38 protein-coding genes (1 of these 38 running past the window's edge) are annotated in these 57,671 nt (G+C 72.6%); 21 read left to right on the top strand and 17 right to left on the bottom strand.

What is annotated here, in order from left to right:
* Positions 1–2,081, bottom strand: partial view of a DEAD/DEAH box helicase gene (locus Dsi01nite_RS50305; RefSeq protein ID WP_239136979.1) — the 5' portion only. Its footprint begins 868 nt before the window's first position; the window shows 2,081 of its 2,949 coding nt (coding positions 1–2,081); it begins with the start codon at positions 2,079–2,081; its stop codon lies beyond the left edge, outside the window.
* A complete protein-coding gene (locus Dsi01nite_RS50300; RefSeq protein WP_203853617.1) occupies positions 2,078–3,514 on the bottom strand; it encodes a serine/threonine protein kinase in 1,437 nt (478 codons plus the stop codon). Before Dsi01nite_RS50300 ends, Dsi01nite_RS50305 begins: the two co-directional genes overlap by 4 nt.
* Before the next feature lie 76 nt (positions 3,515–3,590).
* On the opposite strand from Dsi01nite_RS50300, the gene Dsi01nite_RS50295 reads away from it, so the two are divergent.
* The 3 genes from Dsi01nite_RS50295 to Dsi01nite_RS50285 are packed head-to-tail and all read left to right on the top strand — an operon-like array spanning position 3,591 to position 7,299.
* Positions 3,591–4,496, top strand: a complete 906-nt coding sequence (locus Dsi01nite_RS50295; protein WP_203853616.1) for a vWA domain-containing protein — start codon at positions 3,591–3,593, stop codon at positions 4,494–4,496.
* Entirely contained in the window at positions 4,493–5,203 is a 711-nt protein-coding gene (locus tag Dsi01nite_RS50290; protein WP_203853615.1) for a hypothetical protein, read from the top strand. Before Dsi01nite_RS50295 ends, Dsi01nite_RS50290 begins: the two co-directional genes overlap by 4 nt.
* Positions 5,200–7,299 (top strand): protein kinase family protein, encoded by a 2,100-nt coding sequence (locus Dsi01nite_RS50285; RefSeq protein WP_203853614.1) that lies wholly within the window; start codon positions 5,200–5,202, stop codon positions 7,297–7,299. The genes Dsi01nite_RS50290 and Dsi01nite_RS50285 overlap by 4 nt, the downstream gene beginning before the upstream one ends.
* Before the next feature lie 58 nt (positions 7,300–7,357).
* On the opposite strand, the gene Dsi01nite_RS50280 is transcribed toward Dsi01nite_RS50285, so the two are convergent.
* Complete coding sequence (locus Dsi01nite_RS50280; protein ID WP_203853613.1) at positions 7,358–8,575, bottom strand: pectate lyase; 1,218 nt, start codon at positions 8,573–8,575, stop codon at positions 7,358–7,360.
* Positions 8,576–9,114: 539 nt separating this feature from the next.
* On the opposite strand from Dsi01nite_RS50280, the gene Dsi01nite_RS50275 reads away from it, so the two are divergent.
* Both Dsi01nite_RS50275 and Dsi01nite_RS50270 read left to right on the top strand, forming a co-directional pair.
* Positions 9,115–11,631 carry a P-loop NTPase family protein gene (locus tag Dsi01nite_RS50275; protein WP_203853612.1) on the top strand — a complete coding sequence of 839 codons (2,517 nt, stop codon included), beginning with the start codon at positions 9,115–9,117 and terminating at the stop codon, positions 11,629–11,631.
* Positions 11,628–14,993, top strand: a complete 3,366-nt coding sequence (locus Dsi01nite_RS50270) for an acetate and sugar kinases/Hsc70/actin family protein (RefSeq protein ID WP_203853611.1) — start codon at positions 11,628–11,630, stop codon at positions 14,991–14,993. Before Dsi01nite_RS50275 ends, Dsi01nite_RS50270 begins: the two co-directional genes overlap by 4 nt.
* Before the next feature lie 3 nt (positions 14,994–14,996).
* Here Dsi01nite_RS50270 and Dsi01nite_RS50265 read toward each other — a convergent pair whose 3' ends face one another.
* The 6 genes from Dsi01nite_RS50265 to Dsi01nite_RS50240 all read right to left on the bottom strand — a co-directional run bounded on the left by Dsi01nite_RS50265 (position 14,997) and on the right by Dsi01nite_RS50240 (position 27,247).
* Entirely contained in the window at positions 14,997–18,584 is a 3,588-nt protein-coding gene (locus Dsi01nite_RS50265; protein ID WP_203853610.1) for a WD40 repeat domain-containing protein, read from the bottom strand.
* Entirely contained in the window at positions 18,581–19,018 is a 438-nt protein-coding gene (locus Dsi01nite_RS50260) for a hypothetical protein (RefSeq protein ID WP_203853609.1), read from the bottom strand. The genes Dsi01nite_RS50265 and Dsi01nite_RS50260 overlap by 4 nt, the downstream gene beginning before the upstream one ends.
* Before the next feature lie 207 nt (positions 19,019–19,225).
* Positions 19,226–20,485: a CU044_5270 family protein gene (locus Dsi01nite_RS50255; RefSeq protein ID WP_203853608.1), complete on the bottom strand. Its 1,260-nt coding sequence runs from the start codon at positions 20,483–20,485 to the stop codon at positions 19,226–19,228.
* A gap of 8 nt (positions 20,486–20,493) precedes the next feature.
* Positions 20,494–21,069, bottom strand: a complete 576-nt coding sequence (locus Dsi01nite_RS50250) for an RNA polymerase sigma factor (RefSeq protein ID WP_203853607.1) — start codon at positions 21,067–21,069, stop codon at positions 20,494–20,496.
* Between the two features lie 259 nt (positions 21,070–21,328).
* Positions 21,329–24,100 (bottom strand): FtsX-like permease family protein, encoded by a 2,772-nt coding sequence (locus Dsi01nite_RS50245; RefSeq protein WP_308442148.1) that lies wholly within the window; start codon positions 24,098–24,100, stop codon positions 21,329–21,331.
* Positions 24,101–24,463: 363 nt separating this feature from the next.
* Positions 24,464–27,247, bottom strand: coding sequence for a GH92 family glycosyl hydrolase (locus Dsi01nite_RS50240; protein ID WP_239136977.1), 2,784 nt, complete (start codon positions 27,245–27,247; stop codon positions 24,464–24,466).
* A 246-nt stretch (positions 27,248–27,493) separates the two neighbouring features.
* Between Dsi01nite_RS50240 and Dsi01nite_RS50235 the strand changes: the two genes are divergently transcribed.
* Positions 27,494–28,489, top strand: coding sequence for a lipid II:glycine glycyltransferase FemX (locus Dsi01nite_RS50235; RefSeq protein ID WP_203853605.1), 996 nt, complete (start codon positions 27,494–27,496; stop codon positions 28,487–28,489).
* Between the two features lie 24 nt (positions 28,490–28,513).
* Here the strand turns inward: Dsi01nite_RS50235 and Dsi01nite_RS50230 are convergent, their stop codons facing one another.
* Positions 28,514–29,701, bottom strand: coding sequence for an ABC transporter substrate-binding protein (locus Dsi01nite_RS50230; protein ID WP_203853604.1), 1,188 nt, complete (start codon positions 29,699–29,701; stop codon positions 28,514–28,516).
* Positions 29,702–30,154: 453 nt separating this feature from the next.
* Between Dsi01nite_RS50230 and Dsi01nite_RS50225 the strand changes: the two genes are divergently transcribed.
* The 6 genes from Dsi01nite_RS50225 to Dsi01nite_RS50200 are packed head-to-tail and all read left to right on the top strand — an operon-like array spanning position 30,155 to position 38,081.
* Positions 30,155–31,498: a GlnX family signal transduction membrane protein gene (locus Dsi01nite_RS50225; RefSeq protein ID WP_203853603.1), complete on the top strand. Its 1,344-nt coding sequence runs from the start codon at positions 30,155–30,157 to the stop codon at positions 31,496–31,498.
* A 23-nt stretch (positions 31,499–31,521) separates the two neighbouring features.
* Positions 31,522–32,697, top strand: a complete 1,176-nt coding sequence (locus tag Dsi01nite_RS50220) for a hypothetical protein (protein ID WP_203853602.1) — start codon at positions 31,522–31,524, stop codon at positions 32,695–32,697.
* On the top strand, positions 32,694–35,165 hold the full coding sequence (locus tag Dsi01nite_RS50215) for a serine/threonine-protein kinase (protein WP_203853601.1): 2,472 nt from the start codon (positions 32,694–32,696) through the stop codon (positions 35,163–35,165). Before Dsi01nite_RS50220 ends, Dsi01nite_RS50215 begins: the two co-directional genes overlap by 4 nt.
* 30 nt (positions 35,166–35,195) lie before the next feature.
* Positions 35,196–36,509 (top strand): VWA domain-containing protein, encoded by a 1,314-nt coding sequence (locus tag Dsi01nite_RS50210; RefSeq protein WP_239136975.1) that lies wholly within the window; start codon positions 35,196–35,198, stop codon positions 36,507–36,509.
* Positions 36,496–37,074, top strand: coding sequence for an FHA domain-containing protein (locus Dsi01nite_RS50205; protein WP_203853599.1), 579 nt, complete (start codon positions 36,496–36,498; stop codon positions 37,072–37,074). Before Dsi01nite_RS50210 ends, Dsi01nite_RS50205 begins: the two co-directional genes overlap by 14 nt.
* The gene (locus Dsi01nite_RS50200) at positions 37,071–38,081 is read left to right on the top strand and encodes a glutamate ABC transporter substrate-binding protein (protein ID WP_203853598.1); all 1,011 of its coding nucleotides are present in this window, start codon (positions 37,071–37,073) and stop codon (positions 38,079–38,081) included. The genes Dsi01nite_RS50205 and Dsi01nite_RS50200 overlap by 4 nt, the downstream gene beginning before the upstream one ends.
* Here Dsi01nite_RS50200 and Dsi01nite_RS50195 read toward each other — a convergent pair.
* From Dsi01nite_RS50195 to Dsi01nite_RS50175, 5 genes are all read right to left on the bottom strand, one after another.
* The gene (locus tag Dsi01nite_RS50195) at positions 38,021–38,272 is read right to left on the bottom strand and encodes a hypothetical protein (RefSeq protein ID WP_203853597.1); all 252 of its coding nucleotides are present in this window, start codon (positions 38,270–38,272) and stop codon (positions 38,021–38,023) included. The two genes, Dsi01nite_RS50200 and Dsi01nite_RS50195, sit on opposite strands and share 61 nt — an antisense overlap.
* 75 nt (positions 38,273–38,347) lie before the next feature.
* A complete protein-coding gene (locus tag Dsi01nite_RS50190; protein ID WP_203853596.1) occupies positions 38,348–40,834 on the bottom strand; it encodes a trypsin-like serine protease in 2,487 nt (828 codons plus the stop codon).
* 168 nt (positions 40,835–41,002) lie between these two features.
* Positions 41,003–41,899, bottom strand: a complete 897-nt coding sequence (locus Dsi01nite_RS50185; RefSeq protein ID WP_203853595.1) for a hypothetical protein — start codon at positions 41,897–41,899, stop codon at positions 41,003–41,005.
* A 55-nt stretch (positions 41,900–41,954) separates the two neighbouring features.
* On the bottom strand, positions 41,955–43,118 hold the full coding sequence (locus tag Dsi01nite_RS50180) for a hypothetical protein (RefSeq protein WP_203853594.1): 1,164 nt from the start codon (positions 43,116–43,118) through the stop codon (positions 41,955–41,957).
* Positions 43,119–43,251: 133 nt separating this feature from the next.
* Positions 43,252–43,977 carry a CDP-alcohol phosphatidyltransferase family protein gene (locus tag Dsi01nite_RS50175; RefSeq protein WP_203853593.1) on the bottom strand — a complete coding sequence of 242 codons (726 nt, stop codon included), beginning with the start codon at positions 43,975–43,977 and terminating at the stop codon, positions 43,252–43,254.
* A 75-nt stretch (positions 43,978–44,052) separates the two neighbouring features.
* Here Dsi01nite_RS50175 and Dsi01nite_RS50170 point away from each other — a divergent pair, with 75 nt between their 5' ends.
* The 9 genes from Dsi01nite_RS50170 (at position 44,053) to Dsi01nite_RS50130 (ending at position 52,010) form a co-directional block, all read left to right on the top strand.
* Positions 44,053–44,994 carry a zinc-dependent alcohol dehydrogenase gene (locus Dsi01nite_RS50170; RefSeq protein WP_203853592.1) on the top strand — a complete coding sequence of 314 codons (942 nt, stop codon included), beginning with the start codon at positions 44,053–44,055 and terminating at the stop codon, positions 44,992–44,994.
* A gap of 2 nt (positions 44,995–44,996) precedes the next feature.
* Complete coding sequence (locus Dsi01nite_RS50165; RefSeq protein ID WP_203853591.1) at positions 44,997–45,395, top strand: 6-pyruvoyl trahydropterin synthase family protein; 399 nt, start codon at positions 44,997–44,999, stop codon at positions 45,393–45,395.
* A complete protein-coding gene (locus Dsi01nite_RS50160; RefSeq protein ID WP_239136973.1) occupies positions 45,392–46,477 on the top strand; it encodes a glycosyltransferase family 4 protein in 1,086 nt (361 codons plus the stop codon). The genes Dsi01nite_RS50165 and Dsi01nite_RS50160 overlap by 4 nt, the downstream gene beginning before the upstream one ends.
* Positions 46,474–47,256, top strand: a complete 783-nt coding sequence (locus Dsi01nite_RS50155; RefSeq protein WP_203853590.1) for a class I SAM-dependent methyltransferase — start codon at positions 46,474–46,476, stop codon at positions 47,254–47,256. The genes Dsi01nite_RS50160 and Dsi01nite_RS50155 overlap by 4 nt, the downstream gene beginning before the upstream one ends.
* 61 nt (positions 47,257–47,317) lie before the next feature.
* Entirely contained in the window at positions 47,318–48,259 is a 942-nt protein-coding gene (locus Dsi01nite_RS50150) for a lysylphosphatidylglycerol synthase transmembrane domain-containing protein (RefSeq protein WP_203853589.1), read from the top strand.
* A complete protein-coding gene (locus Dsi01nite_RS50145) occupies positions 48,252–48,878 on the top strand; it encodes a GTP cyclohydrolase II (RefSeq protein WP_203853588.1) in 627 nt (208 codons plus the stop codon). Before Dsi01nite_RS50150 ends, Dsi01nite_RS50145 begins: the two co-directional genes overlap by 8 nt.
* A complete protein-coding gene (locus tag Dsi01nite_RS50140; RefSeq protein WP_239136972.1) occupies positions 48,875–50,548 on the top strand; it encodes an alkaline phosphatase family protein in 1,674 nt (557 codons plus the stop codon). Before Dsi01nite_RS50145 ends, Dsi01nite_RS50140 begins: the two co-directional genes overlap by 4 nt.
* 5 nt (positions 50,549–50,553) lie before the next feature.
* Positions 50,554–51,264 carry a RibD family protein gene (locus Dsi01nite_RS50135; protein WP_275423489.1) on the top strand — a complete coding sequence of 237 codons (711 nt, stop codon included), beginning with the start codon at positions 50,554–50,556 and terminating at the stop codon, positions 51,262–51,264.
* Positions 51,264–52,010 carry an FkbM family methyltransferase gene (locus Dsi01nite_RS50130; protein WP_203853586.1) on the top strand — a complete coding sequence of 249 codons (747 nt, stop codon included), beginning with the start codon at positions 51,264–51,266 and terminating at the stop codon, positions 52,008–52,010. The genes Dsi01nite_RS50135 and Dsi01nite_RS50130 overlap by 1 nt, the downstream gene beginning before the upstream one ends.
* Before the next feature lie 66 nt (positions 52,011–52,076).
* On the opposite strand, the gene Dsi01nite_RS50125 is transcribed toward Dsi01nite_RS50130, so the two are convergent.
* Both Dsi01nite_RS50125 and Dsi01nite_RS50120 read right to left on the bottom strand, forming a co-directional pair.
* Positions 52,077–53,096, bottom strand: coding sequence for an alpha/beta hydrolase (locus Dsi01nite_RS50125; RefSeq protein ID WP_203853585.1), 1,020 nt, complete (start codon positions 53,094–53,096; stop codon positions 52,077–52,079).
* Complete coding sequence (locus Dsi01nite_RS50120; protein ID WP_203853584.1) at positions 53,086–57,651, bottom strand: RHS repeat-associated core domain-containing protein; 4,566 nt, start codon at positions 57,649–57,651, stop codon at positions 53,086–53,088. The genes Dsi01nite_RS50125 and Dsi01nite_RS50120 overlap by 11 nt, the downstream gene beginning before the upstream one ends.
* Between the last annotated feature and the right edge of the window lie 20 nt (positions 57,652–57,671).

The following is a 57,671-nucleotide window of genomic DNA, read 5'->3' as shown; positions in this document are numbered from 1 at the left end:
GAGATCTGGCCAGCCTCGTCGACGACGGCGACGTCGAACTCGAGCTCCGCGAGGAGCTCCGTGGTCGCGGTGCCGATGCACGTGGCGGCCACCACGTCGGCGTACTTGACCAGCTCGCGCTGCAGGCTGGCGCCCGAGGTCGGGACCCGGTCCCGCCACTGGGCGAGCAACGTCGCGCGGGCACGGGACTGTGCGGCCGCCCGGGCGAGGGCGGCGGCCTCCCGGTGCCGACCGGCGAGGTCCACCGCCGGACCCGCCGGTCCCTGCGCCGGCTCCGGTGCGGGCCGCACGTCCGCGGGCAGCGCCGAGCGCAGTCCGGCGGCGGCCTGCTCGACGCGTCGCAGGGTCTCGTCGCGGTGCCGTTCGGCGGCGGTGACCACCCGGCCGAGCCGGGTGACCTCCGGGTCGCCGTCGGCGACGACCCGCGCCGCACCCTCCGCGGTGGCGAGCTCGGAGCGGGCCCGGGTGAGCGCCGCCCCCGCCTCGGCGCCGACCTGCGCGGCGCGGTCCGCCCTGCGCCGCAGCGGGCGCTCCAGCAGGCCGAGGACGCCGCGCAGCAGCCCGGGCAGCGACGCGATCCGGGTGATGCGGTCGCGGGCGGTGGCCTCGGCCCGCCGCGCCGCCTCGAGGGCCTCCTCGGCGCGCGCGACGGCCTGCTCCGCCGCTTCGGCGCGCTCGCGCAGCGGCAGCGTCACCCGGCGCACGGCATGCTCGCGGGCCCCGGCGGCGGCGGTCACGGCCTGCTCCGCCGAGGTCGCCTCCGCCAGCCGGTCGGTGAGGTGGACCGACCAGCGGTCGACGTGGCCGCCGGCCACCCCGGCGAGCCGGGCGGCGGCGCCTTCGGTGCGCCGCAGGATCTCCTCGCGCAGCGCCTCGACCTGCGTCTCGGCGAGGTAGGTGCGGGCACCCGCGGTCAGCGCGTCCTCGTTGCCGACCCGGACCGCGCGCAGGTGCGGAGGGAGCCGTTCCAGGACGTTGTCGACGGCCCGGTTGGTGTGCGAGGTGAGCAGGACCCGCTCGCCCCGGGCGGCGCAGGCGGCGACGATCTCACCGATGGTCCAGGTCTTGCCCGTGCCGGGCGGGCCGAGCACGAGCAGCGCGTCGCGCACGCCGAGCGCGCGCCGGAACACCCGCAGCTGCTCGTCGTCGGCGACGCCGGCCGGGCGGGCGTGCGCCTCCGGCTGGTACGGCAGGACGTGACCGTCGACGAGCATCGGCAGCAGCCGGTCGGTGGCGGCCCGGCCCTTGCGGATCGCGCCGATGGCCTCGAGCTGCTTGGTGTAGACCCGGTCGCTGGGCAGCGGGCGCAGCCCGCCCTGCGGCGGGATCGCCGGGAAGTCCACTGTGGACTCGAACCGGACGGTGACGGTGCGGTCCCGGATGTGCACGACCCGCCCGCGCAGCGCCGGTCGCTCCTCGATCCGCACCACGGCGCCCTTGACGAGGTCCGGCCGGCGCAGCAGCGTGAAGTCGTAGACGCCGCGGGCGGAGTGGCGCTGCTCGCGGGTGGCGGCCCGCTGCCGGTAGCGCAGCGGCTCCGCGTCGCGCAGCTTCGCCGCGTCGATCTCCCGCCCCGCCTCGACGACCTCGGTCAGCACGTCGAGAAACCTCGTGTGGGCCGGGTTTGCGGGCGGCGACGCGGCGACGGCCAGGCCGGCGCGCCAGGCGGCGAGCAGCTGGGAGAACGACGTGTCGAACGTCATGCCCCGCTCGCGGCGCATCCGCGCCACGTCCGCGACATCCGGCAGCGCCCACCACGCCGCCCCGGTCCGCAGCAGCAGCGCGCCCTTGACCAGCGACGCGTGGTCCTTGAGCCCTTTGGGCGCGGCGCCGTTGATCCGGTAGGCGTCACCGTTCTGGGTCAGGCCCAGCCACAGCACGCACGAGTCGGTGTAGACGGCCAGCGACGGCCGGCTGCGGCTCTCGTCGATGCGGGCCGGCAGCCCGTCCCGCTGCGACAGCCGGGTCAGCTCCGCGGCGAGGGTCACCGGGTCGGGCAGGTCGTGGCCCAGCCGCCGCATCGCACCCTGCGACGGCACGAGCGCCAGCGGACCGGGCAGCCGCACCTCGACGACCGTCATCGCGCGCCGCCACCCACCCGGCGCAGCTCGGCCGCGAACGGCTCGAGCCCGGCCGGGCGCAGCGCGGGGTCGGCGTTCAGCCCGAGCAGCAGCAGGTCGTCCAGCGACTGCGGCAGGTCGGGGCAGGTGGCCCGCACCGGCAGCGGTGGCCACTGCGGCGGATGCCCGGTCAGCGTCGCGTGCAGCAGTGCCGCGAAGCGGTACACGTCGACGGCGGTGTCCGGCCCGCCGGCGGTGTCCGCGGCGACCGCCTGCTCCGGTGCCCGGTGCTCCGCCGGCCCGTCGGGGACGGTCCTCGGCAGCGCGGCCAGCCCGCCGTCGCGCAGCGCCGCGCGGCGGCGCCGCGGGTCCACCACGACCGTGTCCGGGCCGGTGGCGCGGTGGGCGTGGCCGGTCCGGTGCAGCGCCGTCAGCGCCTCGGCGAGGGAGACGGCCGTCGCGCAGACCGCCGCGGTGGTGATCCGGTCCAGCGCCCGGCCCGGGCGGGGGCCGTACGCTTCCCGCCAGGTCGGGCCGGGCGGCCGGGCGGTGATCAGCGTGCGGGTGCCCTCCTCGTCGTGCAGCGCGACGACGGCCGGCAGGTGGTGCCGGCCGGCGAGCCCGGTCAGCAGCCGGGCCTGGGCGCTGAGGCCGGCCCGCACCGCCTCCGCGGCCGGCGTCGCGCGCAGCACGCGGACCTGCGCGACGCGGACCTGGGCGACGCTTGCTGCGCCGTCGAGGCGGTCGGCGGTGGCCTCGCGCCACAGCCAGGCGCGACCGGCACCGGCGGTCTCGAGGGCGTCGTCGTGCAGGAAGCAGGTCGCCGCGCCGATCCGCCGCTCGTCCCCCGGCGCCCACGCCGCGTCCGGCGGGGCGGTCGCCGGCCCGTCCGGCGGGAGGTAGAGCGCCGGGCCGGCCGGAGGGAGGGACGGTGCCGGCGCGGCGGCGCCGTAGTAGTGCGCCCTGACGGCGTGCGCGGCGGGCGCGATCAGGTGCTCCCGCAGGACCGTCGCGTCCCACAGGGCGATCCGCACGCCGGTGTCCTTTTCGGTCTGCTCCCGCCAGGTCTCCCACCACATCCGCGCGGTGCGGGTCAGCAGCACCGGCACGCAGAGCATCCAATCGGTGATGCGATTGCCCCGCCGGCCGGCCTCCGCGAGCGCCGAACTGAATGACTTCCTGATCTGCCCGTACTGGTCGCTGCCCAGGTGAATGAAATACTTCGCCTGCCAGATGGCGATGTCCCCGCCGCGCAGGTCGCCGGTCATCACGTCGATTCCGCCGTCGCCCCGGCCGACCTGAATCCGAAACGCGCCGGGCCGTGTCACCCGCACCAGCGCGGCGAGCATGTCCTCGAACTCCTCGCGGGCACCTTCGACATTCGCGCAGCGGATCTCGTGCACCCGCAGATTGATCGGCGGGTCACCGGCCGACAGTCCGCGCACCGACGCCATCGCTCTCCCCCGGTCCCATCACGGCAGCTCGCACAGCTTTGCAGATTGACGCAAGACGCGATACCGGGGTTGCTGGGTGATCACCGGAGATGGTAACTGTATTGACGTGTACTCCGCGGAGATCAACCGCATGCGCCCGGCCTGCCTGCTGATCCTCATCGACCATTCCAGTTCGATGGGAAGCCCATGGGCCGACACCGGGACCTCCATGGCGGAGCAACTGGCCCTTGCCGTGAATCGCCTGCTCGGTAATGCCGTGCTGCTGTGCAGCAAGGGCGACAATCGGGTCTACGACTACTTCGAGATTGGCGTCATCGGATACGGCACCGGCGTCAGCCCGGCCCTGCACGGATCCGATGCCGGGCACATCGTGTTACCGATCAGTCAACTCGCGGAGCACCCGAAACGGGTCGACCAGGTCACCCGGAAGATCCCCGACGGCGCCGGTGGGATCATCGAGGCGACCCTGCCGATCCCGGTGTGGGTCGACCCGGTCAGCAACGGCTGGACGCCGATGGTGGCCGCGCTGGAGACGGCGGAGCGCGTCGTCGCCGACTGGTGCGCCCGGCATCAGACCAGCTTCCCGCCGATCGTCATCAACGTCACCGACGGCGAGAGCACCGACGGCGACCCGCGACCGGCCGCCGACCGGGTCCGCTCGGTCAAGACCGCCGACGGCGCGGTGCTGCTGTTCAACGTGCACCTGGCCGCCGGTCCGCGGCAGGCCGTCTCGTTCCCGAGCTCGCCGGCCGGGCTGCCGGCCAGCAACGCCGACGTCATGTTCGAGATGTCCAGCGTGCTGCCGGGCAACCTCGCCGAGGCGGCGGCGGCGCTCGGCTACCACATCGAGCCGGGCTCCCGCGGGTTCCTCTACAACGCCGACGCCACCACGATGATCGAGTTCCTCGACATCGGCACCCGGGCCGTCACGCCGAACGGCCTGCGCGAGCTCACCGACGGTACCGACGACGACATGCGGTGAGCCCACCGGACGTCACGGGGCGCGGGCTGAGGGCGTCGCTGCACAGCGTGGTGAAGCTGGGCCGGTCCCCGGATGAGAACGAGGACAGCGCGGCCGTCGACGCCGCCGGGGGCCGGTTCGCGGTCGCCGACGGTGCCGCGACCTCGGCCCGGGCCGAGGTGTGGAGCCGGATCCTGGTCGACGCCTACGTGCACGATGCGGTGGAGCCCTGCGCCGCGCTGACGGTGCTGCGCGGCCGGTGGCTCGCCGCCGTCTCGGCTCCGGACCTGCCCTGGTACGCGCAGGCGAAGCTGCTGCGGGGCGGCGCGGCCACGTTCGCCGGCCTGACCCTGGACGCCGCGGCCCGCACGTATCGGGTGACGGCCGTCGGCGACTCCTGCGTGTTCCACTTCCGCGGCGCCGACCTGCTGCTCGCCGCCCCGATCGCCGACTCCGCCGCGTTCAACCGGTTTCCCGCCGCGCTGAGCACCCGGCCCGAGGACGGCCCGATGGAGTGTCCACTGTGGACCGGTGAGTACCGGCCCGGTGACGTGTTCGTGCTCGCCACCGACGCCCTGGCGAAGTTCATCCTGACCCGCCACGAGACGCACCGCGGGACCCCGCCGATCGAGGCGCTGCGGGCGGACTTCAGCCGGCGGGTGGCCGGGTACCGGCGGCGCGGCCTGCTCGGCAACGACGACACGACGCTGTGCGTGGTCCACCCATGAGGCTGCCCGCGCTCGTCGACTACCAGCAGGCGGTGCAGCTGCCGCAGCTCGCGTTCCTGGACCGGGAGCTGCGCCAGGGCCAGCCACGGCTGAACCCGCTCGGCTCGCCGGTCGTCGCGTCCGGCGGGTTCGCGCTGACGTTCGACATCGGCGTCAACGGCCGGCGGTACGCCGTCCGCTGCTTCCACAAGCCGAGCGACCACCTGCAGGAGCGGTACGCCCGGGTCGCCGAGTTCGTCGAGGCGGCGGGTCTGGACGTGCTGGTCGCGGTGGAGTACCTGCCCGACGGCATCCGGGTCAACGGCGCGGTCCAGCCGATCGTGCGGATGCCCTGGGTCTCCGGCGCGCGGCTCAACGACTGGCTCGAGGATCACCTCGGCGAACCCGCCGCGATCGGCGCGATCCGCCGGCAGATCGCCGCCGGCGCCCAGGCGCTGCGGGAACGCGGCGCCGCGCACGGCGACCTGCAGCACGGCAACATCCTCGTCGGCCCGGGCAACGCGGTGCGGTTCATCGACTACGACGGCATGTACCTGCCGTCCCTGGACCGGCTGGGCGCCTCCGAGCAGGGCCACCCGAACTATCAGCACCCCGGCCGCGGCAGCCGCTTCGACGCCACCCTCGACGTCTTCGCCGCGTACGTCGTCGACCTCTCCCTCGAGGCCCTCACCCACGATCCCACGCTGTTCGGCGACTTCAACAGCTGGGAAAACCTGATCTTCTCGGCCGCCGACTTCGCCGACCCGGCCGCGTCCAGGCTCTTCACCCGCCTGGCGGGCATTCCCGCGGTCGCGTCCCGCAGCGCCCTCCTGGCCGCCGCGTGCACCGTCGACTACGACACGATGCCGGCGGTGCTGTCGGGCGCCACCCCGCCACCCGCGCGGCCGGCGCCACGCGCCGCCGGCACCGCCACCGGCACCGCCCCCGCGGCGATCTCGGCGCACGACCGGGCCGGCCTCCTGCAACGGCAGGGCGACACGGTCACGGTCGTGGGCAAGGTCAGCGCGACCCGGGTCCTGGACCGCAACACCCTGATCACGTTCATCAACTTCGGTGACCACCGGCGCGGCGACTTCACCGTGGTCGCCTGGGAGCAGGGCAGCCGCCAGCTGGCCCGCGCCGCGACCAGCGTCGCCGACCTCGAGGGGACCTGGGTCGCGGTGACCGGCATGATCACCGTGTACCAGCCGAAGCGGGGCAAGCTGACACCGCAGATCGAGCTCCGCTCGGCGCGGGCGCTGCGCCGGATCACGTCGCTGGAGGCGAACCGGCTGCTGCGCCCGCCGGCGCCTCCAGCCCCAGCCCCGGCCCCGGCCCCGGCACCGGCTCCCACCCAGCGGGTGCCGGGCGGTGCGGGCCGGGCCGACGACCTGGACACGCGGCTGGGCCGGCTCTACGCCCAGTCGGGGATGGCGGGCACCGCCCCACGGGCCGCCGCGTCCACCAGCCCACCGGCCACGCCGAAACCCGCGACGCCCGCCCCTCCCGCTACTTCCACCACGCCCACCACGCCATCGCCGTCGTCCCGGCCGTCAGCGTCGCCGCCGTCATCACCGTCGTCATCGTCGTCATCGCGGCCTTCGGCGTCACGGCCGTCGACGTCGTCGTCAAAGCGGTCCTCGTCAACGTCGACGCCAACGTCGTCGACGTCGCGGCCTTCGGCATCGTCGACGTCGTCCTGGCAGTCTTCGGGGGCGTCCACCGCGGCGCCGGCCGGCGGTCCGCCGCCGACCCAGCCGCGTGCCGCGCCGTACCCGCCGCCCTACCAGCGGCCGCACCAGTACGTCAGGACGCAGCCCCTGCCGCCGTACGGGACGAGCGTTCCGCCGCCACCCGGTCCGTACCCGCCACCCGCTCCGCACCCGCCGTCGCCCACCTCGGACGCGCCGGCGCTCGGTTATGTCGCGCTCGCCCTCGCGTTCGCCGTGGGCCCGGTCGGGGTCATCGTCGCCGTGGTGGCCCTCACCCGCTCGCTGTGGATGCCCGCCAACGAGCGGCTGTGCGCGCAGGCCGCCGTCGTCGTCGGCTGCCTGTGGACCGTGGCCGCCTGCTGCTGCGGGTTCATCAACTCGGTGAGCAACAGCCCGCTCGGCTGAGTGACGCGTCAGCGACCCGGGAGGGGCGCCCACCTGACGGTGGGCGCCCCGCTGCTGCTTACCGGTACGTGACGTCGCTCTGCTTGACCTTGCAGTTGGCGTCGTTCCAGCCGTCACCGAGGTAGCTCGGCTCGCTGCCCTTGGCGACGCCCTTGTACTTGGCGCAGACGTGGATGCTCGAGCCGTTGTACACGGTGACGCGGGTGATGGTGGCGGTGTCGCCCCAGTTGCTGTTGATGCCGGCCACGTAGTCGACGTCGTCGACGATGACGTTGTCGATGACGACGTGGCGCTGGTAGGAGTTGGTGCAGTTGCCGCAGGCGCGGTACAGCTTGCCGGCGCCCTTGAGGTAGAAACCGCTGATGTTCACGGTGCCGTTGCCGTTGTGCTGGAACGTCTTGTCACTGCCGGACCTGGCGCCGCCGCCGATGACGTACGAGGTGCCGCCGCTGGTGCCCTTGAAGGTGGCGGCGTCCTCGCCGATGTCGTTCCACCAGACGTTGCGCAGGGTGCAGGTGCCCTCGCAGTGCACGCCGTCGCCGGCCGGGGAGCCGAGGATGACGTTCTGCAGGGTGGCGCCGTTGGCCAGCTTGAACATCGGGTCCTGGCTCTCGCTCTGCCCGCCGTCACCGATGCAGCAGTAGGTCTTCATGCCACCGTCGAAGGTGCCCGAGACGTTCTGCGTGCTGGAGATCGACACGTTGCCCCTCGACGTCGGCCACGTCGTGGTCGGGGTGCCGGTGCCACCGGTCGACGTCGGGGTGGCGGTGGGACCCGTCGGGGTGGGGGTCGGGTTCGAGCCGCCGCCGCTGGCGTACGTCTCGAACTCCGCGATCCGCGGCGCGCTGGACGCGCTGGTGATGTCGAGGGTGAGCTTCTTCAGCGAGGTCGAGGAGAAGGAGATGGTGCTCGGGCTGCCGCTGCCGCTGGTGAGGACGGCACCGCTGTCGCCGTTGAGCAGACGCCACGCGCCAATCGAGCCGCCGCCGGATGCCTGCCGGATGACGGCGCTGCTCACCGTCGTGGCGCTGCTCCACTTGACCGAGACGTAGCCGGTCGAGCTGGCCGGCGACCAGTAGGTGCTCGTGTTGCCGTCCTTGACGTTGCCGTAGCTGGTGCCGCTGGCCTTGCTGGAGCCGTCGGCGCCGGCGCCGATGCTCAGGTTGGGGCCGTCGGCGGCCGAGGCCTGGGGCAGCGCCACCACCAGCGTCACCGCGGCGCCCGCAACCGCGACGGCACCTCCGGATATCCACCGCAGGGCAGTTGATCGTCTCATCCGTGTCTCACCTTCATGTCATGGTGCCTGGCGGTCACCAGGCGCTTCCCATTGGAAAGCGCTTTCCCGGCAACGAAGGGTGCCGGGTCATGGACGGGTCGTGCGGAAAACGCCGGGCCGGCCCTGGCGTCGCGAACGGGGCGGGGTGTGCAGTCGACGACCTTCAATGTAGGAATGCGCTTTCCTCAAGGCAAGCCGAGACGTTTGCAGGTTTGTTGCAGCCCCGGCCCTGGCGGACGCCGGGGGCGGATGGGAGCGTCACACCACCGGATGCCGGCCGCCGGCCCCGCGGCCTCCGCGGGGAGGCCGCCATGAAAGTTCCGCGGCGTGCCCGGACAGACGTGGCGGCAATGATCGTCACCGTCCCGCGCGCGGGACGCCCCTCAGGCACGGAGGCGCCCCACCCGGCAGCCGTGCCCGCCCCCGTTCTGGACGGACGGACGACGGCGGAATCAGCGGGTGCGGTGATTGCGGAAACGCAGCGCGTCACGGCACCATCTGGGCAGGTATCGTTGCCGGATCCTCCGTGAGGAGCGTCGTTGCCTGGTTCCATCGAGCGACTCCGCCAGGACGCCGACGCGGCACTGTCGATACTGGGCGCCTACCAGTTCACCGATCGGACCTGGGCGCCCCGCGAGCGGCAGCAGGCCACGCAGGACGCGATCGACCTGCTGCGGCAGGCAGGCGACCCGGTCGCCATCGGGGTCGTCGGCGAATACAGCGTCGGCAAGTCGATGCTGATCGGCACCCTGCTCGGGCGTCCCGACCTGCTGCCGGTCGAGCAACGCGCCGCGACCGGCAACGTGACCGCGCTGCACCTCCGGCCGGGTCCTGCCGGCGAGGCGAGCGCCGTCGCCGGCACCGTCGTCGTCGAATATCTCTCCGAGGCCGAGCTGACCGGATGCGTCGAGTACCTGCTCGGCGCACTGGCGACGGTGCTGCGGCTGGTCGACCGGTCGGAGGAGCTCGCGGCACTCGACGGGACCTGGTCGGCGGCCGGCGGCTGGTCCGGGTTCGAGGACTGGTGCCGCCGATACGTCTGGCCCGTTCCGGGAGCCGGCGAGCCGCTGGACAACATCGAGGTCCGGCGGATCGCGACGGAACTGCTCGCCGTTCGCGACGGGCACCTGCTCGGAGGGCAGCTCCTCGGCACGCGGGTCTCCGCACCGCAGAGCATTGTCCGCGCGGCGCTCGACCTGGGTGCCGGTCCGGACATCGTCAATGCCTTCCCGGACCGCCGGACCGCCGACCCGTTGTCACCACGCGACGTCGGGCAGGACGAAGCCCGGTTGCGCCAGACGTTTCCACTGATCCGCAGGGTCCGCTACAGCGTCTCCGTCGATCCCGACCTGTGGCAGCTGCCCGGCGGCGAACTCCTGCTCCTCGACTTCCCCGGGCTGACCGCGCGCCGCTCGGCGAAGCGGGACGAGTTCCTCTCCCACACCGAGCTCCGGGACGTGCACACCATCATCACGGTCTATGACATGGCACGGGCCGGATCGAGCGTGCCGGACGCCTTCTACACGATGCTCGAACGGCACGGTCGCAGCCGGGAAGACCTCCGCGAGTCGATCATCGCCGTTGGCAACGCGCTCGACAAGCTCCATCACCCGGCGCTCCCGCCGGGTGATGGGGTCACGCTGGACGAGCTGTGTGCGGCCGCGCAGCAGTTCGGTGAGTTCTACCGGGGCGCGAGCGACCTCGTGCGTGGACAGGACGACCGGATCGTCCTGACGTCGTCGGTGGTGGCCATCGACCGGTCCCGGCTGCCGGCCAGGTTCGACGGTGAAGAGCAGCACAAGCTCGCGATCGCCCGGGCGGCCGCGCCGGCCACCGTCGCCGCCTGGCACGAGATCGGCACGCGTCTCGGCCGGACCGAGCCGGTCACCCCGCTGGCCGCGGCCCTCGTCGCCTTCGCCGACGACGGCGGTTTCGCGCACCTGCGCCGCCTGGTCGGACGTCACGTCACCGCTCATGGGCTGGACCTCAAGCTCCGTGGTGCGCAGCGACAACACGCCCGCCTGGCCGGATCGATGCAGCGGTTGTCGGAGCTCGTCCCGGACGGCGGTCCGCACACCGCCGACGAGGTCACGCGTGCGGCCCGGGAGCAGGTCGCGTGGCTGATGGACGGCCTCCGCCAGCATGTCGGCCGGCTGTCCGTCGCGGCCCGCGAATTCGAAGATCCGTTCCGCGTGCGCGGCCCGGACCATACCCCGGTCATCACGATCGCGGCGGCATCCACGCAGGCCACGGTCGCATCGTGGGACGTGTGGCGGATGCTGCTCCAGCGTGCCGACGAGGGGATCATCCGCAAGTCCGGGCCCGTCGAGCGGTCGACGAGGTTTCGCCTTCCGGGGCGGTCGCCGCACACGGGGGTCGTGGTGCCCGACACGACGGAGGCCTTCCGGGCCCCGTTCCGCGAGACCTGCGCCGTCGTCATTCACGAGGGAAAGCGGCAGTTCGCGGCCGCGGTCGAGCGGTGGATCCGGCAATGCAACGACGAAGCCGCCGAGCTTCACGAGCGCTTCACCGAACCCGGCACCGCCGACGTGCTCCGAGCCGGGCTTCGACGGTTGAGCAGCGACCCCGACGACGCCGAGGACCGCTACCTGGTCATGGCGGCGATCCTGGATCTGCGTTGGGCCGCGCAGCCGTATCCGGACCCGGGTGTCGACGGCGACGAGGCGGCGGCGATCGCCGCGGGCTTTCCGTTGGTCCGTGATCGGGCGTTGCCCTGGCATGCCGACGTGCCGGAATCCGCGGGGAACCGGGAGCAGCGGCTCCACCGGCACCAGATCCACGTGTTCCGCCTGCGCCGCGAGCTCGCCAACGCCGCGGTGGCCGTGGCGTCGGATCGCCTGGCCGCCGAGATCGACGAATTCCACCGGGCGCTCGTCGAAACGCTGGCCGAGGCCGGCGATTCCGTGCTGCGGCCGCAGGAGATCCGGCAGATGTATCCGGACGAGGCCGCGGAGGAGTCGCCGGACCTCGACGGCCCCGGGCGGCTCTGGTCCGGGATACGTCGCTGGATTCGTCAGGCGGAGCCGCGTCAATGATCAGCCTGGTCTTCACCGTGCCCGGCGCGGGGCACGGCGCTCCGGATCCACACACGAGGAAAGTCGGGACGCTCCGCTTCGAGCTGCATGAGCGATTCGGGCACTACGTCCTGCCTGAGGTGGCGCTGCAGACGGCTCCCGGCGCGCCCCAGCTGACTGTCCGGGAGACGCGCATCGGCGCCGTGGTGTTTCCCGACGTCGAGGACGGCGACCTCGGCCGTCTCGTCCGGGAGGCGTGGGGCGCCGACGCCCGCGGTTACGAATGGGTGGTCGATCGCCAGGAGATCAGTCGCGGAGCGCGGATCCCGGTCGATCTGCTGGACCGCGCCTTCGCGGCGGTCGGGGTCCGGCCAGTTCGCGCCGTCGTCACCTGGCGGTTCGGTTTCATCGACGCGTCGGGGTTGTCGAGGGACGAACCGGTCGACGTCGAGTTGGTGTTCACGCCGCCCGGCACGCCGTTGCATCCGGCCGACAGCCGCATCGGCGACCTCGACTCGCGGCGGCTCGCCCTGCCGGCACCGCTGCGTGCCCACTCGGCGGGGGACCGGAGCTTTCCCGGCTTCGCCGCCATCGACCTCGGCAACTCGTCGGCCGTGGCGGTGCTCTTCGATACGAGGACGTGGCGGGCCGGTGCCATCGACGGCGGCCAGGCCGCCGCGCTCCGGCTCGGACTGGCCGAGCTCCTGCGCGCCGACGCTCCCCGGGAGCTTGGTCCGGAATGGGTGGCGGCCATCCGTGCCGTGTGCGACGAGGTCGCCGCGACCGTCCCCGGGATCGATGTCCGCGACGCGACGGCACTGGCCGGCGCGCTCAGCACGCGGGCCGCGCCGGGGCATCTGGGTGAGGACTCGTTGCGCGACGCGGTGTCGGTGGCGTTCGAGGGACTGCTCGACGCCGCGAGTGGCGAGCTGCGTCGATGGTTCGCCCCACGACTCATGGCCTGCTATGACGACGCGTTCGCGGTCCCCGCGTTCGAGGACCACAGCCTTCGCGTGGTCGAGTTTCGCCGCGATGGGAGGGTGGACACGGAGGTTTCGAGTGCGGCGAAGGTGACATCCGCCCGGCCGATGGAGATCGAGCTCGGCGGGCGTGGTTTCGGCACCTACCGCAGACTCCGGACCGAGCTGCTCAATCCGCGGCTGTTGCCCGGGCTGACCGGGCGGGACGGCCGGCCGGCATCCACGGACGACCTGCTCGCTCACGCGTACCTGCACCTGGTGCGGCACACGGAGGACTTCGCCCGCCCGGACCAACGGGATCCGTCTGCGCGCATCGACCACCTGGTGATCACGTATCCCACCACCCTGCCGCCCAGGGCCAGGCGGCGGTTGACCACGCTGATCAGGCATTGCCTGGGCGCCGAGGATGTCGCACTGGCCTACGACGAAGGAACGGCCGTGGCCCTCTTCGTCCTCCTCCGCGAGGTCGGCGGCCGGGACCCCGGCCTCGGTGTCGAGTCGTTCATCAGCCGCTCGCGCCGGGTCGGTGAGCACCCGCCGCGATGGCAGCAGCACATGCTGGTGCTCGACGTCGGGGCCGGGACGACGGACGTGGCGCTCGTCCAGCTCACGGTGACGGACGAGTCGCGGACCGGCCCGGGGCAGGACCTCGCCCTGCACGGACGTGCCTACGTCATCCGGCCGAGGCTCATCGCGTCAACCGGCTATCCGTTCCTGGGCGGCGACGATCTGACGCTGCGGGTGTTCTACTGGCTCAAGGCGGTCATCGTCGACGCGATGATCAGCGGCGATGGGAGCGGCCCTCAGCGTTCGCGACTGCGCGCCCTCGTCGCGGAGGTGATCCCGGACGCGGGTGACGCCCGGCTGGGCCAGCTCGTGCTGGACCGGTCGAGCGCGGAGCGGCTACCGGCGGACCTGACCGAGGCACTGCACCGGATACTGCCGACCCGCTCGGTGGTCGACGCGCGGCAGGTGTCGACGCCGGAGTTCCAGGCGCTGTGGGACATCGCCGAGGTGGCGAAGATCGAGCTGGGATCGGAGCTGCGGTCGGACTACGTCGTGCCCCACGAAGAGGTCCTCGCGCTGCTGACGGCGCTGGATGAGCGCTCGGGGCAGCGACACGCCGTGCTGTTGCCGCCGGCCGGCATCCGGCTCGGGGCCGACGACTTCGCCACCCTGGCGCGGCCGGTGCTGCAGCGTGCCGCGTCCCTCGCCAGCTGGCTGGTGGACAGCACCCTGGCGGCCTCCGACGAGCAGCTGGACCGGGTCGTGCTGTCCGGCCGGGGCAGCAGGATGCCGCTGTTGCGGCGCATGGTCGTCGACGAGATGACAGGGCGCGACCGCGCGGGAGCGCGGGCGCGGCTCCGGCCGTCCGTCATCACCGTCGAGCATCAGTACGCCAAGCAGGCGGCCGCGATCGGCGCCTGCTGGGCGTACTCGCTGACGCTGAGCGGCAGGGCGGAGCCGGGCGAGGCGAGCCTGCTCGCAGCCGGCCGCGACCTGGTCATCGTGGAAACCGGGACGCTCGGCGGGGTGCTGCCCTGGAGCCTTGATCAGCTCTTGCCGGGCCAGGTTCCACGACGCCTCATCAAGGCGCAGACCGAGCTTGAGCGGCTCGACGACGGCGACACCGTGGGAGTCCGATCCGCCTGGGTCCCGCTCGTGCCGCGGTTCGCCGTTCACCGGCCCATCGACGCGGGGCTGTCGGTCCAGTGGAGCACCTTCCACCTTGAGCACCACGCCCGCACGGTCGAAGGGTTCAGTCCGGATCCAGCGATCTGGTTCACGGGGGCGTCCACCGGAGTCATGGTGCAACTGGAGGTTGACGATCGCTTCGAGCCCACCCTGCGCATCTGTCAGGGCGATGCGCACTACTGCGTGCCGTCCGGCACAGCGGCGGTTCTCAGCGACCGCCCGGGCGGCATCGTCGATCTGGACAGCCTGCCGTTCGACCTGATCGTGGACGACGGTCAGGTGGTCTTCGCGGCCCGGCCAGCCGGCCCGGACGCCCCGGAGCGACGGCGGCTGCGGTTCCACGACACCGATGAGCCGGACAGCCCGCCGGTCGCGGGCATGCTGTCCGCACCGTTGCCGCGATCGGCGACCGGTGCGTATCGGCTCCTTGCCCGGTTCCCTGACTGGAGTGGACGAGCCGGCGAACCTGATCGGCTCATCGGGTCCTTCCCCCTCGCCAACCGGCCGGACCACATCCGCACGCGCTACGTCGTGTCGCTCGACGAACGAGGCCGGATCGCCATGCACCGCGGCGGCCCCCGATACTGGCGTGCCGAGACGCTCCAGGACGTTGCACGTCGTCCCGGAGCCGTGTACACGGTTGCCATGGCCGCCCGCACCGACGCCGAACCACCGATCGGCTGGGCACCGTTCGACGATCAACCCTGACGATCAGCGCAGCAGGTCGAACGCGTACACGCCGCCACCGGTGCCCCCGGCGCAGATCACGGTGGCACCGGGAAGCCAGGCGCAGGCGACGAGCGGGCTGTCGACGCGGATGGCCGCCATCGGTGTGCCGGCGACGGGATCCCAGATCCGGATCGTGCCGTCGTAGCCGGTGCTGGCCAGCCAGGTCCCGCCCGGTCCGGTGGCCAGGGCGGTGACCCAGTGGGTGTGGCCGGTGAGGGCGTGCCTGCACGCACCGGTGCTGACGTCCCAGATGCGGACGGTCCCGTCCTGGCCGCCGGTGGCGAGCCACGAGCCGTCGGACGCGAAGGCCAGCGCCCGGACCGGCTCCTTGTGCGCGATGAGCGTGTGGCGACGTTCGCCGGTATCGGTGTCCCAGACGGTGACATGCTGCCCAGCGGCCGCCAGGCAGCGCTCTTGCGGTGCCCAGGCGATCGCCCGCACCCGACCGGTGGCGAGGGCATGACCGTGTTCACCCGTGCGGGGGTCCCACAGATTGGTGATGTGGTCCGGGCCACCGGTGGCGAGCCACCGGCCGTCCGGCGCGGCGGCGAGCACCTCCACCGGCCCGAGGTGCGCGGTGAAGCTGCGCGGATCCCTGCCGGTGCGGGCGTCCCACACGACGACGGTGCCGTCCTGGTCGCCGGCGGCCAGCCAACCGCCGTCCGGCGCGACGGCGATCGCAAGGACCCGGCCGATGCCACCGGCGAGCGTCCGGCGTTCCGCGGGTTTCCGCGGATTCCACAGGTCCATCCCGTTGCGGCCGGCAGCGGCCAGCCAGTCGCCGTTCGGGTCCACGGCCAGGGCGAGCACCGGTTGCCCGTCCGTGAACTGCATCGGCTCACCGGTCGCCGGTTGCCAGATCCGGACCATCCGATCAAGTCCCGCCGATGCCACCCAATCTCCGTCCGGCGAGACCGCCAGCGTCGTCACGGCATCCGTGTGCCGGGCCGGGGTGCGAGCGTCCGGGACGGCGGCCGGATCCCAGATGCGCGCGGTGCCGTCCTGGCCGGCCGTGGCGACCCAGCCTCCGTCCGCCGACGCGGCGACGGCCCGAATCCAGTTGGTGTGGCCGGTGAGAGCGTTGTGCCGCGCGCCGGTGACGGGATCCCAGATGTAGGCCGTGCCGTCCTGAGCGGCGCTCGCCAGCCACCCGCCGTCACGCGGCGTGCAGAGCGCGCTGACCCAGCTGCCGTGGCCGGTCAGCGTGTGCAGCAACTCGCCGGTGAACCGGTCCCAGATCCGGATCGCCCCGTCCCAGCCGCCGGCGGCGATGGCGGCTCCCGCCTGGACGACGGCCAGGGAGACCACCGGTCCCTCGTTCCTGGTGAGCGTCTGTTCGAGCGCACCGGAGGTCGGGTCCCATACCCGTACGGTGCCGTCGTGGCCCGTCGAGGCGAGCCAACTGCCGTCGGCGGCGGTCGCGAGTGCGGTCACCCAATGGGTGTGGCCGGTCAGTGTGCGCAACGCCGCACCGGTGGCAGGGTCCCAGAGCCGGATCGTCCGGTCGTAGCCGGCGGTGGCGAGCCAGGTGCCGTCGGCCGCGGCGGCCAGCGCGTCGACGCGCTCGGTGTGGCCGGCCAGGACGTGGCGGCAGTCGCCGGTCCGGGTGTCCCAGATGCTCGTGGTGCCGTCCTGGCCGGCAGCGGCAAGCCAGGCGCCGTCCGGCGCGACGGCGAGCGCATGCACCGGACCCGGGCCGACAACGAGCTTATGCAGTGGGCTCCCGGTCACCGGGTCCCAGATTCGTACACCGCGGTCGGCGGTGGCGAGCCAGGCGCCGTCCGGCGCGACCGCCAGCACGGTTGCGGCATGGGCGAGTGTGCACCGGAGCTCGCCACTGACCGGGTTCCAGATGCGAACGGCGCCGTCCTGGCCGGCGGTGGCGAGCCAACCACCGTCCGGCGCGGCCGCCGCTGCGACCACCTCACGGGTATGTCCGGTCAGGGTCCTGACCAGCCCCGCCTGCGGGCGGTCCGGGAGCGGCCAGCGGTTCGCCAGGCGTGGCCTGGGCAGGCTCTCGACAAACCCGTCGGTCTGCGCGTGGCGGGCGAGCCGGCTGGCGAGCACCGCGCCGAGCGATCCCGGCGGTGCCAGCGGGGTGAAGAGGTGGGCACTCTGGCGCACAGCGCGGGCGAGCGCGATCGCGGCGGGGGTGCCGGCCCGGTCAAGGTCACGCTCGACGGCGGTCGCGCCGTGCCGGGTGAGCCGGACGTGGACCCATCGCAGGTCGGTGACCGTCGCGACCAGCTCGGGCCGCCGCCCGGCGGCAGTGAGATGCTCAGCCAGGTGCGCGACGACGTAGTCGTAGCGCGGCGGCAGCTCCCACCACGCGGGTGGCTGCCCGGCCGGCAGCGTGGCGGCGGCCGCGGCGAGCAGCTGGCCGTGCAGCCGCTGACGCCGGTCCGGAGCCGTGACGTGGACGATGTACGAGCGCACGACACGGTGCAGGCGGATGGTGCCGGGATCGGCGCGGTAGTAGAGCACGAGCGACAGATCGGCGAGCTGGTAGCACAGCAGCTGCACGCGGTCGCGGGTCAGGCGACCGGTCTGCGCCCACAGCAGCTCCAGCACAGCGATCGGGATGTCCACGTCGACCGGGAAGATCGAGAGTTCCTCGAGGCGGTCGTTGTCCGCCTCGGTCAACAACGCGAGCCCGGCCCGGAGCACCGAAGCGATCGCCTGGCCTCGATCGTTCACATCGTCCGGTCCGAAAGCGCCGGGCGCGAACATGTCGGGCTCCGAGGTGGCCAGCCGGTCCGCCACGTCGCGCAACGCCGTCTCGGCCGTGACGCCGTGCCGGATCCGCCGCACGACCACCCGGTTCGCCAGCTCCAACAACGCCGGCCAGTGGCCGGTGCCGTCGAGAATGCGCTCGACGAGCTCCGGCGGTGCGCCTTCCACGCCGACGGTGAGCAGCGCCGTCGCCTGCCGACGGTTCATCCGGTCCACCCAGACGCTCGAGTCCGGCGGCACGATCCACCGCCGGCGGGTGGTCACGAGCCGGAGGCATGATCGGCCACCCATCCGGAACGGCAGGAGCTGCTGCTGGTCGTAGACGTCGTCCAGCACCAGCAGCACGGGGCCGGGCTGAGTGTCGAGCACCTCGCCCAGGCGGTAGCCGGCCTGGACAGGGTCGCCGAAGGTCGGCCTCGATCCCGTGAGCTGCTCGATCAGCTCGTTGATCTGCCCGGCGAGCACACCTGCCGGTCCGGGCTCACCGAGCATCAGCCAGAGCAGACCACCGGAGAACCGCGCCCGGACCAGTTCCTCGGCGCAGAGCCACATGACAAGGCTCGTCTTGCCGAAACCGCTGCCGCCGTGCACCCCGATCGGCACGCCCGGACCGAGGTCCGACTCGCAGACGAGCGTGAGCAGCCGCTGTGCCTCCTGCGCACGCTCGACCAGCGCCGGGCGCGGGATCGGGAGCATCCACGCCGGGCTGTGCGCCGATCTGCCCGGCGGGTCCGCCGGTGACGCGTTGTGCACATTGACGATCTCGGCGTTGATCTGCGTGGAGTTGTCCCTCGACACCCGGCTGGCAGGAGACGAGGCGCGTTCCTGTCCGGTCACGGCGAACGGCGGTTCTCGCCCAGATGCATGGTGACCGACCCATTCGGCACATTGACCTGCGTCGAGTTGTCGTAGGAGCTGAACGTCATCGTCGCCGGTCCCTGTGCCGCAGCCGACTCCGCCCGCAACTGCTCGGCCCAGGCCAGGAGCTCGTCACCGATCTCCGGATACTCGTCGAGGAGCGCCGCGAGCTGCTGCTGCCAGGTCTGCGCCCACTGCTCACGCACCTGTTCGCGGGCATCGGCCGGCGCGTTCTGGATCTCGGCCGCGGTCCGGTCGGCCAACTCCTCGACGGCCTCCTGCCGGGCCGGTCCGCCCCGCCCGAACAGGCGCGCCACACCATCGCGCGCCGTTCGCCAGGCGTCGGTGGCGGCCGCCCCAGCGAACGCCGATCCGCCGGCGGCCGCCACCTGCACCAGCCATTCCGCACCCATCTGCACCCCTTGTCCCCGGACCGGCACCGTGTCACGTCGTGTGATTCGACGGTAGCGTTTCCGCGCACGCTCGGGTGAACGGCTGAACGGCCGGGTGCCGCTACCCCTTCCGTGGGCCCCGTCCGGAACCGCCGCGTTCGGACGTCAGCTGAGGGACGAGAAGGGGGCGGGCACGACGTGCGTGCCCGCCCCGCTCGGGTCCGGTCGTCAGCAGGCCCCCGCACTGCGCTTGACCACGGACGGCGTGGTCGCGGCCGGCGGCTCGTCGTCCGTCCAGCGCATGTCGGTCACCGCCCGGTAGCTGAACAGCGCGCCCTTCGGCACCCACGACAGGTAGTCGGCCGGCTTGAGCACCCGGGTCTCGAACGAGAGCGTGTCCCCGGTGTCGGGGCTGAACACGATGCTCACCGCGTAGGGCCCGCCCGAGTCGGCGCGCTGCTCGTCGGCCGTGTCGTTGCTGGTGATGGCGACGGCGACGCCGTTGCGGCCCACGCCGTCCTTCACCGCGCCGAGCGACGTCACGCCGGGCATCCCGGCGAGCACCCGGTACGCGGCGGCGCGGACCTGCGGCGTGATGGGGTTGAGGAACAGCAGGTTGTGCACGCCGTTGAAGAGCGACTCGCCGAGCTCCACGTCGGTCTTGCGCGGCAGGTTCTGCTTCTTGATGACACCGATCAGCCACTGCTTCAGCGCGGCCGGGTCGGACGGCAGCGCACGGATCTGGTCCGCCGTCAGGTATTCGCCGAGGACCCGGAACTGGGTCGGTTCCTTGGTGGGCGTGAGCCTGCCGTTGCCGGTGTTCCTCGTGCCGTCGTCGGACCTGGAGACCTGGCTGGTCTCGGCGGCGTCGAGGGTGTAGTTCTCGTTCGGGTCCGACGGGCACCCCGGCCCCTGGTCCTTCGGCCAGCTGCGCGGCGACCCGGCACTCTTCCAGGCCGCCTTGTCCGCGTCGGAGGCGGGCTCCGCACCGGACCAGCGGGACTCGAACACGCTGAAGCTGTCCTTGGTCGAGTACCACTGACCGTTGGAGCGGCGCGCCATGACGGCGTACTCGGCGCCCTTCCGGCCGACCTGGATGAGCTGGCCCTCCTCCCAGGTGGACAGCCAGTACCTGCCCGAGCCGGGGTCGGTCTGGTGCAGCGACTGCTCGGCCGCGACGAGCAACAGCTCCTGCGCCGAACGGTTGTCCGGCTTCAGCGGTCCGGTGTCCGCGGTGCGGGTCGGCCCGGGGCGGCCGGTGGCGCCGGGCGGAGCGGGAGGGGCCGGGCTCAGGACGTGCGTGCCGACCACGATCCCGGTCGACACGGCGAGCACCCCGGCCGCGACGGGCAGCAGGAGCCGCACCCGCCAGCGCGACGCGGGCCTGGCGTAGATCTCGCGGCCCAGCCGGCGCCGTGCCTCGTGCACCGTCTCCACCGACGGCGGGCTCACCGGCCGCGCGCCGGCAAGCAGTTCAAGTTCGTCCATGTCGGCCGTCACCTTTCGATCGGGTTGATGTTGTCCAGGGCGGCGCGCAGCCGCTTCCTGGCGCGATGCAGCCGGGATCCGACCGTGCCCGCCGGAATGCCGAGCGCGGAGGCGACCTCGTCGTGCGACAGCTCGCCCCAGACGACGAGCAGCACCACGTCGCGGTCGCCGGGCTGCAGCTCCGCCAGCGCCGCGACGAGCCCGTCCCGGGCCGCTGCCGCCGACACCCGGGAGTCGGCCCGGTCCACGTCGCCGGAGTACGCGGGCTGCGCCGCCACCCGCGTGTGTGCCCGGTAGCCGCGCTCCTCGATCCGCCGGTGCTCGCGGATGAGGTTCGTCGCGATCCCGTACAGCCAGGCACGAACCGTCCCGCGCTCCGGGTCGAAACGGTCCCGCTGCCGGAACGCGACGAGGAACGTCTCGGCCGCCACGTCGTCGCCGCCCGGGCCGCCGAGCCGCCGCGACGCGTACCCGTGCAGTGCCGTGAAGTACCGGTCGAACAGCGCCGAGAAGCTTTCCGGATCGGAACGTGACCGCGCCAGCACCTCGGCGTCGTCCCCCTCCACTGCCACCTTCGAACCCATCCGGCTCCCCTTCGTCGGTCATACCTCTCATGTCCTGATTGACGGCACAGAAAATGATCTTCACGGGCACGGCCGGAATGTTCGATCCCGCCGGACGCGGCCATGACCGTTCGGGGCCCAGGCGGGAAGGCCAGGGCCCTTGCAAGGTAGGTATCCGGCCGGTTCCGCGCTACGTGAGCAGGCCGGTCACCCGGCGCTCAACCGATCGCCCGGCACGGGGTCGCGACCGCGTGCCGGCCGCTCCGACGGGGCTGACGGTTCACTCCCCGGCCAGCAGGCGGGTCGTGGGCATGTTGCGCAGCAGCAGCCGCACCGGAACGGCCGACGCGGCCGCCGTGACGAGCAGGCCGGCCAGAGCCGCCGCCGCCGCGACCGCGTAGCCGACCGGGGGCAGACCGCCGCCGAGGGACGCGGCCACGCCGAGCCCGGCGGCCGCGCCGACCAGCCCGCCGCCCGCGCCGAGGACGACGGACTCCTGCCCGGCGAGGCGCACGAGCTGGCCGTCGCTCCAGCCGACCGCGCCGAGCAGCGCGAACTCGGCGGCACGCTCGCGGATGTTGACGTACAGGACGTCGCCGACGGTGGCGGCGCCCAGCAGGATCGTGATCGCGGTGGCGACGTAGTCCGTCGCGCGCACCTGGACCGTGATCGCGTCGCCGAGCAGCGTGCCGGTCACCGAACCGCGGAAGCCCGTGGTGACGACGACGAGCAGCGTCAGCGCCGCCACGCCGAGCGCGAGGCTGAGCGCGCCGAGCGCCGTGCGGCCCGGCGCGCGCAGCACGTTGGTCCAGGCCAGGCTCGCGATCCCGGGCGGGACCCGGCGGGCCTGGAACCGGGCGACCGCGGGACGCACCGCGGTGACGGGCGCGGTGCGGGTCGCCCGCCAGGCCGGCGGAAGCGCCGCGAGCAGCGTCAGCACCAGCGCCGTAGGCACCGCCAGCAGGAGGTACCGCGGCAACAGGTGGACGGACAGCGGGAGTGCGGTGACGGCGGCGAGGAGGGTGCCCGCCCCGCCCGCCACCAGCCCGACGACCGCCGACTCGGCCAGGATCAGGCCGAACAGCCGGCGTCTGGGCCAGCCGAGGCAGGCCAGCACGCCGAGCTCGGTGGCGCGGACCCGCACCGCTGCGCTCGTCGCGTTGGTCACCGCCAGCACGCAGGTGACGAGGACCAGCGCCGCCAGCAGCAGGCTCTTGCGGTCGATCGCCGCGACGACCAGCGTGGCGACGCCGGGCTGCAGCCAGGGCTCCGTCACCCGCAGCGCGGGACGGCCGTGCGCACCGGCGGCCAGGTCGGCCGGGACCGCGGCGGCCGAGGCACCGGCGGCGACGTCGACGTGCAGGCCGGTCTCCTGCCGGATCCGGTCGGCGGTGGCGCGCAGCCGCTCCGTCGACAGGTCGTCCATGCCGATCTCGCCGGCCAGCCGGACCCGGATGGTACTGATCGGCGCCGCGACGTTCACGCCCTGCTGCGGGGTGAGGTTGGTGTACCCCGACCGCCACAGCGCCGGCATCGCGTCCAGGGTCGTCAGCAGCTGCGGGCGGGCGCCGACCGGTCCGGCGAGGTTCGCGGTCGGTCCCAGGGCCTGGCCGCCGCCGACCGGGGCCGACGACGGATCGTGGTACAGGTCGGCTGGCATCGCGGCGAGCCGTGGGCCGGCGTCGACCTTGGCCGGGTCGTAGACGCCGACCGCCCGCAGCTGGGTCGGCGCGAACGCCTCGCCGGGCGCCGGGACGTACTGGTGCGCGGCGACGGGACGCAACGACGTGTCCGCCAGCTCCAGCGGCAGCGGGTTGAACGGCACGTCATCGCTCAGGGACAGGCCCCACCAGTCCCTGGCCGGCTGGACCGCCGCAGGCTGCCGGGGCCCGGCGCTCCAGAAGATCCGCACCTGGTCGTTCAGCCGCTGCCCGATCGTCGTCGGCTTCGCGCCGCCGAGGATCGCGGCGCCCGGGCGCGTGACGTCCGCCGGGTGCTGCAGCTGCTCCACGACCTTCGGGTAGGCGTCGGTGCCGCGCACCGTGACGGTGCCGACCGGCGTGCCGGGGTCGGCCTCGTAGCCGTCGACGAGGTTGTCGAACGTGATGCCGGCCGCCACCCCGTCGCCGGCCGTGGCGCTCAGGCGGTCGATCCGCACCGTCGCCTGCTGCTCGACGAGCGGCTGCGACGCCACGAGCACGGGCATGGCCGCGTCGTGCGGCGCCGCCGCGCCGAGGTAGGAGCCCGAGACGAGCGCGGCGTCGAGGCCGTTGAGCCGCGCCTCCTGCTCCGGGTCGATCGCCGCCATCAGCATCGGCACCGACACCAGCACGTCGATCTGGGCGTGGTCGCTCGCGTTGCCGGTCGAACCGGAAACCCGGGACCAGCATTTCACCGCCTGCCGGGTGTCGGGCCGCAGCGGGTCCACGTCACCGTCGGCGTGCGTGAGGTCGGCGCAGACCCCGACGCGGGTGCCGTCCGGCCGCACCTCCTGCAGCGACGACGCCCGCGGCGCCTGGTCGCCCTCGATGACCTGGCCGTCGCCGATCTGGTCGCCGGCGACGAACTCCAGCCGGTCGCCGGTCACGTACAGGTACGACGAACCGTCGGTGAAGCGGCTCGCGCCGCGGTCCCAGGTCCAGGTGGGGCGGGCCCGGAGGACCTGCCGCCGGGCCTGCGGGGACAGGTAACCGGTGACGTCCACGGGCACCGCGACGGTCCGCATGACATACCCGACGGTCGCGACCGGGGCGGCCACGGACACCCCCGGCAGCCCCCGCACCCGGCGCCACTGCTCCAGCGTGATCCCGCCGGCCGCGCTCAGCACCGAGTCGAACGAGACCCGCCCCGCCGCGTCCGTCGTCGGGTCGGCACGCACCAGCAGGTCATAGGCGGGCCGGAAGTTGCTGGTGACCGTGCCTTCGGCACGCAGCTGCGCGCCGCGCGAGGCCGACAGCAGCAGCGCGAAGCTCGCGACCGCGATCGCCACCGCCAGCAGGGTCGCGACGTTCCGGCCGCGCCGGAACCGCACCTGCGCCCACACCATCGACATCACGCGCCGGTCCCCATCTCTTCCGCGCCGCGCCGCGGCTCATCGGTGGCCAGCCGCGGCCCGCCGTTGCGGGCGCGGGGCGGGCTCGACGCCGAGCTCCCGGCTCAGCATCCGGTGCCGGTCGCGGCACCCGGCTCTCGCGTCACTGGGGCGCACGTATCCCGGCGCCCTGGTCGCCGGTCGGGCAACCGCCTGCCCACGGTGCCCGTTGCACTGACGAGTGTCAACACATCGATGGATCGTCGGGCACCGCCGAGTCGCGGGTCACACGCGCCGTGAGCTTCCTAGGAAACTGGTCTGCCGTCGCTGTCCGCATCCCATGGCCGGGTGGCCCGGCCCGGGTGACCGGGCCGGGCCACAGGCTCATGCGGGGACGGTGATCCGTTGGGCGTTGGAGGCGTTGCAGTCCCACAGCTGCAGCTGGGTGCCGTTGGTCGTGCTGCCGGACGGGTCGTCCACGCACCGCCCCGACCGGGGGTTGCGCAGTGCCTGGCTGGCGGGCACGTAGGTCCACTGCTGCGCGCCGCTGCCGTTGCAGTCGTACAGCTGCAGCTTGACGCCGTTGGCGGTGCCCGACGACGTCACGTCGAGGCATTTGCCGAGCGCCCGCACGGTGCCGTCGCCGGGGACCGTCCACTGTTGCGCGTTGGTGCCGTTGCAGCCCCAGATCTGGACCTTCGTGCCGTTGGCGGTGCTCGAGTTGTTGACGTCCAGGCACTTGTCGAGCTGGACCAGCGTCACCGGGCCGGTGCCGGTGCGGTCCGGTGGCCGGTTGGCGGTCGCCGTGCCCCACGTGGAGGCCGCGGAGCCCATGGTCAGTGCCAGGGTGCCACCGCCGCGGACGAACGACTCCGGCAGCCACGAGCGGTTCAGGGTCGCGCCGTCGAGGCTGGCGGACTGGACGTACTGGTTGGCGTCGGTGGTGGCGGGGGCGTCGACGGTGAGGACCACGCCGTTGTCGCGGACCAGCTTCACGCTCGGAAACAGCGGGCTGCCGACGAGGAGCTCGGCGCGGCCGACGACCTGGGGGAAGATGCCGATGGCGGCGAACACGTACCAGGCGGACATGGTGCCGAGGTCGTCGTTGCCGGGCAGGCCGCTGGGCCCGGTGCCGTAGACGGTGTCGACGATCTCGCGGGTGGTCGCCTGGGTCTTCGCCGGCTGCCCGAACGCGTTGTAGAGCCACGGCGCGTGCAGGCCGGGCTCGTTGCCGGGGTCGTAGCGCACCGAGCTGCCGCCCTTGACCGCCCAGTTGCCGGCGTCGTCGTGGAAGAACGCGTCGAGCCGCTGCACGGCCGGCCCGGTGCCACCCATCGCCGCGGCCAGGCCGGTGACGTTCTGCGGCACCATCCAGGTGTAGGTCGCCGACGTACCCTGGGCGAACCCGACATCGGTGGACGGCGAGAACCCGCCGACCCAGCTCCCGTCGACGTTGCGCGCCTGCTGGTATCCGGTCGCCGGGTTGAAGGTGTTGCGCCAATAGCCGGCGCGGGTCGCCATGGTGGCCTGCTCGCTCGTGCGGCCGAGGCGCTGCGCCCACTGCGCGAGGGAGAAGTCGGCGAGGGAGTTCTCCAGGGTCTCCGCCGCGCCGCCCCAGCAGTGGCAGGCGTTCTGCGGCGCGTACCTGGAGGCCAGGTACTGGTTGAGCGCGGGCCGCTGACCGGTGCACTGGCCGGGGCAGCCGCCGTCGTTGAGCGCCTCGGCGTTCTGGACGGTCGCCTGGCGGTACAGCGAGGCGTAGGCCCCGGCGGTGTCGAAGTGGTCGGCGCCCATCGCGACGAACGTGGCGAGGGTCGGCGCGGCCGGGTCGCCGGTCATGACGTGGGTCGGGCCGTTGTTGTGCAGCCAGCGGTCCCAGATCCCGTTGTGCTGCTGCGCGAACTGATACATCGACTGCGCGTAGTCGCCGGCGACGGCGGGTTTGAGCAGCGCGAGGAGCTGGATCTGGGCGCGGTACTGGTCCCAGCCGGAGAAGGTGCCGTACTGCGCGCCCTGCCCCGCGGTGATGCTGTGGACCGCCTGGTCGCTGCCGAGGTAGCGGCCGTCCACATCGGACACCAGGTTCGGCTGCAGGAGGCTGTGGTACAGCGCGGTGTAGAACGCGGTCCGCTGGGCGGTGCTGCCGCCGGTCACCTGGACCGCGGACAGCTGGCGCTTCCAGTCGTCGTAGGCCTGCGCGGCGACCGCCGGCACGTCCACGCCCGCGGCGAGCTCCGTGTCGCGGTTGCGTTCGGCGCCGGCGAGGCTGACGTAGGAGATGCCGATCCGCATCCGCACGTCGCTGCCGGAGGCGAAGGAGACCCAGCCGCCGGAGCCGCGACCGGCCCGGTCGGCGCCCGTCGCGTAGCCCTCGCCGCCGGTGGCGCGGGTGCCGCCCGGCTGGAGCGTGCCGTTGACCCAGGTGCCGGTGCCCGTGACGGCCCGGTCGAACTGCGCACTGAAATACAGCCGGTAGTAGGTCTTGCGGTTGTTGGTGCCGCCGTTGGCCCGCCGGCCGCAGAACGCGCCGGTCAGCACGGACCCGGTGACCCGGCGGTTCGCCGCGTCGACGGTGATCTCGGCGTCCTCGCTGCCGTTGAGCGAGTTGGACGTGCGGAACAGCAGGTTGGCGGGGCGGCCGGCCGGGAACGTGAACTGCCCGACGCCGGCGCGGGCGGTGACGGCGAGGTCGGCGCGGACACCGTCGGCGAGCTTGACGGTGTACCGGCCGGGCTTGGCGCTCTCGTCGGCGTGGCTGAAGTTCGTGGCGTACTTCGCGTCGGTGCTGTCGGCGGACGGCGAGGAGTCCACGGCGGACGCGAACGGCAGGATCGGCACGTCGCCCGCGGCGCCCGGGTTGCAGCCGGCCCCGTTGAGGTGCGTGAGGCTCAGCCCGCGGATGCGGGTGACGTCGTACTGGTAGCCGTTCGCGGCCCCGGTGCTGGTCTGGTCGCCGCGGGTGCTGGTCGGGCTCCACGACAGCATGCCGTAGGGCCGCACCGCCCCCGGCCACGTGTTGCCGTCGCGCGCCGACCCGATGAACGGGTCCACGAAGGCGGCCGGGTCGGTGACCACGTCGGCGGCGGCCGGGAGCGCCGGCGCGGCCACCAGACCGGCGCCGGTCAGCGCGACCACTCCCCAGATCTTCACGCGTTTCAGGTGCGGCATCGGTCAACTCTTCTCAGAAGGGGGCTCGATGGCATGAACCGGAGCCGGAAGGCAGCCCTGAAATGGAAAATTATCGCGAAACTCATCGATGTACAGCGGTCCGCGGCTGGACCGATCATGAACAACCTGTGAAGCCCGCGTCGGGTTTCGATCCGATCCCGGCTTCCGGACGGCTTCTTCATCGGATCCGCACGACCGCCTCCCTACCGTTACGCCGCCACCGGCGCGCAACGAATGAGGAAGCTCATGTCTCAGCACTCCCCCATCGCGTGGTCCACCGAGGTGCCCGGCACGTCGTGGGACGACGACCTGTTCGCCCGCGGCGGGCACTTCCTGCAGAGCACCCACTGGGGCGCGTTCAACCAGCGGCTCGGCCGGAGACTGTTCTTCGGCCAGGGCCCCGGCTGGCAGTGCTTCGCCATCCTGGAGCGGTCCAACAAGGCAACCCGCCTCTACTGCCCCTACGGTCCGGTCGCCGAGAGCATGGCGAGCTACGAGGTCGCGATCGCGGAGCTGAAGGCCCTCGCCCAGGACCAGGGCGCCATCTTCGTCCGGATGGAGCCGTGGGCGCCGGTGACGAAGGCCGACCTGCGGCGGCTCAGGCATCGGCCGGCGCTGCGGGAGATCCAGCCCTCGCTGGTGCTGCAGCAGGATCTGACCAAGCCGCGCGAGCAGATCCTCAGGGAGATGTCCAAGAACAACCGGCAGCGGTACCGCAATGCCGCCAGGGCGGGTGTGCGCATCGAGGCAAGCCATGATCCCGGCGACGTGGACGCGCTGCTGATGGTGGTCCACGAGGTGGCCGCCCACAACCACATCGTCCAGCACCCGGACGACTACTTCCGGACCATGGCGCAGGTGCTGCTGCCCCGCGACGCGGCCACCCTGTACATCGCCCGGCACCACGACGAGCCGGTCTCCGCCGCGATCGTCTTCGACGGTCCGACCACCCGCCACGTCGCGCACTCCGGGAGCCTGCACGCCCACCGGCACGTCCACCCGGGCGCCATCATGCGCGCCACGATGGTCCTGGACGCCCAGGACCGCGGGCAGCGGACCTTCGACTCGCTGGGCGTGGCACCGCCCGACGAGCCGGCACACCCGTGGGCCGGACTGACCAGATTCAAACTGTCGTTCGGCGGCGACTACCGGCGCTACCTCGGCACCTGGGAACTGCCGGCGAGCCCGCTGTACCACGCCTACCGGTCGGTCTACGCGGCCTATTCGGCGACCCGTCGCTGACGGCCGGCGGGACGTGCCCGCGGCTCAACCGCCGATGGTCGCCAGCTCCTGCACCAGCGCGTTGGTGAGGCCCTGCTCGCCGGCGCGGACCTGCCGCAGGTACCACTTCTGGATCGGGCCGTGGTTGGCGTCGAACCGCCAGGCCCCGCGCGGGCTGGGGATGTCACCGAGCCGGCCGATCTGCTCGTTGATCGCCTCCGGCGTGAGCCGCGGACCCGCCGCCGCGATCGCCCGGTCCAGCACCGCCGCCGCGTCGTAGGAGGCCATCGCGAAGGTCGTCGGCGTCGGCGACTCCGGGTGCGCCTGCCGCCAGGCGGCCACGAAACGGTCGTTCTCCGCGTTCTGCAGGTCGGCGGAGTAGTTGGCCACCGTGGAGATGCCGACGGCGGCGTCGCCCTCCTCCTTCAGGACCGAGCCCTCGGTGAGGAACGCGCCGTAGAGCGGGATGGTACGGGCGTCCGAACGCCGGTACTGCTTGACGAAGTCGATCGCCGCCTTGCCCGCGTAGAACGCGTAGATGGCCTTCGCGCCGGTCCGTTTGATCTGGTCGAAGTACGGCATGAAGTTCGTCGTCGCCGGAAACGGCGTCCACAGCGGCTCGCCGCCCGGATTGGCGATTTTGCCGCCGGCCGCGACGAACGTGTTGACGAAGCCGCCGATCTCGTCGCGGCCACCCTGATAATCCGGTCCGATCACGAAGACCGGGCCGGCGACGGTGCTTTTGATGAACGGCGCGATGGCCGTCCCCGGGTCCGAGGACGTGAAACTCGTGGACCAGAAACCGTCGACGGTGTCCATGCCCGGCCGCCCGTTGGCGCTGACGAGCGGGATGTGTTCCTCGCGCAGCATCGGGGCGACCGCGGCCACCGTGCCGCCGCCGACGATGCCGGTCATGGCGACGATGTGCTCGTCGTTGACGAGGTTCAGGGCGGCGGGCATCGCGGACGCGGCGCTGTCGCCCTCGTCGGCCACCTTCAGGTCGACGGGATGGCCGCCGAGCTTGCCGCCGTGCGACTGGAGGTACACCTCGAACCCGCGCTGGATGTCGGTGCCCACGGCCGCGTAGGTGCCGTGCAGGGTGGCGAGCAGACCGATCTTGATCGGCGCCGCCGACGCGTCGGTGGCGGGCCCTTCGCCGCACGCGGACGTGAGCATGCCGGTGGCGATGACAGCCACGCACGCGGCGGTCGCCGGCCGCAGTGATGCGCGCATGTCACCGTCACAACCAGGTCAGAGGCGCATTCGAGAAACAGCAGACGCGGGCGGATCGACGGCACCGTGAATGAACCAGTCCAGCCCGTCCCCCGCTGAGCGCGCCTGTGAAGTTATCGGTTCCGACCGCGAAGCGCAACGCACCGTCATCGGTGCCCGCGAATCTCGGCGAGCCGGTGCCGAAATTGAACAGGACTCGGATCTCACATCGCGGCATCGCCGGTCGTGAACTTGTGGAGTGTCTCCACGGTGGTTGCGCACCCGGTGGCGGCATTGGTGGAGGCGGATCGGTGATCCAGTGTCGGATCACGGCATCGCGGGGTGGCCCGCCGCCATTTCCTGTGCTTTCATGACGCCCGATGACCGGACGAGACGCCGACGATGAGCCGGTGGTCGGCGCGGCACGCAACGCCACGCGCACCATCGGTCGGCGATCAGGAAGGAACACCGTCGATGGCGTCGACTGACCTCTGGCTGGTCGAGACCGCGCCCGCGGGCCAGCCGGGCGGCGAGCCCGCCGGACGGCACCATCCGCACCGCCGCGTCGACTGGGCACGGACCGCGCCCGGCCGGCTCACCATGATCCTGCTGGTCATCGTGGCGCTCGGCGGCGCGACGGGGCTCGCGCAGTTCCTGGCCTGGTCGCAGCGCTCCGCGCTGGTGCACGGCATGGCCACCGGCAGCAGCCCGCTCGGCCTGTCGGCGCTGGACATCTACCGGTCGCTGTCCGACGCCGACGCCACCGTCGCCAGCGACTTCCTGATCGGCGGCACCGGCGACCCGGAGCTGCGCCGGCGCTACCTCACCGACGTCGTCAAGGCGGCCGAGGCGATCAACGTCGCGGCCGGAGCCGTGGACAGCGGCAGCGCCGCCGCGCAGGAGCTCGCGACGCTCAACATCCACCTGCCGATGTACACCGGGCTGGTGGAATCGGCGCGGTCGATCTCGCGGCAGGGGCACGCACTCGGCGCCGCATACCTGCGTGAGTCCTCCGCGCTCATGCGCAACACCCTGCTGCCGGCCGCGCAGCGCCTCTACGACACGGACAAGGGCGGGCTCGCCAGCGCCCAGCGACGCGCCTCGGCCGTGCCCTGGGTCGTCGTGCTGATGGTCCTCGGCACGATCGGCGCCCTGGTGCTGGCGCAACGCCGGCTGGCGCGGATGACGAAACGACGCCTCAACTGGGGGCTGCTGGCGGCGACGGCGGCCACGGTGGCCTGCCTCGCCGTGACCGTGGCCGCGACGGTCACGGCCCGCGACAACCTCGAGGAGGGCCGCCGGCACGGCTCCGAGGACGTGCAGATCCTGGCCGAGGCGCGGACCGCGGCCCTGCAGGCCCGCGCGGACGAGGCGCTCACCCTGGTCGCCCGCGGCGGCGGCCGCGACTTCGAGGAGCACTACCAGGCCGCCATGGCGCGGCTCGACGGGCTGCTGGCACAGGCCGAGGCCGACGTGTCCGACGCCGCGTTGCAGCGCACCGTGCGGATCGTGCGGCAGCAGGTGCGGACCTGGGCGGGGCTGCACAGGAAGATCCGCGACCTGGACGACCACGGCCAGTACACGGACGCGGTGAAGCTGGCGACGAGCCAGGACGCCGGCGGCATCACGATCGCCTACCTGCGACTGCATGACGCCCTGGACCGGGAGATCGCCCAGCGCAACACCATCTTCGCCGACACCGCGGAGCAGGCCCGGCGGGCGATCGTCTGGTGGGGGGCCGGAGCACTCGCGCTGACCCTGATCCAGCTGCTCGGCGCGGCTCTGGGCCTGCAGCGGCGAATCGCGGAGTACCGGTGAACGCAGCACCGGCGGATGCCGCCATGACCCTCGAGGAGGCCGAGCTGGCATACCGCCGGCTGGCCGGCATCCGGGACCGCCTCGCCCGCAAGCTGCTCACGGAGATCGAGAGCCACGACGGGCTGCGGCACCTCACCGACCACCGGCTCGCCGGGCACACCCTGCGGCTGTGGCGCGAGCTGCAGGCCGACATCGTGCTGCTGGGCACGCAGTATCAGGCACTGGAGCGGCACGTCGGCACCGTCGAGGCCCTCCGCGCACGCGGCGACCGGTCCGGCGTCGCCCGGCTGGCGCGGCTGAGCGACCTGCTGCACAGCCCGACGGTCCGGCTGCGCGCCGACGGCACACCGGCCGGCGACACCACCGACCCGGTCGCCGAGACGATCACCCTCGACGCGCTCTGCGAACGGGTCGAGGCGCTCGGCGACGGCATCCGGGCGCGGCTGCAGGACGTGGACGTCGCGGCGAAGGCGGTCCTGACCCGCCTCGGCGCCCTCGCCGACGCGCTCAGCGCGCTCGCGGCGCAGCCGCCCGCGCACGACGACCTGGTCGAGCGCTACCGGCACCTGCGCGCCCTGGCCCTCGACGACCCGATCGGCTGGGCCGCCGACGAGCGGGAGCTGTCCGGACTGGAGGCCGACGTGGCCGACGCCCGGGCGGTGCTGGACAGCACGCGCGAGGTCGCCCGCGCGGCCGGCGAGCGCATCGACACGCTGCGTGCGGCGATCGAGGCGGTGGACGCGGCGGAAGCCCACGCGGAGACCACCCGCGCGCGGGCGTCGCGGAAGGTCACCGGCGGCGACCCGGAGCCGGCCGCCGGGCAGGGCCCGGCGCTGCGGGCCGCGGTCGCGGACCTCGAACGGCACCGCACGGCGCGGCGCTGGCCGGAGGTCACCGCGGGACTGGCGGCCGTCGAGCGGGCCGCCGCGGCCGCCCTGGCCGCCGCGGCCGACCGTGCCGCGGCCGCCCAGGCCCTGCTGGACCGGCGCGACCAGTTGCGCGGCCGGCTCGACGGCTATCGGGCGAAGGCGGGCCGGCTCGGCATCGACGAGCGCACCGAGCTCGCCGCCGCCTACCGCACCGCCCGGGAACAGCTGTGGAAGGCGCCCTGCGACCTGGATGCCGCGGCCGGGGCGGTGTGGCGATACCAGGATCTGGTGGCGACCCGGCCGCGTCACGACGGAGGTGCGAAGCGATGACCGCTGACGGCGGTGGACGGTGCGGGCGGCCGGGCTGCGGCGGGTCGTACGCGGCCGACGGCTACTGCGACCGGTGCGGGCTCCGGGCCAGGGCGACCGTCGCCGCGGCGCAGGCGTCCACAGCGGACACCCCGGCCCCACCGGACGCCCGCGACGCCCCCGACGCCCGCGACATCCCCGACGCCCGCGACATCCCCGACGCCCGGCACATCCCCGACGTCCGGGACGCCCGCGACGTGCCGGCGACCCGGCGGTCCGTGCCGGCCGGCCTGCCCAGGCGGCGTTCCGGGTCCGCTCCTGAGCTGGACCGGGTCGCCGAGCTGGACACCGTGCCGGACTTCGGGCCGCGGCACGCCGTCACACAGCGCCTCCCGCGCCAGGCCCGCGGCGAGACGTCCACCCTGGACCGGCCGCGGGCGGGCGCGCGGGGCAGGCTCGGTGCCGGGATCGTCGACATGCCGACGATCCCGTCGCCCGACCCGAGGCGGGCCGTGCTGAGCGACCCACAGGTGCGGGAGAACCAGCGGTTCTGCGGCAACTGCGACCGGCCGGTGGGCCGCGGCCGGCCCGGCCGGCCCGCGGTCGGCGAAGGGTTCTGCCCGCAGTGCCGCACGCCGTTCTCGTTCGTGCCGGACCTCACCGCCGGCGACGTCGTCGACGGCCGCTTCGAGATCCTCGGGTGCCTGGCGCACGGCGGCCAGGGCTGGATCTACCTCGCCCGGCACATCCACCTCGGCGACAGCGAGGCCGAGCGCTGGGTGTGCCTCAAGGGACTCATCACGCCCGACGACCCGGAGGCGCGTGAGGCGGCGGTCGCGGAGCGCCGGTTCCTGGTGCGGGTCGACCACCCGTCCATTGTGGACATCCTGGACCTGGTCACGCACCCGCACGTCAGCGGCGCGCTGCGCAGCTACATCGTCATGGAGTACATCGGCGGCCGCTCGCTGCGCGAACTGATCCGGGAGCGGCGCGCGTCGGCGGGCCGCACCGATCCGCTGCCACTGCCGCAGGTGATCATCTACGGGCTGGAGACGCTGCAGGCGCTGAGCTACCTGCACGACCGGGAGCTGCTGTTCTGCGACATCAAGCCGGACAACATCATCCACTCCGAGGACCGGATCAAGCTGATCGACCTCGGCGCCGTGCGGCACGTCGACGACGACGTCTCCATGCTCTACGGCACCCCCGGCTACCAGGCGCCGGAGCTCGACCAGTTCACCGGCGCCGCGTCCGTGCGGTCCGACCTGTACACCGTCGGCCGGCTGCTGGCCGAGCTCAGCGCCGACCTGCCGAAGTTCAGCTCCGACCTGGCCCACCGGCTGCCCACCCCGGCCGAGGAGCCGCTGTTCGCGCGGGAGGAGTCGTTCTACCAGTTCCTGCTGCGGGCCACCGCGCCCGACCCGGAGCTGCGCTTCGGTTCGGCGACCGAGATGAGCGAGCAGCTGTTCGGGGTGCTGCGGCAGTGCATGGCCCGGCGCGGCGAGCCGCCCAGACCGCTGCCGTCGCTGCTGTTCACCGGCGAACGGCGCGTGTTCGGCACCGAGGACGGAGCGGTCGGGCCCGACGCGGCCGGCCCCGGCCCGCGGCCCGGCCGGATCGCGGGCGCGCTGCCCCTGCCGCAGATCGAGGTGCCGGACACCGGCGCCGGCAAGCTCGACGCGATGATGGCGGCGCTGTCCGCGCCCGCGGAGGACGGCGTCACGGTGGCGCTGCAACACATCCGGGCGGCGTTCGAGCAGGGCCGGCCACCGCAGGAGGCGACGCTGACCGCGCTGCGGCAGCGCTTCCCGCAGGAGTGGCGCATCGACTGGTACCGGGGGCTGGCGGCCCTGGCCGGCGGCGACCCGGCCGAGGCGTTCGCGGCGTTCACCGCCGTCTACCGGTGGCTGCCCGGGGAGCTCGCACCGCAGCTGGCCCTCGCCGCCGCGGCCGAGTGCGCCGGCGAGCCGGACCTGGCGGCCCGCTACTACGAGCGGGTCTGGCGCACCGACCACACGTATGTGAGCGCGGCGTTCGGCTTCGGCCGGGCGCTGCGGGCCGGCGGCGACGGCCGGCGGGCCGTGGCGATCCTGGACGAGGTGCCGGACAGCTCCAGCCACCACGTCGCCGCCCAGATCGCCGCGGTGCGGGCCCTGCTGGACCCGCGCGGCGGCACGCTGGACGAGGACGCCGTCATCGAGGCGGCACGCCGGGCGCAGCGGGTCTTCGAGCGCCGGATCAGCGGCGAGGAATGGCTGATGATCGAGGTCCTGTCGGCCGCCCTCTCCTGGGTGCTGGGCCGGGCGCGGCTCGCCGCCGCGGACCGGCGCGCCGGCGGCACCGTGCTGGGGCGCCCGCTCACCGAGCACGCCCTGCGCAGCGGCCTGGAGGACGCGTACCGCCGGCTGGCGAAGGCCACCCAGGAGGCGCGCCGCCGGATCGCGCTGGTGGAACGGGCCAACCAGGTGCGGCCGACGACATGGTGGTAGCGGCCGGGCGGGCTGATGACGGGAGTGACGATGACCGACGGTCATGACGTGCTGATCGAAGTCGACCAGAACCCGTACCTGGCGGCGGGCGTCCGGCAGGTCAACGCGATCGTGACCGTCGACGTCGGCGGCGCGCCGGCCGGCAGCCGCCCGCCGACCGTGGCGCAGGTGCTGATCATCGACGGCTCGGCCTCGATGGCCTACCCGCACACGAAGCTGCCGGAGGCGAAACGCGCCCTCGCGGCCGCGATCGGCGCGCTGCGTGACGACACCGCCTTCGCCGTCGTCGTCGGCACCCACACGGCGGAGCCGGTGTATCCGGCCGGCGGCGGCATGGCGGCCGCCACGGCGCGGACCCGGCAGGAGGCGCTGCGGGCGGTCGACGCCCTCACCGCCGACGGGCACACCCGCATCGGCCGGTGGCTGACCTTCGCCGCCGAGCTGCTCGCCGCGCAACCGGCCGACATCAGGCACGTCGTGCTGCTCACCGACGGGCGTAACACCGACGAACACCAGGACGAGCTCCGCGACGCGCTGCGGGCGTGCGCCGGCGCGTTCGTCTGCGACTGCCGCGGCATCGGCCGGGACTGGAAGGGCGAGGAGCTGCTCATGATCGCCGACGCGCTCAACGGCAGCGCCGACGCGGTGACGGACCTGCACGCCCTGGCCGGCGACTTCCAGGCGATCACCGAGAAGGTCATGGGCAAGGTGCTCCCGGACCTCGCCATCCGGCTGTGGACACCGACCGGCTCGAAGGTCCGCTTCGTCAACCAGGTCCACCCGCGCATCCTGGACCTGACCGACCGGCGCACCGACGTCGAGCCACGCGTCGGCGAGTACCCGCTCGGCACCTGGGGCGCGGAACGCCGCGACTACCACGTCTGCGTCGACGTCGAACCCGGCGACGTCGGCGACGAGATGCTGGCCGGCCGGATCAGCGTCGTGCGCGGCGACCGGGTCTACGCCGAGGAGCGGATCCTCGCGATCTGGACCGCGGACGAGGAACGCTCCACCGGGGTCAGCGAACGGGTCCAGCACTACACGGCACAGACGGAGCTCGCCGACGAGATCCAGGGATTCACCGTGGCCCGCCGGGAGGGCGACGAGGCACTCGCCCTCGCCCGGCTGCGCCGCGCCGTGCAGCTCGCCGACGAGTCCGGTGACGCCGCCACCGCCAGGTCACTGGAGCGGCTCGTCGACGTCGACGACGAGCGCGGCACCGTCCGGCTGGTGCGGCGGCCCGGCGACGCCGACGCCGACCTCGCCGTCGAGGTGGTCACCGTGCGGCGCACCCAGACGGTGCGCGAGCCCGGTGCGGCTGCGAGGCGCGATGCCGGCCGCTGAACGCGCCTGCCGGGCGTGCCGCAGCCCCCTGGAGGACCGGTACTGCGAGCACTGCGGCCACGACTCGCTGGCGCCGGATCCGCCCCTGCCGGAGGCGGCGCCCGCCGCGCGGGAGCCCCGGTCCTGGCTGGTGGTGGCCGCGGCCGACCGGTCGTACTACGACACCGTCTGGGAACAGGCCGGCCCGAAGTCGCAGCCGGTGGCGTTCCCGCCCTACTACCCGGCGCGCCGCTTCCCGCTCACCGGCCCGCAGGCGCTGATCGGCCGGCGCAGCGTGCGCCGGGGCATCGACCCCGAGATCGACCTCACCGGCCCGCCCGAGGACGTCGGCGTGTCGCACACGCACGCGCTGCTCAGCGCGACGCCCGACGGCACCTGGGTGGTCGTGGACCTGGGCTCGGCCAACGGCACGTTCCTCAACGGCGACTACGACACGCCACTGCCCAAGGAGACGCCGGTCCCGCTCGGGCCCGGCGACCGGATCCACGTCGGCGCGTGGACGGTGCTGACCCTCCAGGCCGTCACCGGCGCCGACCGCCCGCGACAGGAGCCGTTCGGATCATGAGCCACCCGCAGGAGATCCGCGTGCGCGTCAGCAGGCTGGCCGCCCTCGCCGTCGCCGTGCTGCTGCCGCTGACCGGCTGCGCCGCCGGCGAGTCGCACGCGCCGGTGACGACGGCGTCCTACATCGAGCCCCGGCCCGAAGGCGCGAGCGCGCTGCCGCCCGCCTCGGCGGCCGCCGCGACGGCGAGCCCCGCGCAGACCTGCAACCCCCTCGCCAGCCTGCGACCGCCGAGCGTCCTGCCGGCGCCGGGCCGCATGCCGGCCGGCTCGACGATGCAGAAGATCATCGAGCGTGGCCGGCTCGTCGTCGGCACCGACCAGAGCATCAACCTGTTCAGCTCGCGCGACCCGGCGACCGGGCAGATCGTCGGGTTCGACGTCGACGTCGCCCGCGAGGTGGCGAGGGCGCTGTTCGGCGCCGACGGCGACGAGCACCTGCAGATCGCCGCGATCGCCCCCGACGAGCTGTTCCCGGCGATCCAGGACAAGCGGGTCGACCTGGTCGCCCACACCACGACCATCACCTGCGAGCGGCTGGCGCTGGCGGCGTTCTCCACCGACTACTACGACGCCGGGCAACGGATCCTCACCAGCCGCAACTCCAACATCATGACCGTGCGGGACCTGGACAACCGCACGGTGTGCGCGGCCAGCGGCACGACCTCGATCGCCACCATCGCGCGGGTGGCCCCCACGGCGCGGATCATCGCGGCGAAGTACTGGACCGACTGCCTCGTCATGCTCCAGCAGGACCAGGCCGAGGCGATCACCACCGACGACACCGTCCTGTACGGCCTGGCCGCGCAGGACCCGGCGCTGCACGTCGTCGGCGAGCAGTTCAGCCCCGAGCCCTACGGCCTCGTCATGGAACGCTCGGCCACGGACTTCGTCCGGTTCGTCAACGGCGTCCTGGCCCGGATGCGCGCCGACGGCACCTGGCAGCGGCTCTACACCAAGTGGCTGCCGGGCCCGGCCCCGAAACCGCCGGTCGCCCAGTACAGCGACTGAGTCATGCGGGTCGCTTCGGCGGCGTTGTGTTCCGGGCGGCCGCTGATCACAGCTGTGCGCCCGTCCGCCGGCGGGGAGCCGGCTCCCGCAGTGGCCGGCCCGCCGGTCAGCATGCTCTGCGCGACCAGGTTGCCGCCCGGCGACAGCCGCTCCCCCAGCTCACGCATCGTGTCGCGCAACGCTACGGTCACGACGGCACCCGCGACAGACCCTCCGCGGTGTGCCGGTCTCCGGCGCGCCCGGGTGCCCGGGCGCGCCGGAACGGTTCAGAAGGGCTGGACGAACCAGAAGAAGGTCGCCCGGGCGGTGCGCCCGGTCGCGTCGGTCACCGTGACGGTGACGTTCGACGTCTGGAACATGGTCGGGGTGCCGCTCACGACACCGGTGGACGGGTTGAGGGTGAGCCCGGCCGGCAGTCCGGTCGCCGTGAAGCGGTACGGGGTGGTGCCGCCCTGCGCCCGCAGGGTCAGGCCGGCCGGCCGGCCCACGACGGAGCTCTGCGTGCCCGGGTTGGTCAGGCTGAGCGGTCCGGGGGTGCCGCCGCCCTGCACCGTGAGGGTGAACGTGGTCTGCGCGGAGGTCGCGCCCCTGGTGCCGGTGACGGTGATCGGATAGGTGCCGGCGGGTGTGCTCGCGGACGTGGTGACGGTCAGCGTGGCCGTGCCGCCGGTGCTGACGCTGCCGGGGTTGAAGGAGGCGGTCGCGCCGCCGGGCAGGCCGCTCGCCGAGAGGGTGATGTCGCCGGTCGGCGGCGGGTTCCCGCCGGGCAGCTGCGCCGCGATCTCGGCGGCGTAGGTGGACACCCGGGTGTAGACGGCGTACCAGTCGCAGGCGGTCGACATCCAGGAGAACACCCCGACCACGGTGTTGCCGACCAGGTACGGGCCGCCGGAGTCGCCGACGCAGGCGCCCGCGTGGCCGTCGGCGTAGCCGGTGCACAGCATCGCCGGCGTCTTGTACTGGCCGGTGTAACGGCCCTGGCAGCCGGAGTCCGGAGCGACCGGGATGTCGGCCTTGCGCAGCACCTCGGAGTAGGTGTTGGCGCCGGTTCTGCCCCAGCCGATCGACATGCCCATCGTGCCCGGGGTGTTGTTGGCCGTGGAAGTGTTCAGCGTCGGGTAGGTCATGCCGGCCGGGACCGGCACGTCCCGGTCGAGGGTGACGACGGCGACGTCGTAGCCCTGCTGCCAGCCCGTGTACTGCGGATGCACCCACGACGACGCGATCTCCGCGGTGAACCCGGGGTCGTTGAGGTTGGTGGCGCCGTACACGTACCACTTCCGGCCCGGGTTCTCCATCAGGCAGTGCGCGGCGGTGAGGACGGTGCGCGGGCCCATCAGCGTCGACGAGCACGACTGCTGGCCGGGGAAGCTGCTGCCCTCCCGGCGCTGGGAGATCATGAACGGGTGCTGCTCGACGGTGGTGGGCTGCCCCCCGACCACTTGCGGGACAGCGCTTCCTGTTGCGGCCGCGGCGATGGTACTGGTGGCCGAGCCGCCCGCCGGTACCGTCGCCGACGCGGGACTCGCCGACAGGCTGAAGTCACCAGCCGGCGGCGGCCCCCCGGCGGCCGGGACGTAGAGCAGCTTGTTCGGCGTGCCCGACGGCAGCCCCGACATCTTGCCGGTGCTGGCGTTGTCCGTCACCCAGGCGTGGACCTGCGCCGGCGTGGCGTCCGGGTGCCCGGTGAGGTAGGTCGCGACCGCGCCCGCGACGTGCGGCGCCGCCATCGACGTGCCCGACATCGTGGTGCTGGCGGTGTCGGAGGTGTGATACGCCGACAGGACGTTGCTGCCCGGCGCGAACAGGTCCATGCAGGTGCCGTAGTTGGAGTCGCCGGCCTTCGTGTCACTGGAGGTGGCGTTGCCGACCTGCAGACCCTCCGGGATCTGGCCGCCGGGCCCGTAGTTGCACGCGTTGCCGCCGTTGTTGCCGGTGATCAGCGACCACTGGACGCCGGCGGCGATCGAGGCGCGGATGCCGTCCGCGGCGATGTCGGGGTCGTCGGTGTAGACGGACAGGTTCACCACCGCGGGCCTGACCGCGTTCTCGGTGATCCACTCGGCCGCTCTGGTGACGTCGATGTCCTGGCCCGTGCCCTGACAGCCGAGGATGCGCACCGAGACCAGGTTGGCCTTCTTCGCCACGCCGTACGTCTTGCCGGCCGCGATGCCGGACACGTGCGTGCCGTGCCCGTGACAGTCGCCGCCGTTGGTCGACGGGGACACGAAGTCCACGCCGAGCTTCGCCCGGCCCTCGAACTCGCTGTGGCTGAACCGGATGCCGGTGTCCACGACGTAGACCGTCACGCCCTGGCCCGCGGCCGCGTCGTCGTACGTGTAGGACCGGCTCAGCGGCAGGTCCCGCTGGTCGATGCGGTCCACGCCCCAGTTCGGCGGGTTCTGCTGGGTGGTGCCGATCCCGGCGGTGCCGGACTGCGTTACGGACGCCACCTCGGGCCGGGCGGCGATGCGCCGGGCCGCCTGTTCGGACAGCCCCTCGACGGCGTAGCCGGACATCGTTCTGCGGTAGACGGAGTGCAGCCGGCCACCGTACCGGGCGACCGCCGCCTCCGCGACGCCCTGGGTGTCGACGCTCTGGGTGTGCTTCAACGTGATCAGGTACGCGCCGGGAACCGGTCTGCTGGCGTTGTGCCGCACGGTCCCTTCCGGCTCGGCCCAGGCGGTGCCGGGGAACAGTGCCATGGTCAGCACCGTCACGACGGCCGCCACGATCGGGCGACGGATTCGCATGGTGTTCGTCACGTCCTTCGGGGGTGGTCGGATGGTGCCGACACCCTAAGAACGGCGTACATCGATGCATAAGGTCTTTGGCGCGGGTAAGTTACGGCGCTTACCGCGGCGCGAAACCGCAGCTCAGCGCCGCATCGGAGCTGTTACGCGTAACAGTCACGTGCGCCGCTATGTACGCCAGGACATGCCGACGACGCCGGGCCGGACGTCCTCGACCACCGTCACCGCGGTGCGGTCGTCGCCGGTCCAGAGCTCCGTCACGTCGACCGGTTCGTCGCCGAGGCGGCGCTGCCGGTAGCCGAACACCCGCGCCGGCAGCTGCCCCGCGAACACCACCTGGCAGGCCCAGAGCCGGCACGGCCGGGTGAACGTGCGGTAGTAGCAGTCGGTGGCCTCGGGACCGACCGCGAACCGCAGCTCGTACTGCAGCACGGTGTGCTCGCCGACGTTCAGCCGGTGCCCGAGGATCAGCTCGGCCACGCTGACCCGCCCCTCGGTGCGGACCCGGCCGGGCCGGCAGTGCGAGAACCCGGTCCACTGCGGCGGCGGCCCGTCGTGGTCCGCCTCGTAGAACACGACGGCCCGGGTGACCCCGTCGCGCAGGGCCCGCACCACGAGCCGCACCCGCAGCAGCCGGGTCGCCCCGCTCTCCACCACGAACAGGTCGTCGATCGCCAGGAACTCCAGCTGCCCGTCCGGCGGCGCGTCGATGTCCACCAGCAGCGCCGGCCGCCCCGGCCACAGCCGCCGGCGCGACACCGAGCCGCGCGGCCGGTGCGCCCAGCGGGGCTCGCTGTCCCGGGCCCGCAGCAGCGCCGTCAGCGACCCGGCCGGCACCGCGAGGATGTCCTCGAGCACCGGCAGCGCGGCGAGCGACCCGGCGCGCTCGGGTCGCGACCGCCCGGACCGCCAGTAGGACAAGGTGGCCCGGGACAGCCGCACTCCTCGCTCGCCGAGCAGCGCGGCGAGCCGCTCCAGGGTCAGCCCGCTCGCCTCGACCGCCACGTCCAGCGCCACGGCGAACGGGCCGGTCCGCAGCGCCTGCGAGACGTCCGGCTCGACCATCCGTCGATCGTGCCGCCGCCCCGCACGGCTGTCCACCCTGCCGTCCACCCCGCTGTCACGGGACGTAGTACATGGTCTCCACGATGTTGGAGGAGGCCTGGATGCCGGGCGGCGGGAAGGCCGTGCTGAAGCTGGAGACGAACGCGACCAGGCGCGTGCGAACGTTCGGCACCGGCGGCCGGTAGCCGGTCAGCGAGCAGACCGACCCGTTGCCGCAGAACGCGATCCGGGTGCCGGTGTCGGCGTCGAAGATCTCGATGTACCACGGGGTCGGCGTCACGCTCGACGACGCCGTCGCGGTGACCGTCTCGGTCGTCTCGGTGTACACCGGCGCCGTCAGGCTGATCCGGAACCCGCTGTTGGACCAGGTGACCCAGTTGACCAGGCTGCTGTTCTGCGGGCCGGACAGCGGGAGCGTGGCGCTGTTGTAGCCCACGTACGCCTGGTACCGGTGCGTCGTGGCGCTGGCCTGCGTGATGTTCACCGGACAGCTGACGCCGCTGCCGCAGATCGCCACCCGGGTGCCGGTGGTCAGGTCGAAGATCTGCGTCCAGAACGGCGACGGGCCGACGTCAAAGGCCGTCCACGCGGTCAGCGTCGCCGCGCTGCCGATGTTGACCGTCGTCTGGGCGACGTTCAGGCTGACGGTGGTGAAGTGCCAGTCGACCAGCACGAACGGCGGGTTCGACGCGACGATCCGGCTGCCCGCGGCGGTGCTGATGTCCGCGCTGATCCAGGACGAGGCGATCACCGAGCTGCCCACGTCGACCGAGCAGGTGGTGCCGGTGCCGCAGATCGCGATCTGCACGTTGTCGCGGTAGATCCGGATGTAGTACGGCGTCGGGCCGACGTCCTGGTTCGCCGTCGCGGTGATGTGGAAGCTCTGTGTGATCCACAGCCAGGAGACCTGGGTGCCCTCGCCGTTGTCGTGCGCGCCCGGCACGTTGAGGGTCACCTGCCAGGCGGCCAGCGCGGACCGCTGCCGGGGCACGCCCACCTTCGGCGCGGCGGGTTTCGGCGACACGGTGGGTTTCGGCGGCGCGACGGTCTGCGGCGCCACCCCGGCGCCGGGCTGGGCGCGCTTATCGTCCTGTTTCGTCGCGGTGGCTGTCGAGGTGCCCCCGCCCTCGTCGGCGGCGGCCGGCGCGGCGGGCAGCGCGACGGCAAAGGCGAGGAGGGCAGCGAAAACGGCGGTTCGCAACCGTAATGGGGAATTCATACGAGCCATTGTTCATGATCAATTCCACAAAGGGAACTGTCAATTTGATTTGTCTAAACCATGCCGATGGTTCTGCCTGAACCATGCGCATTGTTTTGCCTGAACCGATCCCAATGATCTGCCTGAACCATTCCTATTTCGATTCGAGCACCGATCGGATCGCCCAGCCGGGAGCGCGGCGCGCCCAAAGCCACAGCACGTCCCGGCCGAACGACTCCACCAGCAGCGCCAACGCGATCAGCAACGCGGTCACCATCAGCGGCAACGGCACGATGCCGGCGCTCGCGGCGACGAGCACCACACCCTGGGTCGCGGCGACGACCTTCCGCCAGTACCGCGGCGGCAGGGTCGCCTGCATCCACGGCAGCAACCACGTCGCGACGACGAACCCGTAGCGCATCAGCCCGATCGCGAGCACCCACGGGCCGAACCGGTGCGCGGCGTAGAGGCTCAGCACGAGCAGGAGCGAGGCGTCGACCTCCATGTCGAAGCGCGCGCCGAGCGCCGACACGGTGCCGGTCCGCCGGGCGACCTGACCGTCGACGCCGTCCAGCACCAGCGCGACGATCGTCAGGATGACCAGCAGCCGCACCGGGACCGGCAGGTCGAACGAGTCCGCGGTCAGCGCTGCCACGCCGCCGACGAGCACGGACCGGGCGAGCGTCACCCAATCGGCCGGGCCCAGGTGCGCCGCACCCGAGCGGTGCATGCCCCAGGTGAGCAGGCCGCACAGCGCGGCGCCGAAGGTCAGCCCGACCAGCCAGCCGGCGCCGCCGAGGCCGGCCGTCCTGTCGAGGCCGGCCAGCAGGACAACCTGGGCGAGAAACCCGATTGCCGGACCGGTTTGAACCTTATGCACCGTGCCTCCGTGTATTAACGTGCGACCTTGATCCGAGATACGTCAACCGCAGCGATTTGGTTCAAAGGGGAGTCGATGCCGACAGCGCGTGCCTTCTGGGTCCGCGAGCCGGGCGCGGGCGAGATCCGGCCCGTCACCCTGCCCGCACCCGGCCCGGACGAGGTGCTCGTGCGCACCAGGTTCTCCGGCGTCAGCCGCGGCACCGAGACGCTCGTGTTCTCCGGACGCGTGCCGGCGAGCCAGTACACCGTGATGCGCGCGCCGTTCCAGGAAGGTGACTTTCCCGGGCCGGTGAAGTATGGCTACCTCAACGTCGGGCAGCTCGACGACGGTCGGTGGGTGTTCTGCCTGTACCCGCATCAGACCGCCTACGTGGTGCCGGCCGGCGCCGTCCACGTGCTACCCGACGGCGTGCCGCCCACACGTGCCGTCCTGGCCGGAACCGTGGAGACGGCGGTGAACGCCCTGTGGGACGCCACCCCGCGGGTCGGTGACCGGGTGACGGTCGTGGGTGCCGGCATGGTCGGCTGCTGCGTCGCGCGGCTGGCCGCCGGGTTTCCCGGTGTGCACGTGCAGCTCGTCGACGTGGACCGGAAACGCGAAACCGTGGCCGGCGCGCTCGGCGTCGAGTTCGCCACGCCGGACACCGCCGACCGGCGCCGGGACCTCGTGATCCACGCCAGCGCGACGTCGGAGGGACTCCAGTGCGCGCTGGACCTCCTCGCGCCCGAGGGCACGGTGGTCGAGCTGAGCTGGTACGGCGACCGGCCGGTCAGCGTAGGGCTCGGCGGCGCGTTCCACTCCGGCCGGTTGACGATCCGCGGCAGCCAGGTCGGCACCGTCGCCCACCCGCGCCGGACCTTCGTCGAGCGGATGGCGCTTGCCCTGGAGCTGTTGCGCGACCCCGCGTTCGACGCGCTGATCGCCGGCGAGTCACGCTTCGACGACCTGCCCGACGTGTTCGCCGCGGGCGACCTTCCCGCGTTGTGCCATCTCATCACCTACAGCGGAGAATGACCATGTTCAGCGTGACCGTTCGTGACCACATGATGATCGCCCACAGCTTCCGCGGCGAGGTGTTCGGACCCGCGCAGCGCCTCCACGGTGCGACCTACGTCGTCGACGCCACCTTCAGCCGGGCGGATCTCGACGAGGACGGCCTGGTCGTGGACATCGGGCTCGCCCGGGACGAGCTGGCCGCCGTCGTCGGCGAGCTGAACTACCGCAATCTCGACGACGAGCCGGGGTTCGCCGGGCAGAACACCTCGACCGAGGTGCTCGCCCGGTTCGTCGCCGACCGCCTCGCCGACCGCATCGAGGCGGGCAACTTCGGCGACAACGCCCGCGGACTGTCCGCCGTCAAGGTCACCCTGCACGAGTCGCACATCGCCTCGGCGGCCTACGAGCGCTCCCTGTGAAGCCCGTGCATGTCGTGCTGCCCAACGACATCGACGATCCGGCGACGCCGAGCGGCGGCAACACCTACGACCGCGAGGTGTGCGACGGCCTGGTCGCCGCGGGGTGGACGGTGCTGGAGCACGCGGTGCCCGGGACGTGGCCCGAGCCGGGCGCCGCCGCACGGGCCGGCCTCGCGAGGGTCCTCGCCGCCGTGCCGGACGGCGCCCTGGTCCTGCTCGACGGTCTGATCGCCTCGGTCGTTCCGGGGGTGCTGCGCGAGCACGCGCGACGCCTCCGCCTCGTTGTGCTGGTGCACCTGCCGCTCGACAACGAGCGGGAGCGCGAGGCGCTGCTCACCGCGCGCGCGATCGTCACCACGAGCAGCTGGACCCGGCGGCGCCTCATCGAGTCCTACGCGCTGCCCGGTGACCGGGTCCACGCCGCGCCGCCCGGCGTCCATCCGGCGCCGCTCGCGCCCGGCTCCGAGGCCGGCACCGCGCTGCTGTGCGTGGCAGCCGTCACCGCCCACAAGGGCCACGACCGGCTCGCCGAGGGGCTCGCCAAGGTCGCCGACGTGCCCTGGCACTGCGTGTGCGTCGGCTCCCTCGACCGCGACCCGGCGTTCGTCGACCGGCTCCGCCGGCAGCTCGCGGCCGACGGCATCCAGGACCGGGTCGTGCTGGCCGGCCCGCGCACCGGCGCCGGGCTCACGGCCGCCTACGCCGGCGCCGACCTGCTCCTGCTCGCCTCGCACGGTGAGACCTACGGCATGGTGGTCACCGAGGCGCTCGCACGCGGGATACCGGTCCTGGCGACCGCGGTCGGCGGGGTGCCCGAAGCACTCGGGCGCGCGCCGGACGGCTCCCTACCCGGCCTCCTCGTCAGTACCGACGACAAGGCCGACGACAAGGCCGACGACAAGGCCGAAGAGAAGGCCGGCGAGAAGGCCGACGGCCTGGCCGACGGGCTGCGCCGCTGGCTCGGCGAACCCGGGCTCCGGCAGGCGCTGCGCCGGTCCGCGACCGCCCGCCGGACCACCCTCCCCGGCTGGGAAGACACCTCCGCGCGGGTTTCCCGGGTGTTGCTGGGGGTACCCGCATGAGCCGCGTCACGCCCGAATGGCTGGCGCTGCGCGAGCCGGCCGACGCCGCGGCCCGGTCGGTCGAGCTCGTCGAACGGCTCCGGGCCCGCCTCGTGGAAACCCCGGAGCTGGTGATCCACGACCTCGGCGCCGGCACCGGCTCCATGGGGCGCTGGCTGGCACCGCTGCTGCCCGGTCCGCAGCACTGGGTGCTCCACGACCGCGACGCGGACCTGCTGGAGCTGGCGGCCATCGGCCGGAGCGCGACGGCACAGGTCCGGCACAGCGACATCACCAGGCTGACGGGGGCTGATCTGGACGGCGCGCACCTGATCACCGCGTCGGCGCTCCTGGACATGTTCACCGCCGACGAGGTCGAGCGCGTGGCCGCGGCGTGCGCCGGGTTCCCGACGCTGTTCACGATCTCGGTGACCGGCCGGGTGGAGCTGGACCCGCCGGACCCCCTCGATGCGGCGATCATGGCGGCGTTCAACGCGCACCAGCGCCGCACCGCCGGCGGCCGGGCGCTGCTCGGGCCGGACGCGGTCGAGGCGACGATCGAGGCGTTCGGCCGGCACGGCATCGAGGTGCTCGTCCGGCCCAGTCCCTGGCGCCTCGGATCCGGGCACGCGGCCCTGACGGCCGAGTGGTTCCGCGGGTGGCTGGGCGCGGCATGCGAACAGGAACCGGGCCTGATCGGGCCGGCGGAGGAGTACGGTCGTCGCCGGCTCGCCGAGGCGGCGGCGGGACGGCTCGGGGTCGTGGTGCACCACGACGACCTCCTCGCCGGCGGCGAATGAACCCCTGGCCTTCCGCGTACGTATACCTCAGACGAGAAGCCCCTGCGGCGAAGGAGGTCGGGTGCCGCGGTCGATCCGGTCCTGGGTACACCCGCTCGCCGGGGTCGGTATCCTCGCCGCCCTGCTGTGGCGGCTGGGCGGCGGCCCGTTCGTCGCCGGGCTGCGCCTGATCGACGCGACGGCGCTCGGTGCGGCGCTCGGCATCGGCGTGCTGACCACGTGGGCGTGCGCCTGGCGCTGGAGCCTGGTCGCCGGCGGCCTCGGGGTGCGGCTGCCGCTGCACACCGCGGTCGCCCACTGCTACCGCGCCACCTTCCTGAACGCGACGCTGCCGGGTGGCGTGCTCGGTGACGTTCACCGCGCGATGCGGCACGGCAAGGACTCCGGCGACGTGAGCCGCGGCATCCGCGCGGTCGTGTGGGAGCGCGCCGCCGGCACGGTCATCTCGGTGCTCCTGGCGACCGTGGTGCTGCTGGCGTTCCCGTCGCCGGTCCGGCGGTACCTGCCGGCGGTGATCGCCCTGGCCGTGGTCGCGGCGCTCGTCGCCGTGCTGCTGGCCCGGTTCGTGCCCGAGCGCGGCCCGGCGCGTTGGTCGCGTGCGCTTCGGGCGCTCCGCACCGCGAAGACCGACATCCGCGACGGGCTGATCGCCCGGCGCAAGTGGGTCGGCGTCCTCCTGGCCACCGCCGTGGTCCTCGCCGGCAACCTCGCGACGTTTCTGGTGGCGGCGCGCACGGCCGGCGCGACCGCGCCGCTGTCCCAGCTGGTGCCGCTGACGTTGCTGGCCCTGCTGGCCATGGTCCTGCCGGCGAACGTGGGCGGCTTCGGGCCGCGCGAAGGCGTCGCCGCGTGGGCGTTCAGTGCCGCCGGCCTGAGCGCCACCCAGGGTGTCGCGACCGCGATGGTGTACGGGGCGCTGGTGCTCGTGTCGACCCTGCCCGGAGCCGCTGTGCTGGTGCTTGCCCGGCGCGCCCGTCACCGTCCTGAGGAGACCCGTGTTTGACTTCCTGCCCGCCGCAGTCCGCACCGAGGTGACGGTGCCGCTCCGGTTTCCCGACGGGTTCACCACCACCGCGCGCGTCTTCACGTTCCATGGTCTCGTCGACGCGCGGGAGCACCTCGCGTTCGGCCTCGGCCGGCTGACCGACGGCCGGGTGCCGCTCGTCCGCCCGCACAGCGAATGCCTGACCGGTGACGTGTTCGGCAGCCAGCGCTGCGACTGCGGCCCGCAGCTGCGCGAGGCCGTCGAGCGGATCGCCGACGCGGGTGGCTATCTGCTGTACCTGCGGCAGGAGGGGCGCGGCGTCGGCCTGTACACCAAACTCGACGCGTACGCGTTGCAGGACACCGGCCTGGACACCTTCGAGGCCAACCTGGCGTTGGGGCACCGCGAGGACGAGCGCGACTACACCGCCGCGGCGCAGATGCTCGGCGCGCTCGGCGCCGACCGCATCGCGTTGCTCAGCAACAACCCGGACAAGACCGACCAGCTCAGCAGGCTCGGGGTGACGGTGACCGAGTGCGTGCCGACGGGCGTGTACCGGTCACCGGCGAACGTCGGTTACCTGGCGGCGAAGGCGACCAGGGCGGCCCGGTTCGCCGAGTTGCCGTTCGGGGGATGACGACCGTGCTGCAAGGTACCGACGACGCCGCAGCGGAACCCGGAGCGCCGCCGCGCCAGGGCCCGCCGGTCTCGGCTCCGCGGACCGTCCGGGCCAGGACGGTGGTCGCGTGGACGGTGACGACGCTCGCCGCACTGCTCGTGCTCGCCGCGCTCGCGGCGCCGAACCAGCCGGGCCGGCCGTTCGTCCGCTTCCCGGTGGAAGCGCTGCCCGGCGTCGCCGTCCTGCTCCTGCTGCCCGCACGCGCGCGGCGGATCGGCGCCGTCGCCGCCGGCGTGGCCCTGGCGCTGCTGAGCCTCCTGAAGCTGCTCGACCTGGGTTTCTCCGCGACGTTCGCGCGGCCGTTCGACCCGATGCTCGACTGGCGGCTGTTCGGGCCGGCGGTCGAGGTGCTCTCCGACTCGATCGGCCGGCCGAGCGCGATCGGCGCGGTCATCGGTGTCGTCGTGCTCGTCCTCGGACTGCTCGTCCTCGTGCCCCTCGCCGTCCTTCGCCTCACCGGCATCGTGGTCCGGCACCGCGCCACGAGCATCCGCACCGTAGCGTGGCTCGGCTGCGCGGTGTTCGGTCTGCAGGTCGTCGCCGGCCTGCCGGTGACCGCCACCAACGCCGCCGGTCCGGTGTACGACCATCTGCGCCTGGTGCGGGAGGACCTCGGCGACCGCAGGACGTTCGCGGCCGAGGCGTCGGTCGACGCGTTCCGCGACTCGCTCGGCCCGCAGCTGCTCACCGCGTTGCGGGGCAAGGACGTCGTCTTCACGTTCATCGAGAGCTACGGGCGCGACGCGGTGGAGAACCCCGAGTACGCGCCGCAGGTCAACGCCGTGCTCGACGCGGGGACACGGCAGCTCGACGCCGCCGGGTTCGGCTCCCGCAGCGCGTTCCTCACGTCGGCGGCCACCGGCGGCGGCAGCCATCTGGCGCACTCGACGCTGCAGTCCGGGCTGTGGATCGACAGCCAGCAGCGCTACCTGCAGTTCACGTCGAGCACCCGCTTCACGCTGAGCGGCGCGTTCAAGCGCGCGGGCTGGCGCACGGTCTGCTTCGCGCCGGCCAACACCCGCGACTGGCCGGAGGGCCGGATCTACGGCTACAACAGGATCTACGACTCCCGGGACATGGGGTACCGCGGCCCGACGTACGCCCTGTCCTCGATCCCCGACCAGTACACGATCTCGGCCTTCCAGCGCCTCGAGCGGACCGCGCCGAACCGCCCGCCGGTCTTCGCCGAGATCGACCTGCTGTCCAGCCACGCGCCGTGGACGCCCGTCCCGCGGCTCGTCGACTACAGCGGCATCGGTGACGGCGCCGCGTTCACCGGCGGCGGCCAGAACGGCGTCCTGGATCGCAGCGGCGCTCAGGTCCGGGCCGACTACCGGCAGAGCATCGAATACTCGCTCGGCGTGGTCATCTCCTACCTGCAGACCTACGGCGACGACAGTCTCGTGATGGTCTTCCTCGGCGACCACCAGCCGGCGCCGGTCATCATCGGCGAGAACGCCAGCCGCGACGTGCCGATCACGATCGTCGCCCGCGACCCGGCCGTGCTGGAGCGGATCTCCGGCTGGGGCTGGCAGGACGGCCTCAGACCCGACCCGCAGGCACCGGTCTGGAAGATGGACGCGTTCCGCGACCGGTTCCTGACCGCCTTCGGGCCCGTGAGCCGGTGAGCGCCGTGGCATCGGCGAGAGACCGGCCGTACGTGCTGCTGAGCTGCGCGATGTCGATCGACGGCTACATCCACGACGGCACCGAGACGCGATTGATGCTGTCCAACGACGCCGACCTCGACCGGGTCGACGCCGAACGGGCCGGCTGCGACGCGATCCTCGTCGGCGCGCACACGGTCCGCCAGGACAACCCGCGGCTGCTCGTGCGCTCCCCGGACCGGCGCGCCGCCCGCACCGCCCGGGGCCTGCCGCCGTCACCGGCGAAGGTCACGCTCACCGCGCACGGCGACCTCGACCCGGAAGCGGCGTTCTTCACCGCCGGAGACGTCGACAAGATCGTCTACTGTGCCTCGCCGGCCGCGGAGGAGGCGTGCGCCCGGCTCGGCCGGGTCGCGACGGTCGTCGACGCCGGCAACCCGATCGACCTGCTCGACCTGCTCGCCGACCTCGCCGGGCGGGGCATCCGGCGGCTGATGGTCGAGGGCGGCGGCAGCATGCACACGCAGTTCCTCACCGCCGGGCTGGCCGACGAGGCGCAGCTGGTCGTCGCACCGTTCTTCGTCGGCAACTCCAAGGCGCCGCGCTTCGTCGGCGACGGCGACTTCCCGTGGAACGCCGGGTGCCGCGCCACGCTCGTGGGCGTCCAGCAGATCGAGGAAGTGGTGTTGCTACGGTACGCGCTGAGCGACCGCTACGGCGCTCGAGGAGGTCTCTGATGTTCAGCCGGGCCCGGGGTATCGGGCGGTCCTTGGCCATGTACCACGGCATACCGGGCCGGCACCGGAAGATGGTCCGCTTCTACAGCGGGTTTCTCGGGCCGGGCGACATCGGCTTCGACATCGGCGCCCACGTGGGCAGCCGGGTGCGCGCGTGGCGGAAGCTCGGCGCGAACGTGATCGCGATCGAGCCGCAGCCGGACTGCCTCAAGGTGCTGCGCCTGCTCTTCGGCCGGGCCGATGACGTCACGATCGTGCCGAGCGCGGTCGGCGCCCGGCCAGGGACGGCCCACCTGGCCCTGTCCAGCGCCACCCCGACCGTCTCGTCGATGTCGTCCTCGTGGATGGAAACGGTCGGCGAGGACCGCAGCTTCGCCCGCGTCCGGTGGGACCGGTCGATCGAGGTCGAGGTGGTGACGCTCGACGACCTGATCGCGAAGCACGGCGAGCCGGCGTTCTGCAAGATCGACGTCGAGGGCTTCGAGATCGAGGTCCTGTCCGGCCTGAGCACGCCGTTGCGCGCGCTGTCGTTCGAATACCTGCCGTTCGCGCACGACGCCACGGTCGCCGTCCTGGATCGGGTGGAGCAGCTCGGCCCGTACCGCTACAACTACTCGCCGATCGAGACGATGCGGTTCGCCAGCGAGCGCTGGCTGGACCGCGCCGACCTGATGCGCCTGCTGCACCGGTTCCGCCCGCTCGGCCGCTCCGGCGACGTCTACGCCCGCCTCGAAGGTGAGGCTTGACCGCCCGTCGCAGGTCCGGCCAGGACACCGTCCCGCGGTCCGGACTCCCCCAGGCCAGGAGCTCGGTCAGGGCACGGCGGCGAACTTGATCGACGTCCGGCCGCCACCGCTGTAGGCGATCGTCCGGCCGTCGGGTGAGAACGCCGGAAAGCTGGCGCCGTCCTCGGTGCTCACCGTGCGGGGATCGCCGCCGGCCAGGTCGAACACCTGCAGCCCGTCCCTCGTGCTGCTGAGGAACAGCGCCACCCGTGACCCGTCCGGCGCCAGGGCGAGGTGCGGCGCGCCCCGGAGGGTCGGCCCGACCAGGCGGATGGCGTCACCCTCCAGGACGCCGACGTTCCAGTCATACCGGCCGTACATCCCGCCGTTCAGGCCGGCGCCGCGCCGCGCGATCGTGACGAGCATGGCGACCGTGCGCCCGTCGCCGGTCGAGACCGGCGACAGGGCCTTGCCCTCCGCACCGCAGGTCAGGCCGTCCCTCGCACGCGCGCTCTCGTCATACCCCTGCAGGAGCCGCCACTCGCCGGTGAGCGCCGGCACCCGCACGTCGAGCCCGTGCAGCGCGCCGTCGCTGAACCCGGCCACGGAGGCGCAGTTGCCGCGCTGCTGGGCCACATACCCGCGGGCGCCGCCCGCCTCCAGCGCCACGTCACGGATGTCGTCGCCGGTCAGCACCGGCGTCATGGTCCTGGTCCGCACGTCCACCAGGTACAGCCGGTCCTGCGAGGTCGGGCATTCGAAGCCCACCGCCAGGCCGGCGTCGCCGACCGCGCGAACCACCGTCAGCACCGCCGGCCCGCCCTCGCAGCCGCCGGCGAGGGCCTTGCCGTCCAGGAACGCCTCAGCCCGCCCGCCCTGACTGGTGCGCCAGACCTCGCCGACGCGGTTGTCGGCCTCGCTGATGAAGTACACGTGCCCGTCCGGCGACCAGGTCAGGGTCGAGACCTTCGCCGGCTCAGCGGGCAGCGGGCCGCAGCCGGCCGGCAGCACCGCGGCCGCCGCGGCGACCGCCAGGGTCAGCGCGGCCCGAAGGCGCCGGCCGGCAGGCCGACGCCCCGAACCGCGTGACCCGGTGTTAGATCGCACCGGAGTAGTAGAAGTCGCTCTGCTTCGTGTCCACCATGAAGGCCACCGTCTCGTAGAAGACGTAACGGTTCTTCGCCGCCCAGTCCGCACCCATCGTCGCCCGCATGTCCGCGCCGAGTTGCGCGCCGACCTCGTTGTTGTGCATGTCGACCCCGGAATCGTAGGTGCCCCACTCCTGGCCGTCGGTGTCGGTGTCCCGCTCGTGCGCCTCGCCCAGCGACACCGCCTGGTCGACCGAAAACCCGAAGACGCCCGTCAACAGCGCCATCCACAGGCCATGCCGGAAAGCGTTCTTCTGACCGCCGGTCCAGGCCGTATCGGGGCGCTCAAGGAGGTACTGCTCGAACAACGCGTCGGCCAGGTGGTGGATCTCGTTCCCGGTCAGCAACGCGCCGGCGCAGTCCACCACTGCGTGCGTCGCGCACCACCACGCCTGGAACGGCCCGAACGTCGACTCGCTCGACCCATCGGACGAGCAGTCCTTCTCGCACAGCATGCGCTCGGCCGACGACATCGGCTTGGGCGAGAGCCCCGCGGCGACCCCGACGGGCTTGTCGTAGACCAGGGCGGCCTTGATCTTGCTCACGACGCCCGGTCTGGCCTTCTTGGCCGCGTTGCAGATCTTGCACACGTTGTTGTGGAGGGACTTGTTGATCTTCTTGATGTCCTTCTTCGGTGCGTTCGAGGTCGCGTTGCGCACCGTGTTGCAGATCCTGCACAGGCCGGTCGGGTCGGAGAACGTGGTCGGGTTGCTGCCGCTGTAGGCGTAACCGCCGAGTTCCTGCGGATCGTCGTGACTGGTGAGCGGGTCGCGGCTGATGAATCGGCCGGTGGTGGGTTCGTATTCGCGGGCGCCGAGGTGGGTGAGTCCGGTGGTGTCGCGGGTGCCGCCGATGAACCCCTTGGTGTTGGGCCAGGTCGGGTCGGTGCCGCGGGGGTTGCCGAACGGGTCGGTCTTGCGCCGGGTGACGGTCTGGGTGACGGCGTCGACGGCGAGTTGTCCGCTGCCGTGGTGGTCCGCGGCGATCCAGGTGAGGCCGGCCGGGGTGCGGCTGGCGACGCCGTAGTCGCGGGTGCAGGTGACGGTGCCGCTGACCTTGCGCAGTTCGTAGCCGGGCAGGTACACCGTCGCCCCGGTGGGGTCTTTCGCGACGAGGCGGGTGCCGTTGGCGTCGTAGATGTAGCTGCTGACGCCGGCGCTGTCGGTGACGGTGGCGAGGTGGCCTTCGCTGTCCCAGGTGAGAGTCTGGCCGGGCTTGCCGGCGATGTTTCGGGTGAGCATGTTGCCGGCGTTGTCGTAGGTGTAGCTGTCGGTGCCGGTGCTGCCGCCGGTGGCGTCGACCTTGGTGAGGGTGTGCCGTTTGCCGGTGGTGGGGTAGGTGTAGGTGCGGGTGGTGTCGGTGCCGCCGCCGATGGCGTGGCGGATCTCCTGGGTGCGGTTGCCGTTGCTGTAGTTGTTGGTGCCGGTGGCGTACCGGTAGCTGGTCCAGTACGGGTCGGGTCCGCCGATCACCCCGAGGGACGGGTTGGTCTGGCAGGTCGCCGCGGTGGTGGTCCACGCCTCGGTCAGTTCGCGGAGCCTGTTGTAGCCGAAGCACTGGTTGGACACGGTCGACCCGGCCGAGGTTTCGGTGATGTTCTTGACGTTGCCGGCGTCGTCGTAGCCGTAGCCTTCGGTGAGCCGCTCGGCCCACGTGTTGGGGTTCGCGGCGTTCTCGGTCTCGGTCTTGGCGCTGGTGAGCCGGCCGGTGGTCTCGTCGATGACGGTCGTCTGCCGGACCCGCTTGGAACCGGAGCCGAGGACCTGCTGATACATCGGGCCGAAGGCCTGGTAGGTCGTAGCGGCGATGTACGGTTCGAGGCCGCTCAGCGTCAGCGCGTTGCCGGTGTTGTCGTAGGTGGTGGTCACGGTTTCCGCGGACAGGCCGCCGGCCGCCGGGTAGGTCACCGTGGCGGGTGAGCCGTCGACCTTGTAGGTCATCGAAGTGGTGTACGAGCCACTCGGCAGCCACGGCATGCTCAGGCTCGACGGGATCACCGTGGTGACGCCGAGTGGCCGGTAGCCGTTGTCGTAGCCGGTGACGGTGCTGGTGAACGCGTCGGTGCCGACGTACCGGGTGGATGAGGTCAGCTGTCCCTTGACGACCGTGTCGTACGCCCACGAGACCCGTTGGAACCCGGTCGTGCCGACCCCGTCATACAGGCCGGTCTTACGGCCGAGCTCGTCGTACTTCGTGGTCGTGCTGCTGCCGGGACGTGCGTCGGTGACCGTTGTCGGCCGACCGGCGAGGTCGTAGCTGACGGTGGTGGTGGCCTTGTCCGGGTCGGTGGTGGACTCGGCCTGCCCGAGGCGGTTGTAGCTGGTCGTCCAGGTGTTGTTGGACTGGTCCGCCACCTGTGTGAGCCGGTCGAGCCGGTCGTAGGTGTACGTGGTGGCGTGGTAGCTACCGGTGGGCGCACTGCCGAGGTACTGGCGCAGTTCCGTGGTATTGCCCCGGCCGTTGACGTACGTGGTGGTCGGGGTGCCACCGTCGGGAGGGGTGACGGTGGTGAAGTTGCCGTCGTAGGCGGTGGTGGTCTGCCACTGCAGCGTGTTGACGGAGTACAGCGCGTCGACGGTCTGCCGCTCAAGGGCGTCGTAGGTGTAGCGGTGCTGGTTCTTGACCGCGGGGTCGGTGTCGGCGAAGCCGACGATCAGACCGGATGGACTCGCAGCGGTGAAGAAGGTGGTGGTCTTGGCGGTGAGCCCGCGCCCGTCGTACTGGGTGTCGGCGATGATCCACCCGTTGTTGGCCTGCGAAGCCTGCGTCTGACGCTGCCGCGGCCGCAGATTGCCGTCGTAGGTGTCGTAGCTCTTGATCGTGTTGCCGTTCGGGCCCAACCCGGTCGTGACGATCGTGTTCGCGGTCACCGGCGCGAGCGAGTAGAAGAGGTATGCGTAGTGCAGGTTCGGTGTGGTGGTGTCGGGGTCGCGGTTGTCCAGCCACACGTCGATGAGCCGGCCCAGGGCGTCGTAGCGAGCGTTGGTCTTCTTGTTGTTGGGGTCGTTGATCTGTGTCGGCAGGCCACGCGCCGGATCGATGGTGCTGGTGGTCGCATGGCCCAGCGGGTTGGTGGTCACCGTCGTGATCACCGGGGCGTCGGCGGCCGGCGTGTACTGGGTGGTGGTCTTGTGGGCGTTGTCGTTCATCGGGTCACGGGTCCACACGACGCGGCCGTAGGTGTCGTAGCCGGTGTTGGCGACGTTCTGCCACTGCGGGCCCGACGTCGCGGTGTTGCCGTTCATCGCGTCGACCCGGGTGACCAGGCCCTGACCGACCGGGCCGGTGCCGGTGGTGTTGCCGTCGTAGTAGGTGAACGTGCCGGACAGGAGGTCGCTGCCGTCGACGATCGTGCACCTGGTCTGGGTGCTCGTGCGTTGGTAGTTGACGTGGTAGCGGCCGCTGCTCGGGTCGACGCTGCGGTCGGCGTAGGTGATCTCGGTGCAGAGGTCGTCGTTCGGGTCGGCCTCGTCGCCCCAGTCGCGGATCAGGGTCGGCAGGGTGTAGCTGTCCGTGGTGGTGGTGGTCTTCGTCCACCGCCACCCCTCGACCCCCGCCGGGCTGGTGGTGTGGGTGCGGGTGCGGGTCTCGGTCTCGGCGAAGTTGTTCGCGACCAGAGTCCCCATCCCGTACGCGAGGGGACGCGTCGCGACCGCGCCGTAGCCGTAGCTGTGCAGCGTCGAGGAGTACGCCAGCCCACCGGGCCGGAACGACGTCTCCTCCCGCAGCTTCCCACGCAGCATGTAGAAGTCGGTCGTGGTGCCCTGCGAGTCATCGATGGTGGACGTGCGGGTGCCGCCGGTGTCGCTGGCCCGGTCACCGTTCAAACCGCGGTAGTACAGGTCTGAGGACACCGTCTGCGTGCCGCCGACCGGACCGGTCGTCGTGGTCACGTCGGTGTAGCCACGCCAGTCCGACCACGACCGCCGCGACAACGGCGACGTCTCGTTCGCATCATGCCCCCACAGCACCTTCGTCGAGGAGTGCGTGAGGCTGTAGCTGTAACTGGTCAGCACCGGCGGCGCCGTTGAGTCAGCCAGGTCGGTCTGCTGCACGGCGGTGACGACGTACTTGTGGAACCAGCCGAACCCGGCTGTGCCGCCCTCCGGTGACCAGTACTGCGGGAAACACCGGTAGATGTTGTTGTTCGCGCTGCCCTCGGGAATGTTCGTCGGGCTGCAGTCCGTTCCGGCGTAGTACACCGTCAACAGACCACCGGTGCCGTTCTCGATGCTGCCCAGCCGGAACCGGCGCAGCTTGAGCACACCGGCGGCGATGTTGTAGTCGACCCGGTTGTCCAACGCGCCACCACCGAACGCCATCGGCGGCTCCGCCAGCGACGTGGAGCCCTTGAACCCGGTGTGCTGCAACCCTTCCAGCCACAACGCCGCCGGACTGCTGTCACCCGGGTTGAGGAAGTCGTGGTCGAGGGTCCACTGGTCGACGTTCTGATACGTGGCGGTGGCCGGGTTGGTCAGCACCTTCGTGGTGACCGATGCCAGCGACCACTGCATGAAATACGCCGGGCTGGTCA

This window comes from Dactylosporangium siamense (genome assembly GCF_016862795.1).
GTDB classification, from domain to species: Bacteria; Actinomycetota; Actinomycetes; order Mycobacteriales; family Micromonosporaceae; genus Dactylosporangium; species Dactylosporangium siamense.
Note: the sequence above shows the minus strand (reverse complement) of the source record. Positions and strands in the feature narration are given on the sequence as shown.

Bases quoted from the DNA above. Each gene is read 5' to 3' on its own strand.
- Dsi01nite_RS50250 (WP_203853607.1), bottom strand. From the start codon at position 21,069: ATGGGTTCGAAGGTGGCAGTGGAGGGGGACGACGCCGAGGTGCTGGCG.
- Dsi01nite_RS50230 (WP_203853604.1), bottom strand. From the start codon at position 29,701: ATGCGCGCATCACTGCGGCCGGCGACCGCCGCGTGCGTGGCTGTCATC.
- Dsi01nite_RS50180 (WP_203853594.1), bottom strand. From the start codon at position 43,118: ATGAATTCCCCATTACGGTTGCGAACCGCCGTTTTCGCTGCCCTCCTC.
- Dsi01nite_RS50165 (WP_203853591.1), top strand. From the start codon at position 44,997: ATGTTCAGCGTGACCGTTCGTGACCACATGATGATCGCCCACAGCTTC.
- Dsi01nite_RS50215 (WP_203853601.1), top strand. From the start codon at position 32,694: ATGACCGCTGACGGCGGTGGACGGTGCGGGCGGCCGGGCTGCGGCGGG.
- Dsi01nite_RS50255 (WP_203853608.1), bottom strand. From the start codon at position 20,485: ATGGACGAACTTGAACTGCTTGCCGGCGCGCGGCCGGTGAGCCCGCCG.
- Dsi01nite_RS50200 (WP_203853598.1), top strand. From the start codon at position 37,071: ATGAGCCACCCGCAGGAGATCCGCGTGCGCGTCAGCAGGCTGGCCGCC.
- Dsi01nite_RS50130 (WP_203853586.1), top strand. From the start codon at position 51,264: ATGTTCAGCCGGGCCCGGGGTATCGGGCGGTCCTTGGCCATGTACCAC.
- Dsi01nite_RS50280 (WP_203853613.1), bottom strand. From the start codon at position 8,575: ATGAGACGATCAACTGCCCTGCGGTGGATATCCGGAGGTGCCGTCGCG.
- Dsi01nite_RS50270 (WP_203853611.1), top strand. From the start codon at position 11,628: ATGATCAGCCTGGTCTTCACCGTGCCCGGCGCGGGGCACGGCGCTCCG.
- Dsi01nite_RS50185 (WP_203853595.1), bottom strand. From the start codon at position 41,899: ATGGTCGAGCCGGACGTCTCGCAGGCGCTGCGGACCGGCCCGTTCGCC.
- Dsi01nite_RS50245 (WP_308442148.1), bottom strand. From the start codon at position 24,100: ATGTCGATGGTGTGGGCGCAGGTGCGGTTCCGGCGCGGCCGGAACGTC.
- Dsi01nite_RS50190 (WP_203853596.1), bottom strand. From the start codon at position 40,834: ATGCGAATCCGTCGCCCGATCGTGGCGGCCGTCGTGACGGTGCTGACC.
- Dsi01nite_RS50225 (WP_203853603.1), top strand. From the start codon at position 30,155: ATGGCGTCGACTGACCTCTGGCTGGTCGAGACCGCGCCCGCGGGCCAG.
- Dsi01nite_RS50300 (WP_203853617.1), bottom strand. From the start codon at position 3,514: ATGGCGTCGGTGCGCGGACTGTCGGCCGGTGACCCGCCGATCAATCTG.
- Dsi01nite_RS50140 (WP_239136972.1), top strand. From the start codon at position 48,875: ATGACGACCGTGCTGCAAGGTACCGACGACGCCGCAGCGGAACCCGGA.
- Dsi01nite_RS50235 (WP_203853605.1), top strand. From the start codon at position 27,494: ATGTCTCAGCACTCCCCCATCGCGTGGTCCACCGAGGTGCCCGGCACG.
- Dsi01nite_RS50210 (WP_239136975.1), top strand. From the start codon at position 35,196: ATGACCGACGGTCATGACGTGCTGATCGAAGTCGACCAGAACCCGTAC.
- Dsi01nite_RS50205 (WP_203853599.1), top strand. From the start codon at position 36,496: ATGCCGGCCGCTGAACGCGCCTGCCGGGCGTGCCGCAGCCCCCTGGAG.
- Dsi01nite_RS50240 (WP_239136977.1), bottom strand. From the start codon at position 27,247: ATGCCGCACCTGAAACGCGTGAAGATCTGGGGAGTGGTCGCGCTGACC.
- Dsi01nite_RS50220 (WP_203853602.1), top strand. From the start codon at position 31,522: ATGACCCTCGAGGAGGCCGAGCTGGCATACCGCCGGCTGGCCGGCATC.
- Dsi01nite_RS50155 (WP_203853590.1), top strand. From the start codon at position 46,474: ATGAGCCGCGTCACGCCCGAATGGCTGGCGCTGCGCGAGCCGGCCGAC.
- Dsi01nite_RS50260 (WP_203853609.1), bottom strand. From the start codon at position 19,018: ATGGGTGCGGAATGGCTGGTGCAGGTGGCGGCCGCCGGCGGATCGGCG.
- Dsi01nite_RS50285 (WP_203853614.1), top strand. From the start codon at position 5,200: ATGAGGCTGCCCGCGCTCGTCGACTACCAGCAGGCGGTGCAGCTGCCG.
- Dsi01nite_RS50170 (WP_203853592.1), top strand. From the start codon at position 44,053: ATGCCGACAGCGCGTGCCTTCTGGGTCCGCGAGCCGGGCGCGGGCGAG.
- Dsi01nite_RS50120 (WP_203853584.1), bottom strand. From the start codon at position 57,651: ATGCAGTGGTCGCTGGCATCGGTCACCACGAAGGTGCTGACCAACCCG.